Origin of the sequence: Glutamicibacter sp. BW77, assembly GCF_002332285.1 — a bacterium.
Lineage (GTDB): Bacteria > Actinomycetota > Actinomycetes > Actinomycetales > Micrococcaceae > Glutamicibacter > Glutamicibacter bergerei.
Genome location: NZ_NRGT01000077.1, coordinates 1 through 57,671 on the forward strand (window position 1 = coordinate 1; position 57,671 = coordinate 57,671).

Genomic DNA, 57,671 nt, shown 5'->3' on the forward strand with positions numbered 1-57,671 from the left:
ACTTGACTTGAAAATTTCCGAAATGCTGACCTGAGGAAAGTGGATCGAGTCGAAGAACGCGGCTGAACCAGTCCATGCTGGCTCAGTTGGCGACCTGTCATTTCATTGATCTGAACAGGAACCTGGTCTTTCAAGGCTTCACCGGGTCCGGCAAGTCCTACCTAGCGTGCGCGGGGGCGAAGCAGGCTTGTGTTTGTCGGTACCGTACCGGATACGTGCGGATCCCGGATCTCGAAGAAGAATGGCAGCAAGCCGTCGATAAGCCGATGGGTCAGCACAAACTATTGCGTAAATATGCCAATTACAGTGTTCTGGCGTTGGATGAATGGTTGCTGGATCCGCCTACAGGTGAGTTCTTAAGGTTCATTTTCGAGTTCATGGAGCGAAGGTATGACGCCGGGTCGACTATTTTCTGCACACAGTACTAGCAGTCGGACTGGCATGCCTGGCTGGGTGCTGGTGCGTTGGCTGACGCGATCATGGATCGCATTGTTCACAACACGATCTGGGTTGAGACCGGTGGGTTCAACATGCGTGAGGCGTATTCCAGTTCCGGGCAGTAGGAACGGGTCGCCGTTACGGTGAGATATGGGTTCAGAGCCGCCGGTTCACCGCGAGGGAAGCCGGTGGCTCTGAACGTGAATATTGGGTTGCTCTGAACCGCAAGAACGGGTGGCTCTGAAGCGCAATATCGGTGGCTCTGATCGGGTCAAATATTCACTTTGGCCCCGCTTCAAAGCTGAATTCTGGGCTTACGGTGACCGTCGACTGACTTAGGATATGCGCTCAAGAGCAACTGGATTAATTCATAGTCAGCCTTAGCGAACAGATCTTCAAGTTTGCTCCCCATCTTTTACGCATCCAGTGGTAGCTGCGCGATCAACGGTCACTGGCATTTTGAACGAAGATATTCTTCACGTCTCGCCTCCAATATTGCTCATGTCGGATGCGCTGACGGGCTTACTCGCACAAAGCCTTGGAATCAGTTTCGACCCACTAGGTTGGAATCAAGACCTACATAACAAGATACAGCCTTTCACAAGTTCAACTTTGAACCCATTGAGTCATCCGGTTCCGGCACTTCAATGTCCTCCTGACGCTGCTCTTCTTGCTCATCCAACCAAGCCCTGGGTACTGGTCTTGACCAAGAGGCAACGATATCTAGAAAACATGCCGTTTCGTTGTCCGCTTTATATACAAGGTTTCCGATACACCGGGGTACTTCGTTCCGGTATTGGTAGACCAACAATTAGGCTGTCAGTTCTATCTTCCCCACTCCGATGAACCTCCTTGGGCTCTTGCTTTAAAGCACTGACTCTCAGCTAGGAGAACCTCATCGTAGATTTTCTAATAACTATGAATCCATCAGCAACCAGTGCTTCCGATAGGCGGAACCGGACCCGCTGGCGATTAGGTCGTTGGCAATCGTGATGAATCAAGAATTTGACGGTAGTCCGACAGACAAAGAGTCAGTGGCTAGGACGACGGCTTCTCACAATCACCTAAGAATTCCCAATTGTTCCCTCACCCCCGGTCCATAGGTATGGATTAGTGATTTGGCAACGGGTATCGGCTTCGACCCTTCACTGGTTTTGTCCCTTCTAGGTAGATCCCGCCCCCACGGTTCGCGAATGACACAAGATCTGTCGCGGTAGAAAGAGAGAACGGTTCAAAGTAGAGGTCTTTAGAATTAGTTAGTGCTGCGACTACCATTCTTCGCCAAGACCTCAACTTTCTGGTCCTTTGGCAACTTCCACGGGACACGGACCGTCTGCTTCCCTGCGTTCCACCTGATTCTTGCAAATTCACGTGACTCGTACTTACGAAGTCGACATGTACGAGCGTCGACGCCAGAATGATTCTTCAACGGCTTCAGCAGACCACCACAGTGAAAGTGACTGAGTATCAATTATTCCTGCACCTAAGTCTCACCCGTGTGGTGACTTCGACGGTTTCAGCGCAGACACGGTTCCACACGATGCTCCCCGAAATCGTCGAACGTATCGTCCCTACCACGAGCGATAAATCAGTGTTGCAGTCATAACACCAGCAGCAGACAGACAACACAATCGCTCCCGTTCCTGGACTGAACGACGTCTCAGAGTTCACCAGCGGCCTAGCCGGTGGTGTTTTGACCCTGGGTAAAAGAGGCTGCTGGCAAGGTGTCCAGAGTGAACGTCAATGGACGTCAGAGAATGTAGCCGACGTGGGGCTGGAGAATTCGCTTTGGCTCTTTGTATTAGATATGTTTCACGTGAAACAGAGACAGGAACAGTCGGTGCGTGGCTACGAGAATGCCAGCGGCCATACAAATCCAATCTACGTGGCTGAGGTTACCTACATAAAATTCAACTACGAAGAGCACTCCAAAGACCCCCACGCATCCTGAGGAGTTATTTAATATGCCGATGCCACTCGTCTCCCCGGTGAAGCCCAATACTGCACTTCTGCCCATTCGTTCTTGCCACGGGTAGATCAGTTTCGACAAATGGAAAATACGAACTGGCATATCCTCGATAGTTCTTTGCTCAACGAATGGTCAGCGAGGATCGCTCCCATTCACGTTGGAATCATCCCCACCCGGTTTGGTTGCAACAACTGAGATGAACCTGTGACTGCACCACGACAACGGTGATTATTCGAAGGAGTCAGAGTCAATTAGTACCCGCATTGAGGGCCGCCCATTAGCCTCATTTATAACTGTCGCTTCTTCAAGCCACGATGGACGGTAGCTCGAGGGAAATTACCCTGTCGAGGTAGCGCTTCAGGAGCAAGGCCTCCTGCTCGAAACTCTCACGCATATAATGCACTGATGGCTCCAGCACAGATCTAGTTCGAAACGATATGGTGCGTACACGTCAGTTATATCGTCGCTAACACGAGCGGGTATGCCAGGACGGTTGCGCGTGCTGTTTACTTACGATGGTCGAGTCCGTTGATTATTTGCCTCCTTGGTAGCCACCAAGATTGCAATTCAGCGCCATATGGTCACTACAGCGATATTCGGTCGCAGAGCCGCTTGGTATTCCCTGTTGGAGCCACCCTACGATCTGTTTCCGTCCGGTCAGCGGCACGCAACTATGACAAGTTGGCAGTTGTGCTTCTTGCACATCTAAATCGTACGGAGGGCTGTACAGAAACCTCATGCTGAATAGGTATCGGCGGCATGCGCTGTCGCATCGAGCCTAGGTTCTTACTGACCATTGCCCGTCAACTCGCCGTCGCAGCAATGACAGGATAGCTGGCAACAGGCTGATTAGTGGTCAAACCCAACTAGCAGGCCAATTATTCTTCTTGTCAATGCATCTTGAGTGCCTGTCCACGCAATGGCTAGCGGTTTCTCGGCATGAGGCACTCGTCAGAAACCAAGACGAGAGTGATGTTCCTGCAACACATGTACGCCGGGAGGGCTCTCTAGCTATGACAATCAATCCGGGAATCACCATAGATTGAGCATGAGAGTGATGCCCGGGCTATATCGCTTGAGCCAGGTCAGATCGTGCCCCCAAGCGAAACGGTGATGTTTGAGGGGGTACGGATGCGTATGTGTTTGCGATTTGCCGGTCATTCTACGACCTCCTCTCTTTGATCCCATCGATAAGGTGTATCTAGATGCGAGCCGTCCTCGACGGGTGCACTGCAGCTTGGTGGCTCTGATCTGCAATAACGGGTGGCGCTCAACCACAATATTGGTAGCTCTAAAACTTGCGCATATTCACCCACGTTTTCCACTGCATCAAAAGTCATGGCGATGCCCGCCAAACTACTGATCCATGACTAGGCGGCTACCCGCGCAACGGTACAATCCCGATATTTCCAAAGCATGTATCGTCCTCCCCGATCACCAACTGTGTGCCACCAACGATCACGTGTTGACATGATTATTAGACCCGCTGACAGGGACCATTTTGAGCTTCAGAGCCACACCAGATCTTCATTTAGATCCACTTTGTCTGTCTCCACTCCCCCATGCAGCAATATCTCAAGAGAGGAGCCGGCCACCAGATAGACAACAAATCGAGGCGAGGAGCATACTCCAATACCGCCTGAACGGGATGCCCGGACAGTATGGCCAGCCTCCCTAAGCATCTTGTCCCAAGGCGCTGTATCTTTGAAAGCCGCAACACAGTTACTAAGGACTCTGACGATTTCTGGAATGTGTCGTTGCATCCAGAAACTAAGAAATGAGAAGGCGACGACCACCGTCAGTAAACAGTACGAGCAACAGGACGCTTACCCACTCGCGTCGTCTTCGTTACGAGTTAGGATGGCGTTCGATATCGGCTGGGCTCAAATATGCGGCGGACCAGTAGGTGCACCAAACGTGCGAATTTTTCGTGCATTAGCCTTTGCTCCAGAAAACAGCACCGTGGCCAAGTTCGTGCCTCCAAACCACTGACCATCATATCTAGATTATTGGTGCCCTGAACGAGAATTATGGTGGCTCTGGTATGCAGTAACTGGTGACAATGAAACCTTTGAAAATTTCGTCAATGGTAAAGAAACAACTTCGGCAAGAGAGGTAGTAGTTTCTGACCTCTTGAATAAAAATTGAAGTTTCTGGTCCAACCATTTATATGATTCCAACTGGAATCTTCTTCTACGGGCCTTTCTGTAGGTGGCAGACGTTTATTCGCAGGGCGCAAAAAAATAGCACCGACTTGACGGCCTCCTTGAGAGAGCCTCTGTGAAGAATCTTGAAGCAGTAAACGTGTCAGCAAGAGCTTCTTGAAAGCGGTCTAAACGGAGAACCCGAGCACCTTCTATTCCTTTCACGACCCAAGCATAGAAAACTAGAGCACCCTGGTCGCGCTACAGCGACCTTACGGGCCACCAGTGGGACGAGACCCTCCCCCTGAGCCTAGAAGCGGCTCAGTGACTCCTTAGGTGCCGATTCAGCAACTTTTTTGGTCGCAATCATTCTCCAGTAGAATCCGCAGTGGAACCCACGCACTATCGTTGCCAGCCAGAACCTACTTCACTTTTCCTTACTGATCTTGAACTCAGTTTTTAAACAAAGGCGGTCATGTTTCACGTGAAACATGACCATCATTGTTAGCTGAAGCCTATGATTTCTTAAGGTCCGGATCTAGAACTTCCATGATTCTGTTCAGGTCTTCAACGGACGCGAATTCGATACTAACTTTACCTTTTCGAGAGCCCAACTGAATCTTCACGCTAGTATCCAGTCGATCGGCCAGAGAAGTAGCTAGGAAATCAAGCCGTTCGTTTCGCTGGGTTTCTCGTGGTTTGGCATTCTTCTTGACCGGCTTATCGCCACTGAGTGCTACGGCTTCTTCTGTAGCGCGAACCGACAGGCCTTCATTGACGATGCGTTGAGCGAGTTGTTCTATCGCTTCCCCATTGGACAGGCCGAGCAAAGCTCTTGCGTGCCCCGCAGAGAGGACTCCCGCCGCAACTCGTCGTTGAACCAAAGCTGGTAGCTTCATGAGCCGAATAGTGTTCGAAATCTGTGACCGCGAACGACCGATACGATCAGATAAGACCTCTTGTGTGCAGTTGAACTCTTCGAGTAACTGCTGGTAAGCAGCCGCTTCTTCCAGCGGGTTGAGTTCCGACCGATGTAGATTTTCAAGCAGCGCGTCACGTAAAAGGTCGTTATCTTGAGTGTCGCGGATAATGGCTGGAATCGTAGACAGGCCCGCGGCTTGAGTAGCGCGCCAACGACGCTCACCCATGACCAGTTCGTATGGGGCCTCATTTTCTTCTCTCGAAGGCCGAACAACGATCGGCTGAAGCAACCCGATTTCCCGGATGGAATGGATGAGTTCATCCAGTTGTTCCTGATCGAAGTTAGTTCTTGGCTGCTTACGGTTCGGATGGATCTGGTTAACATTGAGTTCAGCAAAACTTGCACCAGGAACGTCAACTAGTCCTGGAGAAGATTCTTCAATGTTAGGAATAGTCGCCTTCTTCGAGACAGCTGGTTCAGTTTCTCTTGGAGCCACAGACGAAGTTAAACCAGGCATGGCCGCACGAGTTTTTTTGCCATTTTTTGCAGGGGTGATCTTAGAGGCAGAAGACGAAGATTTCCGCCCCGGTTCAAAGAACATATCCACAGGGCGTGCAGATTTGGTTTTGCTTACTTGCGGTTCAGTAGAAGATGTTTCACGTGAAACTTCCTCAACAGTCTCAGGTGCAGCGCCTGTTGGTGAACTGGAAATCAGGGCACCTAGTCCCCTGCCTAAGCCACGCTTTTTCTCAGCCATTTGCCGGCACTCCTTCTCATCCAAATACTCAGCCATGACTAGTCTACTGTTTACTCGACAAACAAGGGGGATGTTGCTCGCCTTGATTGTAAGAAGTCTCGAAGAGTACAAATACAAAATTTTCTCGTTAAACAACAATAAGCGGGTTATTTCCCGCTTAAGTTGGCTCAAAAGCTTTCGGTTAGACCCGAACGGCTCTTTCCGCAATCTCTATGGCTGCCTCCATGTAAGACAGAGCACCTGTAGAGCTTGGATCGTAAGTAATGACCGTTTGTTGGTAACTAGGTGCTTCAGAGATGCGCACGGAACGTGGAATCACGGCTCCTAAAACTTGCTCCGGAAAATGTTCCCGAACTTCGTTAGCAACTTGAGCTGCAAGGTTCGTTCGTCCGTCATACATGGTCAGCAGAATCGTAGATACTGTCAACTTTGAATTCAAGTGCTTCTGAATCATTTCAATGTTCTTCAACAGCTGACTGAGACCTTCCAGCGCGTAATATTCGCACTGAATCGGAATCAGAACTTCTCTGGCAGCCACAAACGCATTAACTGTCAACAGGCCGAGGCTCGGCGGACAGTCAATGAAAACATAATCCAACCGCGGAAGGCCCTCGCGCTGTCGGGTTCGCGCGTAGTCGTCCAATGCTCGTTGCAACCGCTGTTCACGGGCAACCAGAGATACCAACTCAATCTCTGCGCCGGCCAGGTGAATGGTTGCAGGTGCAACTTGCAATAAAGGTAGTTCAGGGCATGTCGCGATGACGTCAGCCAACGGAAGATCGTTGATTAGAACATCGTAGATGCTATCCACTTCCGAATGATGCTCAATGCCGAGCGCAGTTGATGCATTACCCTGTGGATCAATATCGATCACAAGAACATTCAAACCGCTCTTTGCCAGCGCAGCCGCCAAATTAACCGTCGTCGTCGTTTTACCGACGCCACCCTTTTGATTCGAAATGGTCAGGTAACGAGTCTTCGGAGGAGTGGGAACCTTACGCTCAGAAATTGCTTCGCGTCGGCGGTGCTCGCTAGCCAATTGACTAGCAAGGGGCGAAGAAGAGTCATTAAAGTCAAAAACGTTACTCGACGAACCTTTAGCCTTGGACAAAGGTGAAACTCCTCCTCGTAATTTGATGCGTGCAATTTTCGCAGATAGTTAGACTTTGTTTCACGTGAAACACTCGAAAACAAACGTCTTAGCGTGTGTTCAATTTAGATGTCAAAAGACTTCAAAATTTTGCATCGTGCCGCATCGAAAGCTACTTAAAGACTAACGCCTAAGCCTTAGCCAACCTTGATTCGAACCACCGTGGTGACTTCTTCAAGAATGTCTTCACCCACAGTCAAAACCTCGGTTTTGGTGCCACCGAGCTTACGAATGACTTTTTGAGCCTTGTCGATTTCTTCTGCAGCCGAACGACCCTTGATCGCGATCAAGTCGCCCTTGCCATGCAGTAGTGGAATGGTCAAGCCTGCCAAGTTGCTCAGGGCTGATACAGCACGAGCCGTAACGTATCGAGCGTTGATCGTCTCGACCATCTGTTCTGCGCGTCCACGCATCACAGTAACGTTATCTAGCCCAAGATCATCAATAACCTCTGTCAGCCAGATGCAGCGACGCTCTAGCGGCTCAATCAGAGTTAGTTTCAAGTCTGGACGTGCGATGGCAAGGCATAGCCCAGGAAGCCCTGCGCCACTGCCTACGTCGGCCACTTCAGCGTCCTGCTCCATAAACGATTCGATGATCGCACAGTTCAATACGTGGCGTGACCAGAGGCGTGGAACTTCACGTGGGCCAAGTAAGCCCCGTTCAATTCCGGAGGTCGCTAGGTGCGTTACATAACGCTTGGCAAGATCCAGTCGGTCGCCGAAAATTTTCTCGGCGGCTACGGTCTCCGCAGCTGTCAGGCTGAGGTCCTCAGTCATTGCATTGGTCCTTAGAACGTTCGAAACCGCGAATAGCGATGTACTTAGTTAGCTAGCGTCGAAACGACGATGTGGCGACGAGCGGATTCGCCCTCGGATTCCGAGTGCAAGCCGGCATCAGCGATCACATCATGAACAAGCTTGCGCTCATATGCGCTCATCGGTTCAAGATGTACAGCTTCTCCACTTTTGCGAGCTTGCTCGATGGCCTGTGCTGCAATCTCCTGCAGTTCCTCGGCACGGTTAGCGCGGTAACCAGCTATGTCCAGGACGAGCCGTGAGCGCTCACCTGTAGCGTTCAGGACGGCCAAACGGGTGAGTTCCTGTAGTGCATCAAGGACTTCACCGTCCTTGCCTACCAGGCTGTTCAGGTCAGTGGTTGCTTCTTCGGCAACGATCGAAATGTAGGTACGCCCACCACGAATTTCGATGTCAATGTCGCCATCAAGATCGGCAATATCGAGCAGTTCTTCGAGGTAATCCGCGGCAACATCGCCTTCGTCAATTACCTCGTCTGCTTGCTCATGCTGATCCTCTAGCTCTGTTGCTTCAGGATTTTCAGTTGCAGTCATGACTACCTCTTCTTGCGGTTCTTGCGCTTAGGCTGCTCGCGCTGGCCTTTAGGCTCTTCAATGGCTGGGGTCTCGGACTCGTCAACCTTCTTCTGCCCCACAGGAGGCAGGCCCTTCTCTGCACGGCGAGCGTTTAGTTCACGTTCTGCCTGGGAGCCCGGGGTTGGGTTGTTACGAATAACCCAGAACTGCTGTCCCAGGGTCCACAAGTTCGATGCGGTCCAGTAGATCAGCACACCGATTGGGAAGTTAATGCCACCGATACCGAAGACCAAAGGCAGGATGTAGAGCATCATCTTCTGCTGCTGCATGAATGGGCCCTGAAGAGCTTCTGCGCTCATGTTCTTCGTCATCAGCTGACGCTGGGTGAAGAACTGCGAGGCGGTCATTGCAAGGATCATAATGACAGCAACAATGATTACGGCCCAGTTGATAGCGCCGGAGTTAATGGTGCCCAAGAACGTCTCGGACAGTGGTGCGCCGAGAATTGAGGACTGGTCGAAGCTGCGGATGTGGTCAGCGGACAAGGCACCGATTGAACGGCCGTCATCGCTGGCGCGGGATGCTTCGTTGAGCACGCGGAACAATGCAAAGAAGAACGGCATCTGCACGAGTAATGGCAGGCATGAAGAAAGTGGGTTGGTCTTGTGCTTCTTGAACAGCGCCTGCTGCTCTTGCACCATGGCCTGACGCGACATCTGGTCGGTCTTGCCCTTGTACTTTGCCTGGAGCTTACGAAGATCAGGCTGCAGTGCCTGCATCGCTCGCTGACTCTTGATCTGCTTAACGAAGACCGGGATCAACAAGGTACGAATAAGCAGCACAAGGAAGATAATGGACAAGGTCCAAGTCACACCCGAGCCTTCATCCATACCAAGGATCGTGAACAGTTCGTGGAAGGCCCACAGGACCCACGACACGGCATACGTGAACGGAGTCAATATCGTGTCTAGAAAGTTCATTAGCGGTCAAGCTCCTTGTGGCCGCTATCCGCGGCGTCTTCATCGTCGGGAATCACAGGATGATTCAGAACTATGATCCTCGGCAGTTTACCTTCAGGCCAAATCCTTGGTCCTTCGGGCACTTGGTCTACACCGCCGTGGGAAAATGGATTGCACCTCAGAACCCGCCAAGCGGTCAAGACGATGCCTTTGATAGCGCCGTGTTGTGTCACCGCTTCGAGCCCATAGGCAGAACAGCTAGGAAAGTATCGGCATACATCGCCGTAAATTGGCGAGATGATCTTGCGGTAAGTCTTAAGAAATCCAATAAGCAGGTTGCGCGGAATATCAATGATGAACCACAGCACCCCGGTACGCGGACTCAAGTCCTTACGCATCAGCGAACCTCTGATTTACGCTGTACAGATGCGAAAGCGGCAGTAACCTGAGTCCGCAGTTCGTCCCAAGTGAGCTCTGCAGCTCCGGGTAAAGCACGAACAACGATGTCCAGGTTCCCATCCACGCGCCTGAGCTCGTGGGCAACTTCGCGCATACGGCGTTTAGTCAGGTTTCGCTTAACTGCAATTCCCACTGCCTTGGAGACAATAAATCCAAACCGGTCCCCCGCGGCCCCTTCGGGGCGAGGACGTGCATATAGCACGACGTTCCGGCGTCCGCTTCGGGCGCCGGAACGTACAGTGACTGTAAGGTCTTGCGCTAAGCGCAATCGCTGATTCTTTGGCAACATTTTTTGTTCTAGCCAGATCTAGTTGATTCCGCCAGAACTACGCAGCCAAAAGCTGTTTCGCAAATTTATGCGGAAAGCTCGGTACGGCTCTTGCCGCGACGTGCGGACAAGATTGCGCGACCTGCACGGGTACGCATACGAAGGCGGAAACCGTGCTTCTTGGCACGACGACGGTTATTAGGCTGAAAAGTCCGCTTGCTCACGGTGACACTCCAAGAAATTTAAGTGATGCGCCGGACCCGCTACTAGCTAGCTGGATAACAACAGGCTGACGCTCGTTCTTTATAAAATGTGTAATTTTGCGGGCTCTTCTAAAAACTGAGCAGGTCACAAAACGCACACATAGGACTAAATAACGATAGGAAAAATTACGCCATAGGTCAAATTGGCGCGATTTTCAAGGACCCCTGTGCATATCAGAGTCCTACCTGTGAATAATCTACCCCAAAGTTGTGGATTACTGCATCATTTAACGAAAGACAACTCACAATCTGGGATGAAAATCCACGTCACAACGCCCATGAAAACGGTATATTTCAAGGGGAAAGGCGTTTTCCACAGGCAAACAGCTAACTTTTTCCACCGGACTGTGCATAACCATGTGGATAGTGGTTAGAATCAGTGGAGATAACGTCGCCAGAACGGCGAAAATGAGGCCCGAAGCAGGGTTTTATGTGATCAACATTGCATTAAATGATGGAAGTGGGGCGCCCTTAGTGAGCAGCGACGAGACCAATAGTATTGGGAGCTCCTGGCGTCAGGTGATTCGTAAGATCGAAGATGATGATCGAGTGAAGGCCCGTCATCGTCCATTTGTGTCCCTTGCTAAACCCCAGGGGCTCATTGGCAGTACCCTGCTTGTTGCCGTACCTAACGATCTCACTCGCGATATCTTGCAAACTCAGCTTCGCGAACCTCTCGATCAGGCGTTGCGTGAGGTCTTTCAAGACGATATCCGTTGTGCTGTCAGTGTCGATCTGTCCTTAGCTGAGGAAGTCGAACAGCCACCCGAAAAAAAGACCTCGCCAGCTCCGGTCCCAGTTCCAGTCCCAGAAACTCCCGGACCGCGCCCACAGCCTGCACCACAGCCGACGCCTCCATCAAACTCGCAAGAGTTCGGTCGGCTTAATCCAAAGTACATTTTTGACACTTTTGTCATTGGGTCTTCGAACCGATTTGCTCACGCGGCCGCGGTCGCGGTCGCTGAAGCACCGGCAAAAGCCTACAACCCGCTGTTTATCTATGGAGATTCCGGGCTAGGTAAAACTCACCTGCTTCACGCCATTGGACATTACGCGCGTCACCTCTATAAGGGGATCCGAGTACGCTACGTGAACTCCGAAGAGTTCACTAATGACTTCATCAACTCCATCCGTGATGACGAGGGTGCCAGCTTCAAGCAGACCTATCGCAATGTCGATATTTTGCTTATCGACGATATTCAGTTCTTGGCCAATAAAGATGCAACGCAAGAAGAGTTCTTCCATACCTTCAATGCATTGCACAATCACAACAAGCAGGTAGTGATTACCTCTGACTTGCCGCCTAAACAGCTGCAAGGATTTGAAGATCGGATGCGTTCCCGCTTTGAGTGGGGCTTGCTCACCGATATTCAGCCGCCTGAATTGGAAACCCGTATTGCGATCCTGCGCAAGAAAGCTGACGCCGAGAATCTTTCGGCTCCGGGTGATGTCATGGAATATATCGCCTCGAGAATCTCGACGAATATCCGTGAACTTGAGGGTGCGCTCATCCGAGTAACCGCTTTCGCTTCATTGAATAACCAACACGTTGATCTGGCCCTGGCAGAAACCGTTCTCAAGGACTTGATCAGTGCTGATGGTGCTCAGGAAATCACGCCTTCAACCATCATCAAACAGACTGCAGAGTACTTTGGGCTGACTATTGATGAGCTCAACAGCAAATCTCGTACTCGAACCCTGGTCACGGCACGTCAGATCGCGATGTATCTGCTGCGTGAGTTGACGGATATGTCATTGCCGAAGATCGGCGCCGAACTTGGCGGGCGAGACCACACCACTGTTATCCATGCGGATCGCAAGATTCGTGAGTTGATGGCCGAGCGACGCGCAATCTTCAACCAAGTGACAGAACTGACAAACCGGATTAAACAGAGTCAGCGCGAGCACTAAACCGTTAAAACACAGCTGTGGATAAGACTGTGGATTACATGAAGACAACCTGAGCATAACTGGCACCTCGAGTGTGGACTCAGAAAAGCGTGACACTGAGTATCAACAGGACCATGGAACTCAGTGTCACTGCCAGTCACAGTTTGTTCACATGCACAATTGGTTCAAACTATGGGCTCGAGGGGCTTATCCACAGTATCCACAGGGGTTATTAACACTACTTCCTTTAAACACTTATTCATCCAAATAACGAGACCTCTCCACCGACACCCGTTTTGAACTGCATTTTGTTCACAAGTTCGCGGTTACGCCCACTTGGAAAGTTCCATGAGGGCTATTCGAAGAACCCGTGGCAAGATTAAGTGGAGATATCGTGTAGCTACCTGCTCTATGCTTAAGAACTTGGCGGGAAACAACCTTCTTGGCCTCACTTAAGACTTATGGGTTCCGAAAGGCGGATTTTTCGTGAAGTTCAGCGTTGAAAAGGATGTATTGGCAGATGCCGTTTCTTGGACCGCAAGGTCTCTAGCGCAGCGTCCACCATCTCCAGTACTTGCTGGCATTTTGATCACTACCCATGAAGGCATCGTTCGCCTCGAGGGATTTGATTACGAAATTTCATCCCACATCGAGATCCCTGCTGATATTGCAGAACAAGGCAAGGTCTTAATTTCTGGCAAGTTGCTTGCGGAAATTACACGTTCATTGCCAAATTCAACGGTGACTCTCGAAACTGATGGCACAAAGATCACCGTCTCCTGCGGTCGTTCACGATTCCACTTAGCGACCATGCCAGTTGAGGAATACCCTTCCTTGCCAGCACTTCCAGAAGTTGCCGGCACCATCAATGGCCAAGCTTTCTCGGAAGCTGTATCCCAGGTTATTGTCGCCGCATCGAAGGATGACACCCTGCCGGTATTGACTGGTATCAAGGTTGAGATTGAAAATGATCTAATCACTTTCCTCGCCACGGACCGTTACCGTCTGGCGATGCGTGAACTGAATTGGACTCCAAACCAGCCAGAAATTTCTACTTCATTCTTGGTCAAGGCTAAAACCTTGAACGAAGTAGCTAAAACACTTTCCAGTTCTGGCGACCTGAAACTTGCAATCAGCCCTACCGGGGAAATGATTGGTTTCGAGAGCGCTAACCGCCGGACAACCTCGTTACTCATCAATGGTGACTATCCAAAGATTCGTTCGTTGTTCCCGGATAACACTCCAATTCACGCTACTGTCCGTTCCAGCGATCTGATTGAAGCGGTCCGTCGCGTTTCCGTTGTCGCTGAACGAAACACCCCAGTACGTATGGCGTTCACCGATGGACAGCTGACCCTTGATGCAGGAACCGGCGAGGACGCCCAGGCTGAAGAATCAATTGTTGCTTCGTTACGCGGGGAAGACATTACTGTTGCATTCAACCCAACCTTCCTCAGTGAAGGGTTGAGCTCGTTCAATACTGATTTTGTTCGTTTTTCGTTCACCAGCGCTCCAAAGCCAGCAATGGTCACTGGTCAGAAGAAAATTGATGAAGAAGACCAGGACCAATACCGGTACCTCGTTATGCCAGTTCGACTTCCAAACTCGAACTAGCAACAAGTTAGCGGTGGAGTGCTAAATATTCCACCGCTTCGTAGCTTTCAGGATTCTCGGTGTATATCTCGCAGCTTTCCCTCACGAGCTTTCGCTCGTACGTGCAGGCCGACGTACAACTAGCCCCGGGCATCAACGTACTGGTTGGACCCAACGGCGTCGGTAAAACGAACATCGTTGAAGCCATCGGATACCTGGCGAACCTCTCCTCGCACCGAGTCAGCAACGATGCTCCGCTGCTGCACTTCGGTTCCGAACGGGCACTGATCCGTGGCACGTTACATCGTGGATCTCAGTCCACCTCCCTCGAGGTGGAAATTACCAGCGGAAAAATCAATAGAGCCCGGATCAACCGGGCTAACCCGGTACGTGCACGAGAGATTCTTGGACTCGTGCGAACGGTACTTTTTGCTCCTGAAGATCTGTCCTTGATCAAGGGAGATCCATCTAATCGACGTCGTTTCCTCGATGAAATGCTGATCTCTTTAAGACCTATCGAAGCCGGTACCAAAAACGACTACGAGCGGATCGTGAAACAACGAAATGCGTTGTTGAAATCGATCAGAGGCAAATCAAAACTTAATTCCTCACAAGAGAACACCTTGCAGGCATGGGACATGCAACTGGCCACCTGCGGTGCCCGCCTCATTCGTGGCCGTTTGATGGTACTTGCCCTGCTGCGGCCCTATATGGAAGCAGCCTACGCGGATCTTGCCGATGGCAAAAAGCATGCTGATGCGGTTTATCGCTCATCTCTTGAAGGCGAGATTGACGAAAATTCCTTGCCGGTGAAGAATCTTGAGGGGTTGAGCCAAGACGAAATTCGCGATCTACTGCTGAGTGCCATCGAGGCAAACCGGGCACGCGAATTAGATCGCGGTATTTCCCTCTTTGGTCCACACCGCGATGATTTGACCCTGACATTAGGGGCAACACCTGCAAAAGGCTACGCCTCGCATGGGGAAACTTGGTCCTTTGCGCTCGCATTGCGCCTGGCTGCTTACCGCGTCTTTGGTGATGACGACCCGCGAACTGGGTCTGGCCCGATTTTGATCCTCGATGATGTTTTTGCAGAACTTGACGCTACCCGGCGGGACCGATTGGCGCATATTGTTGCCGGCGCCGAACAAGTATTGGTGACCGCGGCGGTGGCTGCCGATGTGCCCGAGGCCTTGAAAGGACACTTTTTCATGGTGAGCCCTGGTCAGGTCAGCGATGTCTGAGGAAGAACTCGACTCGGCCAAGGCGCTGCTCAATCGCATGCGCAAACTCGCCGAAGAGCGTGGTGAAACTCGAGTTGACGCTGCCCGCATGGAACGCGTCAAAAAGCGTCAAGCAACGCGTCGCGGATTCGCTGCGCCACAGGGGAAACCCGTTGAAGGATCCGCGCGCGATCCACATGCTATCGGTGAAATCGTATCGAGAATGTCTAAATCTCGCGGGTGGAATACTCAAGTTGCGGTCGGATCCGTATTGGGTCGTTGGACAGAATTGGTCGGCGAAGACGTAGCGGCACATTGCAAGCCCGAATCTTTTGAAGACACCGTGGTGGTCGTACGCTGCGATTCAACTTCATGGGCTACCCAATTACGCCTACTCAGCCATCAGATTTTGAAAAAAATTGATGCCGAATTAGGTTCGGGAATTGTCACGGTTATCAAGGTCTTGGGCCCCAATGCTCCCTCCTGGCGCCATGGCCTGCGTTCGGTTGCCGGACGCGGCCCGCGAGATACCTACGGATAAAATTGCTGGCACGGCATATGGCGCTCTAACGGAGCCGCTGGCTGGATCCCCCCTTACTGCTCCGCCAGTAACCGCTCTAAGTGATGATTCTGTGCCTACTACAGCCGATTTGATGCTCAGGATCCCTATATATTTCGCTAAACGCGGTAGAATTAGAGGCAGTGAGTGCGCGTCGCGCGGGCATCCCCCGCGTACGTTGCGCCAGACCATGGTTTTTTGTTGGCCCGTACGCAGAGTCGGCAAGGAATCGCGCACCAAATTCGAGGAGTTCGTAGCACAAGTGTCTACCGAAAACGCTTCACCGCAGGAGCCGGCCGAGAGCCAAGTACCCGCGGAATCGATGACTTCAAAAGTCGAACACACCTATGGCGCCCAGGACATTACCGTCCTCGAAGGACTCGAAGCGGTACGCAAACGTCCGGGCATGTATATCGGTTCAACCGGACCTCGTGGCCTTCACCACCTGGTATACGAAGTTGTTGATAACTCCGTCGATGAGGCCCTAGCCGGATACTGCGACACTATCGACATCACCTTGCAGAACGATGGCGCTGTCAGAGTACAGGACAACGGCCGTGGCATCCCCACAGATATGCATCCTACTGAGGGCAAGCCGGCGGTAGAGGTCGTTATGACTATCCTGCACGCTGGCGGTAAGTTCGGCGGCGGCGGGTATGCGGTCTCCGGCGGACTACACGGCGTAGGTATTTCGGTAGTTAACGCGCTATCTAGCCGCGTGGACACCATCGTTCGGCAAAAGGGTTACGCCTGGCGGATCTCCTTCGGCAATGGCGGCATGACCACCTCCCCATTGACCCGTGGCGAAGAAACCGAAGAAACTGGCACCACCCAGACGTTCTACCCGGACGCCGGAATCTTTGAAACCACAGTATTTGATTTCGAAACCCTGCGTGCGCGCTTCCAGCAGATGGCCTTCCTGAACAAAGGCCTGCGCATCCGGCTGACCGACGAGCGCGTGGTCGAAGAGGTTGAGGCCGAAGTTGAAGACGAGCGTGAAAACCAGGTTGTTAAACCACGCGTGGTCGACTACCTGTACAAAGACGGACTGCTCGATTACGTCAAGCACCTGAACTCCGCGAAAAAAGTGGAATTGGTACACGACGAGGTCATTGCCTTCGAAGCTGAGGACACCACTCGCGGTATCAGCGTTGAAGTCGCTATGCAGTGGACCAATGCCTACTCGGAGTCTGTGCACACCTACGCAAACACCATCAACACCCACGAGGGTGGTACCCACGAAGAGGGTTTCCGCGCAGCCTTGACCGGCTTGCTCAACCGCTACGCCCGCGATAACAAGATCCTGCGCGAAAAGGATGACAATCTTTCCGGCGATGACGTCCGCGAGGGTCTGACCGCAGTACTTTCGGTCAAGCTCTCCGAACCACAGTTTGAAGGCCAGACTAAAACTAAGCTGGGTAACTCGATGGCCCGTGGCTTCGTGCACGGTGTGGTCAACGAGGAACTTGGTGACTGGTTCGAGCGCAACCCGAACGTCGCTAAAGACATTATTCGCAAGGCAATGCTTGCCTCCCAGGCCCGTATGGCGGCCCGCAAGGCGCGTGACAACGCGCGCCGCAAGTCGCCAATGGAATCCTTCGGCATGCCCGGTAAGCTTTCGGACTGCTCCTCGAAGAACCCTGCCGAGTGTGAGGTTTTCATCGTCGAGGGTGACTCCGCAGGCGGCTCGGCTAAGCGCGGACGTGACCCACACACTCAGGCGATCCTGCCGTTGCGCGGAAAGATCCTGAACGTGGAACGTGCGCGTTTGGACCGTGCGCTGGGCAATGCCGAAGTACAGGCGATGATCACCGCCTTCGGCACCGGCATCGGTGAAGAATTCGACATGGCTAAGCTGCGCTATCACAAGATCGTGTTGATGGCCGACGCCGACGTGGACGGCCAGCACATCACCACGCTATTGCTCACGCTGATCTTCCGCTTCATGCGTCCACTGATCGAACAGGGCTATGTGTACCTTGCAAGCCCACCGCTGTACCGCATCAAGTGGACTAACGCCGCTCACGAATACGTCTTCACAGACCGTGAACGCGACGAAGCGCTGGTCAAGGGTGCCGCGTCGAACAAGCGTATTCCTAAGGAAAACGGCATCCAGCGCTACAAGGGTCTGGGCGAGATGGACTATTCGGAACTATGGGACACTACCATGGATCCGGCTCACCGCATTCTGCGCCAGGTGGCCATGGATGACGCGGCCGCAGCCGATGAGGTCTTCTCAGTGCTGATGGGCGAGGACGTCGAATCACGCCGAACCTTTATTCAGCAAAATGCCAAGGACGTGCGCTTCCTGGATATCTAACGCGCCAACCGCAGCGAAACGATAACCAGCAACGAATTTTAGACTTGTAAGGGATGAAATGAGCGACGAGCAAACCCCGGGGAACGAACCGTTGGACGGGGAGATCGTGCCCGCACTAGAGGGACACGACAAGATCGACCAGATCGATTTGCAGACCGAAATGCAACGGTCCTACCTTGACTACGCTATGGCGGTCATCGTGGGCCGTGCACTACCCGACGTGCGCGATGGACTGAAGCCAGTGCACCGCCGCGTGCTGTACGCAATGTACGACGGTGGCTACCGCCCGGAGCGCTCCTACAATAAGTGTGCCCGCGTGGTCGGCGAAGTGATGGGTCAGTACCACCCGCACGGTGACACCGCGATTTATGATGCGCTGGTCCGCCTGATTCAGGACTGGGTCATGCGTTATCCGCTGGCGCTAGGCCAGGGTAACTTCGGTTCCCCAGGTAATGATGGCGCAGCCGCCCAGCGTTACACGGAAACCAAGATGGCCCCGCTGGCCATGGAAATGGTCCGTGACATCAACGAGGACACCGTTGATTTTAAGGACAACTACGACGGCAAAAACCAAGAACCAACCGTATTGCCGGCGCGTTTCCCGAACCTTTTGGTCAACGGCTCCTCTGGCATCGCGGTGGGTATGGCCACCAACATTCCGCCACATAACCTGCGCGAAGTCGCCGAGGGTGTGCAGTGGTACCTGGAGAACCCAGAAGTTAGTCGCGAGGAACTGCTTGCCGCGCTGATGCAGCGCGTCAAGGGCCCAGATTTCCCTTCCGGCGCCATGATTCTTGGCACCAAGGGCATCTCCGATGCCTACCGCACCGGCCGTGGCTCGATCACCATGCGCGCGGTAGTGAATGTGGAAGAAATTCAGGGCCGCTCTTGCCTGGTAGTCACCGAGCTGCCATATATGGCTAACCCGGATAACCTCGCGGTGAAGATTGCCGAGCTGGTCCGCGACGGCAAGGTCGCCGGCATCGCCGACATGCGTGATGAGACCTCGGGCCGTACCGGCCAGCGCCTGGTGATCGTGCTCAAGCGCGACGCCGTAGCCAAGGTAGTACTGAACAACCTCTACAAGCACACCGAACTGCAGTCCAACTTCTCCGCGAATATGCTCGCGATCGTCGACGGAGTGCCACGCACCCTGCCACTGGATGGTTTCATCCGGCACTGGGTGACCCACCAGATCGAAGTAATTGTTCGCCGCACCAAGTACCGCCTGAAGAAGGCCGAAGCCGAGGCTCACATCTTGCGTGGCCTGCTCAAGGCCCTGGATGCTTTGGACGAGGTTATCGCGCTGATCCGCCGTTCTTCGACCACCGAAGCGGCCCGCGACGGGTTGATGGAACTGCTGGATATTGACGAGGATCAGGCCCGTGCCATTCTCGACATGCAGCTACGTCGACTTGCTGCCTTGGAACGTCAGAAGATTCAGGATCGTCACGCGGAACTGGCGGTGATGATTGCCGAGTTTAAGGAAATCATCGCCGACCCGCAGCGCCAGCGCACCATCGTCTCGGAAGAACTCGCCGAGATTGTGGAAAAGCATGGAGATGATCGTCGCACCAATATCCTCATGGGCTTCGATGGCGATATGAACGTCGAAGACCTCATTCCCGAAGAGGAAATGGTCGTCACCATCACCCGTGGCGGCTACGTCAAGCGCACCCGTATCGACAACTACCGTTCGCAGCAGCGGGGCGGCAAGGGCATCAAGGGCGCCAACCTGCGTGGAGACGATGTGGTGGAACACTTCTTCGTCACCTCCACACACAACTACCTGTTGTTCTTCACCAACCACGGCCGGGTGTACCGCACCAAGTGCTACGAGTTGGCCGAGGCTGGGCGCGATGCCAAGGGACAGCACGTCGCCAACGTGATGGCTTTCCAGCCAGATGAGCACATCGCACAGGTGCTTGATCTGCGCACCTACCAGGACGCGCAGTACCTGATGCTTGCTACCCGCAATGGTTTGGTCAAGAAAACCCGCTTGGAAGACTATGACACCAACCGCACCGCCGGAGTCATCGCGATCAACCTGCGTGAGGATGATGAATTAGTCTCCGCACAGCTGGTGAGCGAATCCGATGATGTGATGCTGGTCTCGCGTAAGGGCCAATCGGTACGCTTCACCGCGACCGACACCGCACTGCGTCCGATGGGTCGCGCTACCAGTGGCGTGACCGGTATGAAGTTCCGCGAGGGTGACGAGTTGTTGGCCGCCGAGGCAGTACGTCCCGAAGCGTTCGTTTTCACCGTGACAAATGAGGGCTACGCAAAGCGCACTACGGTCGACGAATATCGTGTGCAATCCCGTGGTGGCTTGGGTATTAAGGTTGCCAAGCTCAACGAGGAACGTGGCGAACTTGTGGGTGCGTTGATCGTTGATGAAACTGACGAAGTACTCGTGGTAATGGCCTCGGGCAAGGTTGTTCGTTCAGCCGTCTCGCAGGTTCCGTCCAAGGGTCGTGACACCATGGGTGTCATCTTCGCAAAGCCGGATAAGAAAGACCACATTATTGCGGTTGCCAAGAACTCGGAGAGCGAGCTCGAAGAGAACTCGGAGGAAGATGGCGTAACGTTGGACGCAGAAAACATGACAGATGAGTCATCTGCTGCGCCGGAAATCGCTTCGGACGTCCAAAACGATGACACCGATAACGGAGGTAACGCATGAGCACGCCCTCGACGCCTCGCCCAAGTGGCAGCGCCCCGAAGAGCGCAGCGCCGCGACCTACCCAGGTAAAGCGCCCAGCGCCAACCTCGAACGGTAACCGCCCAACCGGTGCCCGTCCGGCACCAACCGGACAGCCGCGCCCCGCCGGCGGTCCTGCGCGACCTAGCACGGGTGCACCGCGTCCCGCGGGACAGCGGCCGCCGCAGTCACAAGATCGTCTGGTTCGCCCGGCGCCTAAGGCTAAGGTCCGCAAAGCTCGACTGCTAGCTTCGAAGGTAGAGCCGTTCTCGGTCTTGAAGCTTGCCTTCTTGCTGTCGGTCGCCTTCGGTGTCATCACCGTGGTGGCTTCGGTAGCTATCTGGGCGCTACTGGACCTGACCGGTACCTTTGACTCCTTCAACCAGCTGATGCGTGACGCGATTGGTGCCGAAGGCACTTTTGACCTGCGTGATGTGCTCTCGCTGGGTCAGGTTGCCTCGTACGCGACAATCATTGCGGTAGTCAATGTCGTGGTAATTTCGGTGCTCTCGATGCTCGGAGCGGTGTTGTATAACATTGCCGCTTCGCTCGTCGGAGGCGTCGGAGTAACCCTCACCGACGACTAAGAACGTGCTAGTCGAGCCCGGGATTCATGCTGTGATGCATGACACCCGGGCTCGATTTGTATCTTCTTGCAAACCCCGGTAAAGTTTTATTTCGTTCCGAAGGGAACAAAAAAGGTAAGGGCGTATAGCTCAGGCGGTTAGAGCGCTTCGCTGATAACGAAGAGGTCCCTGGTTCAAGTCCAGGTACGCCCACGGAATCCTTACCGATGAGAAAGAGGGTAGAATGAAAAAGCTCCTGATTCTCGGGACTGTTGTGGCTGCTGCGGTAGTCATGATCAAGAAGGTAAAGGGTTCTACGGAAATCAAGGAAACCTGGCAACAGGTTACCGACAAAGTTTCCTAACGCTTTTCGGGGCCTTAGCTCAGTTGGTAGAGCGCCTGCTTTGCAAGCAGGATGTCAGGAGTTCGAATCTCCTAGGCTCCACAGAATAGATTGGCGGAAAGCAGCAGCTTTCCGCCTATTCTTTTCCAAAGGATGAGCATTGCTCATTATCGGAAGTGAAAATCTTCCACAATTGAATACGGGGCCTTAGCTCAGTTGGTAGAGCGCCTGCTTTGCAAGCAGGATGTCAGGAGTTCGAATCTCCTAGGCTCCACATTTGAAGTAGTGCTAAGAGCGGTGATCGACTCATTGAGTCAGATCGCCGCTCTTTTTATGTATGGTGTAGTTCCCATAATCCGCAGGATCAGATCTGTCACGTCGTCAATAAATTCTTGTACTTCCGACTGCGCGGACTGAGGGCTCTTCCCCCGTTGTACGAGTGCCTCGGCGATATACCGCCCACGAGGATCAGGCTGACCAATCCCCCGGGCGCCAGCTCGATCCGGCCCGCGGCCTGGAGCGCGCCGAGGATAGTGTCGATTGCCTCGGCAAACGCGCGAAGTTCATGTTCCAAAGACTGACAGACCCCGACCGACTACACCTCGAGCACACGTGCTTTGCGCTCATCAGACTGCATTGGTCCCAAAGCCGTGATGACCATCGATGGCACACTCTGTCTGACGGATGCCAACGAATCAACGTAGAAGCCCTGCAGCACCTGTTCGTTTAGTTCGCGATACAGCGCCCTGGCGCAGCTCAAACTTGTCGGCATACAGTTCATAGAATGACCGCGTTGAGACGTGCGCCTGACGGCACACTGCCTGCACCGTCGTTGCATAAACTTGAAGCGTGGCATCCAATAGTTGGTGGCGATGCTTCTCATCGCGCGAGCTGTTGCTCATGTCATTGCCTGCCCCGCGATTTGAGGTCACCGTTCCTGAGTACGTCGGTATCCTCCATCGCATCCTAAGTCTGTTGTCGCAGAGACTGCGTGACCTAATTTTGGGAAAGATGGTCCTTGATCAGGTCACCTCGGTGGACCTTAAGGCGCGCTCCGACTACGAAGAGATATTCCCACCGGGCCAGCCACCAGCCTGATGGCCACTGCGGACGCGTTCAGTACGGACTGTCCAGTAGCTCTGAAGTAGTTCCTCGCCGATCCGAAACCATGATCGGTCTTGAACCTGAGCATGTGCCGCGGAGGCAAAGGCTAGACGCTTGGCATCATCGTAGATCAGGTCACTGACCCGATCACGAAGCTCGTTGAGGTCTCCCGGGGCATACAGCCAGCCTGTGCGCGAGGAATCCACCAGATCCAGTGGTCCTCCCCTGCCAACCGCAACGACCGGCACAGCGCAAGCCATGGCTTCCTGAATGGTTTGGCAGAATGTTTCCGAGGCTCCGGGATGAACAAAGACATCAAAGGAGGCAATGACTTCCGCCAATCGGGTTCCGGAGAGGAAACCGGTGAAGTGGGCGGTGGGTAATATGCTGCGCAGATCGTCTTCCAGGGGGCCCGAACCCACGATCACAAGTCTTGTATTCGGCAGTGAGCTCAAGACTCGTAGGTCAGCGACCTGCTTTTCGGCAGCAAGTCGGCCCACATATCCAATAATGCGTTCACCGGTGGGGGCAATAGTCTCGCGAAACTTTGCGTCACGCCGTTGTGGGGTGAATTGCACGGTGTCCACTCCCCTGCCGCTCAAAACAAGGCGCGTAACGCCCAGAGATTCGAGCTGGCGGCGCGAAAAAGTACTTGGCACCAACGTTAGGTCTGCAGTCGTGTGAATGGCTCTCACGTGATCCCAAAGCTTTTCGGTTAGCCACGGCATTTTATAGCGCGCGGCATAGGTCGGAACCTCGGTTTGATACATGGCAACGGAGGGTATGTTCAGTTCTTGAGCCGCACGTAGGGCACGCCAGCCTAATAAGAATGGGCTAGCCAGGTGCACCACGTCGGGTGCCTCTCTGGCCAAGATTCTTTTGAGACGGCCAACCCCTCCGGCAGCCAAGCGAACCTCCGGGTAATTAACCATTGCCACAGAGGGAACGGTAATGATCGGAAATCCCTTATATGAGCGGGGTACGCTGTGGCCCTTGAGCTCACCGGCCAACGAGGCTGCGGGAGTGATGACCACGGCGCTATGGCCGGTCAGCTCAAGATGATCAAGGGTCCTTAGGACCGAATTTGTAACCCCATTTACGTGGGGTAGGAACGATTCAGCAACGATGGCAACCTTCACAACTTCATGATGCGTGCCGCGGGTAACGCCGAGCTTAACAAGGCATACTGCGTTCATTAACTTCTCACAACGGAACCGACAAGTCCGTCGAAGAATGAACCAAACCCGGGATCAGATGTTTGTTCTCGAAGGATTCTCGGGAAGCCAATGTTAGTTCCTCAGGAGGCATAGAATCAATATAAAAAATTACAATAAACTGAATTTGACCAGCATGTATGTCGCTACGAGGATGCATATCTATAACTTGAGCTTACGCGCTCAGAGGCCCAGTTCAGGCAAGTCACGTAGAGCTTGTAAACTTAGCCGGTGACGTTCTTGTTAGCCGCGTTGGGAATACTCGGCATTTCAGCTTCTGGACCAATTATTGCGGCGTTTCCCGGCGTCCCGGTGATGTCCATGGCGTTTTGGCGCAATGGCGCAGCGGCCTTGCTCCTCGCAGGCCCGGCGATTAAGGAAAACCCGCGGCAGTACTTACGCTTCACTCGGCGAGAATGGTTTTACATTCTGGTTGCCGGTGGGGCGCTCGCCTTGCACTTCGTCTGTTTCATGTTTGCGGTCCGAATGACCAGTGTTGCGGCGGCTACCGCCTTGGTTTGTATCCAAGGCGTGTGGATTGCATTGTTTCAAGCGCTGCGCGGGGTGAGATATCGGTCCCCCGTGATAATCGGAATGAGCACCGCTATCGTTGGCGTTGTACTCATTACGGGTTTTGATTTGGGCCAAGGACTTACGGCGTTTATGGGTGACTTGTTAGCCCTTGCCGGTGGGGTACTCGCCGCGATTTATACGTTCGCAGGATCTGCGGCCCGGCGCACCATGAGCACCTCTCGATATACCTCGATCTGCTATGCCGTTACCGCGGTACTGTTGCTAATCATTTGCCTAGCTACAGGACAGCCTCTGTGGGGATTTGATGCCTGGGGTTGGGTTGGAATTATTCTGCTGACCGTCTGCGCGCAACTATTCGGGCACACTGCGATGAATCACCTACTCAGTGTGCTGGGGCCATTGACCGTTTCGACCCTGATCCTGCTTGAAATTCCCGGTGCTGCGTTGCTCGCCGCATTGCTCTTAGGGCAGGTGGTCCCGGTGGGCACATATATAGGTTTGGGAATCATCTTGCTTGGACTCGTATTTGTCGTCCGAGGCCAAGCGGCACCAAAACTTAGGGCTTAACTTTCCTCGACTAACGTTCGAACCTCAGCTATGTCAGCTTCGCGAGATTCGACAGGCTGCTGTGGTTCGGAAATTTTTGGTTCATTTTCCCAAGGGTCTTCCACCGGACGGGAAGCTTTCCACATGGCCACGATGAGAGCCACAATTCCTACGAACACGCCGAATGCTAAAAATTTTCCTGCTGCACTTTTCTTGCTCATGATTTCTCCCTTGTGAATCAATTTTTGTTACCAGATACCTCCAGACTAGGCAGTTAGCCGATGTGAGACCAGTGTCCGCGAGTCTGACACCGGTGATGACGTAATTGTTTCACTCAGCGCGTACTTCAGCTTTGGCGGCCTTGGCCCTACTCATGGGAGAATGAAGCCATGACCGCAAACGCAACGCATAAAGCCACGATTCACACTACTTTGGGCGACATCGTCGTCGATCTTTTCGGCAACCACGCCCCGAAGACCGTAAAGAACTTCGTTGGCTTGTCGACCGGTGAGCAGGAATGGGTACACCCAGAGTCCGGTGACAAGAAGACCAACACCCCGCTGTACAGCGGCACCATCTTCCACCGCATCATTTCTGACTTCATGATTCAGGGTGGCGACCCACTGGGTCAGGGCTTTGGCGGCCCAGGCTACCAGTTCGACGATGAGATCCACCCAGAACTGAACTTCAACGATCCTTACAAGCTTGCCATGGCAAATGCCGGCATCCGCATGGGTCGTGGAACCAACGGTTCGCAGTTCTTCATCACCACCGTTGCAACCTCATGGTTGCAGGGCAAGCACACCATCTTCGGTGACGTAACCGATGCAGAATCCCGCAAGGTTGTTGACGCCTTGAACGCCGTTGCAACCGATGGCCGTGACAAGCCATTGGAAGATGTTGTTATCACCTCGGTAGATATCGAGACGCTGTAACTTTCAGTAGTAATAACTGCGGCTCCGGTGATTCCCTTGGGGAGTCGCCGGAGCCGCAGTTTTTTTAAACCACCACGATGAGATCAAGGTAGAAACAGATGTCTTACGGTCAAGTGACTCCCGCGGGGCAGTCGGCTCCAAGCTGCTATAGACACCCAGGAACGGTCTCATATGTGTCCTGCAATCGATGCGGCCGTCCGGTATGCCCTCAATGTCAGGTGCCGGCTCCCGTGGGAGTGCAGTGCGTCGAATGCGTCCATGAAGCGAATAAGAAGATCCCTTCTCAGCGGACCGAATTTGGTGCGCGGGCGCGCCAAGGTGTCCCGATAATTACTTATTCACTGATTGCGGTGAACGTTCTCGCCTACATTCTTCAATGGGTGGTCCCGGCGGCCACTGGCTACATGTACTTGGTCCCTATGCGGGCGGATTCAGAACCATGGCGCTTGATCACCAGTGCGTTCGCGCACTCCACGGGCTCTATCTTTCATCTAGCGATGAATATGTACGGCATTTATCTCTGTGGAGTTTTCCTCGAGCCGCGACTGGGTCGCGCACGCTTTAGCTGGCTTTATCTACTGAGCACCTTGGGTGGATCCTTGGGTATTCTCCTGCTGAGTCCCCCACTGAGCGCTACTCTGGGTGCCTCGGGCGCTCTCGCAGGGCTCTTCTTATCCCTCTTCGTAGTTTTCCGCACCAACAAGCAAGTCCTACGTCAGATGGCCATTGTTCTAGTACTCAATGTGGTGCTCGGATTTGTGGTCTCGGGTATTTCTTGGCAGGGACACCTCGGTGGTGCTGTCGTTGGCGCACTGGCGGCCGCTTGCATTGTGTTGGTGCCACGTAATCCACAACGTACGAAGATTCAATTCTCTTTGTTGGGTGTCTTGACGATAGTTGTGGCAGTAGCGATATATCTTGCGGCTGTGGCCGTGAAGTAGCCGCTAAGTTAATTCGAACTCTTCTGCGTCTAGTTATCCACAAGTATTATCCACACTGTTAATAACTTACAACCATGTAACTCGCATCTGGGTAGCGATGGGACACCCCTTAGACGCCCATGATTTCGTGGATATGCCACTTCCGGCATCGAATACTCACAGCTTTACCCACAATTGTGGATAACTTTTAAACAGGCCCTGTAGATAGCCTTATTCCGAGACCCTGTTCCGATCCGTTTAGTTGTTCGAATTTTTAAACGAATCTCTGATATCTGTCGACTGAGTCACCATAAAGAAGATGTCCACACGCGTAATCCACAGTGTTAATAACTTACAACCATGTCATTCAACAACATGCAATTGGCGCTGACTTGGAATAATGAATAGTTTATACAGCCCCTGCTCACCTTATCCCCACCTGTGGATAAAGTTGTGAACAAGTAAATAAGAACGTTCTCCACAAGGTATGTGGATAACCTGTTAATACTGTGGATATCTCACACTCTTTACAAAAAGAGCGGTCGAATCAGCAACACCGCAAAAATGGTCATAAAGATGCAAATGATCGCATCCAGAATGCGCCAGGACGTGGCGCTTGCGAAAATGCGGGACAAGAATCTGGAAGCATAACCAAGTGCCGTGAACCAACAGATGCTGGCCGCAATTGCACCGAGTGCGAAATACCATTTACCGTCGTGCTGTGCGACTGCTACGGAACCGAGCAGAATAACCGTGTCTACGTAAACATGCGGATTAAGCCAAGTCAGAGATAAAGCGGTCAGCGCAACCGTCCATTTGACGGTCGGTGCTGGAGAATTTGAAGTGCTTAGAATGCCAGGGGAGACCGCACGCTTTAGCGCAAGGATGGAGTAGCACAGCAGGAAAATAAAGCCACCAATCCGTGCATAAGTGAGGATCCACGGAGCGTGCTCAACGAGGGTGCCGATACCCATGACCCCGGCCAAAATTAGTACTACGTCTGACGCCGCGCAAATCACGACGGTGAGCAACACGTGTTCTCGTCTGATCCCTTGACGCAGCAGGAACGCGTTCTGGGATCCAATGGCGATGATGAGCGAAAGTCCTGTGGAGAATCCAAGGAATATTGGTGCGGGGATCATAGGGTAACGGTAAAAGAAGTCACTAACCGGTGTCTAACTTAAAATACTGAAGCTACATTAGTCTTGCTAATGTGAATTTAGATCTTGAACACCTCGAAACCTTGCTCGCGGTCATCGATGCGGGGAGCTTTGACGATGCTTCCATTGATCTCGGAGTCAGCCCCTCGGCTATTAGCCAACGGATTAAATCCTTGGAAAGCAGGTTGGGGGCAATCTTGCTGGTACGAAGCCGGCCGGTGAAGCCCACTGAGCAAGGAGCGCGGGTGTTGCGCTACGCGCGACAGATTTCTCTATTGGGCACCGAATTCAGTGAAGAGCTCATGCGTCACGAAGGCCGCGAAGGCAAGATATCACTCACTATCGGAGTTAACGCCGATTCTTTGGCTACCTGGTTCGCTCCGGTCTTCACCGCTCTGGCAAAGTGGCCACAGTTAAGTTGCGAGATTTTACGTACGGATGAAAATCTCACGGTCGGACTGCTTCGTTCAGGCAGGGTCAGCGCGGTGGTGACAAATAGCCAGGAAGCTGCGCAGGGGTGCACCATTCGACGTTTGGGGAGTATGCGTTACTACGCCGTAGCAGCCCCGGGCGTGGTGAGTGAGGCAAGTAAAGACGAGCTCTCCTGGGTGCCAATAGTACTTTTTGATAGAGAGGATCCGTTACAGCATCAAATGCTCGAGCGAATTGATCCCACGAAGCCGCGCCCAGTGGGAACCATCTCTTATGTTCCAGACTCGCTGCTCTTTGTACAGGCGATTCGCGCGGGTATGGGGTGGGGCATGGTTCCCGAACAACAATTAGCTATAGCACCCGAGCTCATGGTTCTCAACGAGCAATGGTTTATTGATGTGCCATTATTCTGGCAACGCTGGTCCGTTGACTCTCCAGCACTTGATCGTCTGGGGAATATTCTGTACACGGCGGCGCAAGAAAGCGGTATTGGTTTGCTAACCTAAGGGGGAGTCGGCGGTAGGTCGATTCCCGGACGAGGGAGCCGTACCCGGAACGACAGCTAAGACGGCCAGTAAGGTATCTGGCATGTATTGGCTAATTCTCGTAATTTCCGGTCTTTTTGAAGCAGTTTGGGCTACCGCACTAGGCATGAGTTCTGGGCTGTCGAAGCTCGTTCCCAGCATCATATTTTTCGCCGCACTTGTCGTTTCAATGGGTGGGCTTGCGTACGCAATGAAAGAAATCCCCACCGGAACCGCCTATGCGGTCTGGGTGGGGATTGGTGCTTCTGTCACGGTTATCTACGCAATTGCGACCGGTCAAGAAGCATTTTCTGTACTGAAAATGCTATTCATTGTGGGCCTGATTGGTTGCGTTATCGGCCTCAAAGCAGTCAGTGAATAACGACTATTTCCATCCAGTTGTCATGAAGAAACCAACCATGGCGATACCAAAGCCAATGACTATGTTCCAGCCGCCAATATTTGGGATCGGGAACAGGGTCTGCGAAATGTAATAAACGATTATCCAGACCAGACCCAGTAGCATCAATCCAAACATCACTGGTTTGTACCAGCTTGGCATGGGCTTATCCGCGGCATGTGTGCCCGGTGCGACCTGCTGGGTCTGTGGTTTGTTCTTGCGTCGTGGCTTAGACTCCGGCACTAGAATTCTCCCTCGGCTTCATCCGCATGTTGTAGTAAATGGGGGAGACTCTCAGGTCTTCCCGGTAGTGTTAGGACAGGTAATGAACGAAAGTTCGCATCATTTTCCTGCGTAGATTCCATACTAGCGGTAATGTGCTTAGTCCTTGATTTAGGATTCATGAAAAATTCGAAAGTTGAGTCCGTAGTGAATGCCAAACCGCCCAAAGGAGCATCACCAAAGTGAACCGTGTATCGTCTGCGCCCGGGCGAAGGATGGCCCGTGAAAAGCAAACATTTGGAAACCGGATTACCGGGTTCCTCGGTGAACTGCTGATCACCCTCGGCATTATCCTCATGCTTTACGTTGTCTGGGAACTCTGGTGGACGAATATAGATTCCGCGAACGCGCAGAAAGAAGTGACGCAGAATCTAGTTCAGGATCTAGGCGACGTGGTGATTCCCCACGAAGAAGTGGAAGAAGACATCGATTACGGTCCGGCGCCGGTCAGCGAAGCCGCGCCAGGTGAAACTTTCGGCATCATGTACTTCCCAACATTCGGCAAAAAGGGCACGCATCACCCGGTGAGCTACGGTGTGCAGAGCTCGGTAATCGACAATCTCGGGATCGGCTATTATCCGAACACCCAGTTGCCCGGCGAAAAAGGAAACTTTGCAGTTGCGGCGCATCGACAGACCCACGGTCAAGTTTTTTGGGACATCGACAAATTAGACGATGGCGATCACATCTATCTGCAAACCAAGGAAGGGTATTACACCTACACCTGGTTTGAGACCGAAATTGTCGCACCATCTAATGGCGACGTGTTGCTTCCAACGCCACACAAATGGGGTGTGGAACCCAAAAAATCGATTCTCACGATGACAAGTTGCCACCCGCCATTTAGCACTCGGGAGCGCATCATCGCCTATTCGGAACTCACCGATTGGCAGCCGTTAGATGCTGGGCCGCCTGGGGAAATTCGGAAACTCGTTGTCGATGCCACAAGCTAGGGAGTAATAATGTACGCATGGATTTTTCGGAATCTTCCAGGACCAATTTGGTTACGCATTATTGAGGCATTAATATTGCTTGCCGCTGTCGTGCTATTACTAATGATGTACGTCTTCCCGTGGCTGTCGCAGTTCAGCCCATTCACCGACTCAACGATTGGCCAGAGCAACCCGTGAGCACCATCAAGATCCTCGTAATCGACAACTACGATAGCTTCGTTTACACCCTCGTTGGTTACCTCCAAGAGCTCGGTGCCCAGACTACGGTTCACCGTAACGACCAGATCAGTCTTCAGCAGGCACAAGAGCTTGCAGCGGCGTACGACGGTGTTCTAATTTCTCCGGGACCAGGTGATCCCGCAGGAGCAGGCGTGAGCGTCGACTTGATCAAGTGGTGTGCAGCGCACGACAAACCGATGCTCGGTGTGTGTCTAGGCCACCAGGCGCTTGCAGAGGCCTTCGGGGGAGTCGTGACACATGCTGAAGAGCTGATGCACGGCAAAACCTCGTTAGTCAGTCACGAAGAACATCCGGTATTCAAGAACGTGGCAAATCCGTTTACCGCCACTCGGTATCATTCGCTCGCTGCGGTTCGCGAGAGTATCCCGCAGGAATTGGAAATTATCGCGGAGACCGCTGGGGGAGTCATCATGGGATTGGCTCACCGCACCGCTCCGTTGTGGGGTTTGCAGTATCACCCGGAATCGGTACTCACCGAACAGGGCTATCAGATGCTCGGCAACTGGCTGGAATCTATTGGACTACAGGGGGCAGCCGAAAAGGCTGGGACTCTGAGCCCACTTTTTAGTGGCGAGTAGTTAGTCGCCGCGATTGCCGCGGCCATTGCCATTGCCGTTGCCATTCCCATTGCCGTTGGTGGACTGTGGAGGCATCGACTTCTCGGTCCCCGAGGATTTACTTTCCTCCGGTGGTGTTGACTCATCTGTTTCGTCAGAGCTCTCCGAGGTGTCCGGGGCTGTTGGGCTCTGGCTTGGAGTGGGTTCTGGCTGCTCGACTGATACGGATACGGTAACAAAAGCACCCTGGGCAACCTCGGCCCCAGCGGCCGGATCTTGCAGGAATAACGTTCCTGGTTCAGACTCGTTAGGAACTTCTACAAACTTCGCCAACAGGCCCACGTCATCTGCGGTGAGAGCCTTTTCTGCTTCATCACGAGTCATTCCACTGATATCAGGCACCTTGACCATTCCGGTGGAAAGAATAAGATCCACGGTAGACCCGGCCTTAACCTTTGAACCAAGCTCGGGACTAGTGCCGATCACCCAGTCGGTAGGAATACTCGCGTGGTTCTCCCTGCTGACGTCACCAACTTCTAGACCCGCTGCGCGAATTGCCTCGCGGGCAGCGACCTCGGACTGATTTTCTAGAGATTCTGGAATAACGCGATCTTCGGTACCCTCAGAGATATAAAGCTTGACCGTTGAGTCCTTGGACAGCTGAGTCCCGTTGTTCGGATCGGTACGGGTCGCCTTGTTTTCATCAACATCAGCGCTAAACTCACGCTCAACGTCCACCTTGAAGGTCGCATCGTTGAGTAGTCGGGTGGCATCCATTTCAGAGAGGTTTTTGACCTCGGGAACCGCGACGGGTGCCCGCTGTTCGGCCTCGGCTTGCAGTGACCTAATCACTAAGAAGCTGGCGATACCCACCGCTACCAAAGCGATAATCGTCAATAGCCAAATAAGGCCACGGTTCGAGCGGTGTTCCCGAGGACGTTCGTCGCGCTCATCGGCACGGGAAGCGAACACCGGATGTTCGCTGGTGCGCGGATGCCGAAATGCTGCGGTTTCATCCTGATGCTCGTAAAAGGGCACCGTAGCAGCCACCATCGTAGCGGCCTCATCTTGGTAAGGAATACCGTTTTGAGCGCCCTCCAAGGCCGTTGCAAAGGCTCCAGCTGATTGGAATCGCTGGTCTCGTTCCTTAGCTAAGGATTTGAGCACCACAGCGTCATAGATTTCAGGAAGTGAATTGTTAACCTCGCTGGGAGGAACCGGGTTCTCCCCAACATGCTGGTACGCCACAGATACCGGAGAATCACCGGTAAATGGGGGCTGATGAGTGACAAGCTCATAAAAAAGGCAACCGGCCGAATAGATATCTGAACGGTAATCGACCAGTTCTCCACGGGCCTGCTCAGGAGAAAAATACTGTGCGGTGCCGACAACCGCCGCCGTTTGGGTCATGGTGGATGAGGTATCCATGGCTCGGGCGATACCGAAATCCATGAGTTTTACATGACCCTGGTCGGTCAACATGATGTTGGCCGGTTTGATGTCGCGGTGTACGACATTCTTCATATGAGAATGATCCAGTGCATCACACACTCCACGGATCAGTTCTACCGCGTATTGTTCATCGACATGCTCATCTTTGAGCACCTGCCTCAGTGTGCGTCCAGAAACATATTCCATGACGATATAAGGTGAGGTGCTCCTGCTGAATTCGGTGGCAGGAAGCTCGCCAGTGTCGTAAACAGCAACGATATTTGGGTGGCTGAGCCCGGCGACCGACTTCGCCTCGCGACGGAATCGGTTGGTCACCATCGGATTATCGGCCGTGTCGTGGCGCAGCACTTTGATCGCTACCTGACGGGCAAGAGTATGATCTGTCGCTAAATAAACGTCGGCCATTCCGCCACGGCCGATCAGCGACCGAATTTCGTAACGGTCGGCAATCAGCCGAGGCAAACCGGGCGGCAATGCATCAAAATTACTCATGGTGCTTCGCTTGCGCCGGTTTCTTTAGGTGTTGCCGACTCGGTCGGGGTAGCAGTTGGTGTTGGAGTCGGGGTTTCGGTAGGAGTTTCTTTTGGCTCTGGGCCAAGTGAGATGGTCAACGAGATTCGCGATCCAGGAGTGACCTTGGTGCCTTCAGCAGGGGTTTGCTTCAGCACGGTATTTGCTACGGAAGAATCGTGTTCTTCTCCACCCTTGGATACTGCCAGACCAGAGTCCTGCAACAGCTTTTGGGCGGCTTCGTAGCTCATGCCGGTGACCGCGGGAACATCCACGGTTTCTGGGGCCTTCGCATAGCTCACCTTGACCGTAGAGCCGGGTTCAACACTTCCGGTAGGAGAAACCGATAGCACCTCGCCAGGATTGGCTTCCGAGCTTTCCGTTGCAGAATCACTGACTTCTAGACCCAAGGACTGCAATTGTGCGATGACGGTTTCAATATCCTTGCCCACTAAGTTGGAAGGCACGGTGACGGACTCGACCGTTTTTGTTGGGGCGGTGGTCTCTTCGCTTGGTGTGCTGGTTTCGTCGCTCGGTTCGGTAGTTTCAGCACTAGGTTCAGAACTTTCCACCGACGCACTGGTGCTGACCGGAGGGCTAGTTGGTTCCGTGTTCGAGGAACCCAATTTTGGAATGAGCCAAGCACCCAAGGCAATCAATGCTGCCAAGACGATGACGACTACCAATGGAATGATCCAAGGGTTTCGTTTCTCGTCCTCATAGCCTTCCTGATTGTCCGCCTGATGCTCGTCAAAGCCTTCGTCATCGTAGCTCGCTGCGGAAGCACCTACAGCGGCTGGCGCCGAGACCGTAGGCATGGCGTTAGTCATCGGCGGGGCAGCTTCCACCGAGGTGACGGCTCGGGTGGCGTCTTCATCCAGATTAAGTGCCTGAGTAGCGTCATCGTGCACACCGGTGATGAGCATGCCGGGTACGGCGATGGTCGCGGTGTTCGTGTCACCCTTGCGTAGCGCCTCTGCGGCGTCTGCCAAAGCATTCGCGTTAGCTGGACGGTCTGCCGGGTTCTTGGCGAGCATCGAAATGATCAGCTGACGAACGGGTGCGGGCAGCGAATCGGGAAGTGGTGGGGGAGCGTCGTTGACCTGCGCCAACGCGATGGCGATCTGTGATTCACCGGTGAATGGCCGACGTCCGGCAAGACACTCGTAACCAATCACGCCCAGTGCATAGATATCCGAGCTGCCCGTGGCGATCTGACCGGTGGCCTGCTCCGGAGCCAGATACTGGGCGGTGCCCATCACCTGACCGGTGGCCGTCAGTGGAACCTGATCGGCCAAGCGCGCAATGCCAAAGTCGGTAATCTTCACAACACCGGTAGGCATCACCAGAATATTGCCGGGCTTCACATCGCGGTGTACGAGGCCATGTTCATGCGCTGCGGCTAATGCACGAGCGGTCTGTGCAATCAGTGACAGCGTGCGATCTACGTCGAGCTTTCGCTCGCGTTCGATAATGGTCGACAGCGGTGGGCCAGGAACGAGTTCCATGACCAGATACGCGGAGCCCTGCTCCTCGCCGTAGTCGAAAACGCCCGCGATACCCGAGTGATTTAGCAACGCCGTGTGGCGCGCCTCAACGCGGAAACGAGTCAGGAAACTCTCGTTGTCCGTGTATTCCTCTTTGAGGATCTTGATCGCAACTAAGCGTCCAAGAACCTGATCTCGGGCCTTCCAGACCTCGCCCATGCCACCGATCGCGATGCGGTCAGTCAGCTTGTATCGACCGCCCAAGGTGGTGCCGGTTACTGGCCTCACTTGTTGAACACCGCCTCTGTCATCTTCTTCATCAGTGACCCGGCCGTGTTGTGGCCAGTATCGTAATCTACTTGTTCAATGTTCACGGTGATCGCGACCTGTGGATCATCACCCGGCGCGAAGCCGGTGATCCAGGAATTGACCATCCCCGTGGTACCAATTTGTGCAGTACCGGTCTTGACCCGTAGGTCAACACCTGGCACCGCGGCATTCATTGCCGTGCCCGACTGCACGGGGCCCATCATCAATTCGGCCACCGTGTTGGCGACTTCCTTGGTAGTAGCCGTAGAGAAAGCCTTGGGCTTTGGATCTTCAATTACTCGGAGATCCGGGGCGATGACCTTATCAATCATATTTGGTTGCATGATTACCCCGTCGTTAGCGATAGCCATGGCGACCATATTCATTTGCAAAGAAGTCGTTTTTGTATCGAACTGTCCGATGGTGGACATGGCTAACTGTGAGGCAGTCATGCCAGTCGGGAAAACACTGGCAGTTACGGACTGCGGAATGTTTAGCTGTTGTCCAAATCCGAAGCGTTCGGTGACATCCTCATATGGTTTTGCGCCGAGCTTCTCGCTGATATTCACGAATGGCGTATTGCAGCTCTGGGTAAAGATGAATTCGAGCTTTGCCTGCGGTTGGCGGGCACAGATGCCGGCTTCAAAGTTTCGGAGTTTGGTATTCGTACCCGGCAAGGTGATGCGGGTCGGGTTATCGATTACCGTATTCAAATCATATTCACCGGATTCCAGCGCCGCCACGGTACTCAAAATCTTGAATGAGGAGCCTGGCGCTACGAGGTTTCCGATCGCAGGATTAATGTAAGGGCTCAAACCCTTGACGTTGTTCAGCTTCTTCATGTTTTCGGCAGCTTTAACCGTCGAGTGGACTGCAAGCTCATTGGGGTCAAAGCTCGGCTTTGAAGCCATAGCTAGAATGTCACCGGTTTTTGGATCCGTCACCACGATGGTGGCCCGCAATCCATCCGGGATCATTTCGTAGGCCTTCTTCTGCAGATCGCCATCAATGGTGAGCTCGACCGAAGCACCTTCGGCCTTCTTGCCGGTAAACATCGCGGTGAGGCGATCAAAGACTAGATCGGAGCTGCTGCCGGTCAACCAAGAATTCAGATCTGATTCCAGATGGGTGCTGCCATTAGCCAGTGAGTAATAACCGGTGAGGTGAGCGTATTCTTCGGGATTGTTGTACTTGCGCTGGTACGTGAATTGACCGTCATCGGTGGGTACCGATTCCGCGATAGGTTTACCGTCTACCAAGATGGCCCCGCGCGGTAGATCAAATTCGCGGTAAAGCTGACGCTTATTCAGCGAGTTGTCGGCAAGCTTTTCGGCACTGAAGAACTGGATGTAGCTTAAGCCTGCAAGGCAGACAACGAACATCATGGTCAAAGCGATCCAGACGCGCTTAATGGCTTGATTCATACGTTCTTCACCGCCTTTGTAGTTATAGCTCCCGGAGTTGCAACCTCGTCGGTGGGTCCCACGCCGCCGAGCATTGGACGACGTGAATTATGCGAAATCATTAAGAGTAAGGCGACGATGATCCAGTTCGCGAGCAACGATGAACCACCGGCCGCCATGAAAGGAGTTGCCAAACCGGTCAATGGAATCAGTCGCGATACGCCACCAATAATGACGATGCACTGCAATCCGAGGGTGAAAGACAACCCAGCGGCGAGGAGCTTGCCGAAGGTATCTCGTGATCCCAAGGCCGCGCGTAGTCCTCGACTGATCAGCAACATATAGAGCAGCACGATCGCCGAAAGCCCTATCAGACCGATCTCTTCACCAAAGGAAGCGATGATCATGTCCGAGTTTGCAAGCGGAACACGGTAGGGAGAACCTTCACCCAGACCGGTACCAAATAGTCCACCGTCGGCCATGCCAAACAGGCCTTCGACGATCTGCATGCTGCCGCCGCGGGCCTGATAAATTTCCGGGGAGAAAGCATTGAGCCAAACGTCGATTCGGCGGGTTACGTGACTCATCGTCATCGCGGCAAAGACGCCTCCGGCCGCAACCATCAGCAGACCAATGAGCACCCAGGAGATTCGGGCCGTAGCCACATAGATCATCACGATAAACAGGCCGAAGAACAGAATCGAAGAACCAAGATCTCGCTGCACCACGAGTACACCAATGGACAATACCCAGGCCACCACCATTGGTGCCATATCGCGCAGTCGTGGCAATTGCAGTGGGCCAAGCTTGCGGCCAGCCATCAAGATGAGGTCACGGTTGGACGAAAGATAGCCAGCAAAGAAGATCGACAAGGTGATTTTGGCCAGCTCGCCGGGCTGCATAGAGAACGGGCCTAGCCGGACCCAAATGCGAGCACCGTTGATGGTCACGCCAAATCCGGGAATCATCGGCAAAAGCAGCAAGATTATTGATGCCAGCAATGCGATGTAGGTGAATCGGCGCAACATGCGGTGATCGCGGATCGCCCAGAGAACGACGGCTGCAATGATTACAGCGATGGTGGTCCATAGAAGTTGACGCATGGATTGATCCGTGGTTTTTGCCAAGTCAATCCGGTGAATCATCGCTAAGCCAAGGGAGTTCAAAGCTACCGTAATCGGAAGTATTACCGGATCAGCATATTTAGCGAAAATGCGTAACATGATGTGCATAAGGAGGGCTAGCCCAGCCAGAATTCCGGTTTGCACGAAGAAGTCGGTGTTGTCGTTCGCGTCCGAGCTACTTCCAACGAGGAAGAAGGCTGCGGCACCAACACTCAGCGCCAGTAATAGTAGAACCAGCTCCAAATTGCGTCGTGGAACCGGCGCGGTGTGCAGTTCGCTCATCGCATGATCTCCTGACAATAGGCTGGCGGAAGTGGGGAATTCTGATTACCGCCGTTAGTACCCGGCGCCTGAACAGGACAATTCTGTTTTGCCGTGACAAGAAGTTCTTGAATCATCATGGCCGCGTGTTCCTGGCTGTCGGCCAAAATTGCAGATTCCACGCGCTGCCGTGAATATTCGGGCAGGGCTTCAAGTGGAATACTGCTGACGGTGTCGACCTCAGACAACGAAATCGGTCCGAGCTCTTGTGGCACACCGCGATAAATGGCGACCTTGTCTCCAACGGCTCCCACATAGAACTGGGTTTGTGTCCAGAGGTAACCCCAGACGCCCAGTCCGATGATTAGCAAGGTGGCCATGGTCAACAGCAGTGGCATAAACCAGCGATGCTGCACGGGACGTGAATCCAATGGGTCAAGAACTTCACCGGCAGCTGGCGAACGGTGCGTAAGTAACGCGGCGGCTCGACGTTCACCGGTGTGCTGGGTGACCACAGGAATCTGGCCGGTCTGCGTCGCCAGTTGGGCGGCACCGACCAAAAGGTGTGGACGTTGCGAAATCTCGTGGCGCAACACGGATGCGCTTGCCTCAACATCGCCTTCGGCGGCGATGGTCAGCTGACCGGTATCTGGTGCCGGTTCGAAGCTGGCCGGACCCGCATCTTCGGTGTCATCTACTTCGATGACGTCAAAGAGCACGACGGTAACGTTATCCGGCGCTCCGTTACGCAGAGTAGTTGCTACGAGGTCGTTGACCGCCGCATTCATATCTGCGGTGCCACGCACAATTTGTTCGATGATGGGCACTGCCACCGCATCGGTCAGACCGTCTGAGCATAAGAGCCAGCGTTCTCCGGGTTGCGCTTCGAGCTGTAATACATCTACTTCGGGGGATGCGTCAGAATCGCCCAGCACACGCAGTAGTACGTTTTTATGTGGGTGAGTTTCTGCCTCGTGCGGCTGGATTCGACCCTCTTCAACGAGTCGTTGAACAAAGGTGTGGTCGCGGCTGATCTGTTCAAATTCATTATTTTTCAGGCGGTAGGCGCGTGAGTCGCCAATATGCGCCAGATGTAAGGTCTCACCGGAGAGAAGCACCGAGGTGACGGTGGTGCCCATGCCTGAAAGTTTCGGATTTGCACCGACAAGTTCGTTGAGCACCAAATTCGCTGCCTGAATTTCATCGGTCAGGGCATTTTGTGGATCTACCGTGTAGCGGCGGTCCAGATGCACCAGATCTAGCACCGTGGAAGCCGACGCCACATCGCCACCGACGTGACCTCCCATGCCGTCGGCCAGAACCGCGAGGTATTCGCCGGCATAGGCAGAGTCGTCGTTCTTTTTGCGTATGCGTCCGACATCGGACATGGCCGCAAATTTAAACTTTAAAGCCATTGGCTAGGCCTTCAATTCCAGAACAGTCTTCCCGATGCGGATTCGCTGTCCCGGTTCAACTGGCTGTGCACGAGTGAGCTGACTATCTCCCACAAAGGTGCCGTTGGTAGAGCCCAGATCCTCGATAAACCACCGTGACCCCTGAGGAAAAAGGCGTGCGTGACGGCCTGAAGCATAATCGTCTTCGAGAACCACGGTGGCGTCTTGCGCGCGGCCGAACATAATAGGTTCTCCCTGCAAAGGGATGCTGCGTCCGGCTAGCGGGCCCTCAACAATGTGTAAGGTGCTAGCTGCCTTGCGTGTGCTGACCTCAGGTTCGGCAAGTTCTGGATTCTTCTTCAAAGCCCTGGCGCTAGGTGCGCCGGTACGAGCTCGAGCACCAATTGCTAGGTCGCGGCGCATGGCGCCAACGATGCTCAAAACGAGTAACCAAATCAGGACGAGGAAGCCAAGGCGGAACAGGCTGAGTACGAGATCATTCATGCACGGCCTCCGTTGCTAGGCGTAATTAGGCGAAAAACTATCTTGGTCTGTCCCATAGTAATGATTGAACCGTCCAATATACGCGTCTGCGCGGAAATCTTCTTACCATCGACGTAGGTACCGTTGGTTGAGCCGAGATCGGTGACTACATAAGAGCCCGGAGACTTCTGCTCTACTCGAATATGCTGACGGGAAACTCCAGTGTCGTCCACCGGAATATCGGTGCTGGCCGAACGACCAAGCACGATCGAGTGGTGATTGAGGGCGAAACGCTGCCCGTTGACTTCAACTACCGCTTGTTTCGGAAGCGGCGCGGCGGCCGGGGCTGCTGGCTTTGCGGTAGGTCGAGGTTGTGCGGTGGTTTGCGGCGTTGGCGTCGCGGCAACGGGCGTTGGTTCTGCCTTAGGCGTCTGGGGTTTAACGGGAGCGGAAGCGACCGGGTTTGCGCTTGAATCCTTCACGGATCCTGCAACTTCCACTTCGCCGGCCTTGAGTTCTTGAGAATTCACAAAATGAATCATGATCTTTCCCTGAACCGAGTATCCCTGGGTGACCGCGTGTTCCGCGGTGACCTTAGCCATCTCGTTGACTACCGGGGATCCCCACGCTTTGGCAGTGTCAAAATCTTTAGTACTCAACGACACGACGAAGTCGTTCGGAGCAAGGCTGCGACCTTCACTGATCGCGAGAATTCCACGATCCATTTCATTGCGAAGCGCGGTAGTTAGTTCGACAGGCTTAATGTCTGCGGTGCTGTTACCACGAAAGAAGCTGGTGACGACCTTCTCTAAGCCTCGTTCGACATTATCGAGAAAGCTCATTACGTGTGCTCCTTTCCTGTAGTCCATGGCGTTTTTTGGCCCGGAATTTCAGTTCAATGTCCTTGCAACACAGAACGTCATTCTCGATCTTACTGTTTTCAGCTGTGCAATTCCCGGAAATATCCTTGAAGGAAAGGCAGGCAACTGATTCAACGTCCCAACTGGTCAAAAGGTTTCATGTGGTGCTGGGCACATGCGGTTGATTCGATTAGGTGAACAATAAAAACAACGTGTAAGCTATTTCTTGTTGCCGCGAGAGCGGGAATCATGCGCGAGTGGCGGAATTGGTAGACGCGCTGGCTTCAGGTGCCAGTGCTCGCAAGGGCGTGGGGGTTCAAGTCCCCCCTCGCGCACATGAGAAATGTCTCGGAACATCGTTTGATCGATGTTCCGAGACATTTGTTTTTAACTATTCACCGCGTCAATATTTTGGGTCACGCCCCGAGTTGAGAAAAGTTATCTAGATTCCGCTTGACGCCGCGTGCGGCGGATCGTCCGGCTCGATTTGCGCCAATGGTGCTTGCCGAAGGTCCGTAGCCCACCAGCTGCACCCGTGGATTCTTGACTGATCCGGTACCTTTTCCCGCACGGTCTAGCTGAATGCCACCGTGGTCACTGCGCAGTTTCAGTGGGGCGAGGTGAGCTATGGCTGGCCTGAATCCCGTGGCCCAGAGGATCGCGTCAATTCGTTCAAATCGACCATCGGCCCAGCGTACTCCGTCGGCTTCCACCGTAGTGAACATTGGGTGGCGTTCATAAGCGCCTAAGTCTTTGGCTTCCTGTTCTTGGGCGCGTAGCGCAAGTCCGGTCACGCTAACCACGCTTTGTGGCGGCAATCCTTGAGCAACGCGTTGCTCAACCAAAGCTACTGCGGCAATCCGTGCTTCGTCGGAATCGAATGTATCTTCCCGCCAATTTGGGTCGGTGCGTGTTACCCATAACGTGTCGGTAATTGGACGTAGCGCACCAAGAAATTGCACGGCCGACGCGCCGCCGCCCACGACTAGGACTCGTTTGTTTCGAAAGTATTCGGGACCGGGGTATGCCACCGTGTGGAATTGCTCTCCGATAAATGTTTCCACCCCGGGGTAGTGCGGAAGGAATGGGCGTGTCCAGGTTCCTGTCGCGTTAATTAGGGTGTGAGCGCGCCAGATGTTCTGTGCAGCGTGAACGAGTAATGTGCCGGCTTCATCGGTAACGCTAGTTACGTTCACCGGCCGAATAATTGGTAGTTCATGTTCTTTTTCGTAGTCTGCAAAGGATTCGGGAACCGCCACATTGGCCCGGCGAAGGTCGAGTTTTGGTGGCATGGCGTCTGGTAGCTCGGCGACGCCGTGAACGTCTCGCATGGTCAATGCGTCCCACCGGTGTTGCCAAGCTCCACCGGGTGCTGTGTTTGCATCGAGCACAACGTGTCGCAGGCCTAAGCGTTTCAGGTGATAGGAAGCCGATAATCCGGCCTGTCCGGCACCGATGACAATGCTGTCCAAAATTTCCACGGTTAGCTTGTTTCCTTTACCGGCTCTCGGATTCCATCCCAATTCACGCTGGCTTCTTCGATCTTTTGCGCCAGTTGTGCCTTTGGAAGGTTAGCTCCGAAGGCGGGGTTTCCTGGCTGTAGGCGTGCACCATTTGCTAGCGAGCCAATGAGTAATGGGTCGAAACCAAGGGCGTCGATCAAGGAGGCCACCTTTGGAAGCTGATGCTCTCCGGCGATGGCAATAGCCTTGCGATCGCTGCTGCCAGCGGACTTCGACTCTTCTTCAAGGTCGTGGTATCCCATGTGATTGAGCGCCTTGACTACACGGGAGCGTGGCAAGAATTCTTGCACAATTTCGCTGGTGGAGGTTAGTGGGTCACGCAAGTCCTCGCGGATGCCATCGGTTTCCCACCAGTAGTTCATCGTGTCGATAACTAGTTTGTCAGCCAGCTGAGCAACGGGCAGCGTGTGGTACTTACCCAGGGGAAGCGCCAGAATGACAATATCTGCGTTACTCGCGGCATCGGCCGAGGACATCGGTTGCGCTCCGGGGGTCAGTATTTCGACGGTCAACGCGATCTTCGCTGGATCCCCGGAGCCTGCGATGAGTACGCGATAGCCGGCGGCTAACGCGAGCCGGGCCAGGGCTGTGCCGACCTTTCCTGCGCCGAGGATTCCAAGCGTGGTGCTCGAGTTGTTCATCGTGTGACCTTCTGACTTGCTGGTTGTTCGGCGAGCATTTCGCGGACTAACGGAATCACCTTGGTGCCGTAGAGTTCCACGGCGCGCAAGCGATCGCTGGCGGGCACCGCTCCACCGCTGTAGATCAGATCAAAACGTCCGATATCCAGTGTGCCGATAGTCTTGGCAATTTTGCGCGCCACGGTTTCGGGCGAGCCAATGTAAAGCGAACCGTGGGCGGCTTCGGCTTCAAATTCCTCGCGGCGCATCGGCGACCAACCACGTTCGGCGCCGATCTGATCACGCATCTTCTTATAGTCTTCGAAGATGATTTCCTTGGCCTGCTCGTCGGTGTCCGCAATAAATCCAGGAGAGTGCAGGCCGACCGGGTGCGAGCTCTGGCCTAGTTGCGCGTTCGCACGGTGGTAGAGATCAATGTAAGGAGCGAAGCGGTCCGGGGCGCCGCCGATGACGGCGAGCATCATTTGGAAACCGTAGTTTGCGGTTCGAATGACAGATTGTGGGGAGCCGCCGACACCGACCCATGTTTTCAGACGCCCCGACTCGGTCTTCGGGAAGACATCTGCCTCGTTTAGGGAGGCGCGCGTAGTGCCCTGCCAGGTGACGGGCTTCTCATCGAGTAGCTTGTGGAAAAGGTCGATCTTCTCGTCGAAGAGTAGGTCATAATCGGCCATGTCATAGCCGAAGAGCGGGAAGGATTCGGTAAATGAGCCGCGACCTAGAATCACTTCGGCTCGGCCGCCGGACAGCGCATCAACTGTGGCGAAGCGCTGGAAAACGCGTACCGGATCGTCTGAGGATAGGACGGTCACGCCGGAGGCAAGGTGAATATTGCTGGTTGCTGTTGCAATCCCTGCAAGAACTGTTTCCGGGGTGGTAATTGCGAACTCTGGCCGGTGGTGTTCACCTACCGCAATGACATCTATGCCCACCTGGTCTGCGAGGACTGCCTCCTCTAAGGTGGCGCGAATTGCCTGAGCGTAGGACACGAGCTGACCGTCCTTGCCACGCGGCACATCGCCGAAGGTGTCGATACCAAATTCGATGTTTTCGATGCCATCCATGTTCGAACCCCTTACCAGTCTTCATTTTTAATTGACACGTCAATCATATGCTTTTATGGTTGACATGTCAATAAATAAAAGTTCGTAGGTTGCTCAGCGGTGCGTCTCACTGCAAAAAAGTATAAATTTGGTCTCGTTCTAAACCCGAGCCAACCGAGCGTCCAAGCAAGACATAGAATCAAGGACAAAAGAAAGTGGGATGACATGTCAAAGGGTCCGAACATCGTGGAGCTCACCGGAATAGTTGACCAGATCGGCGACAGGCTGATCCTGCGCTTGGACGAGGAATCGAGCAAGAGCCTGCCTAGCCGCGGACAAGTTGCCGTCCAATTGCTCAACTCCCCAGAGACGGTCGTCGTAGAGCCCGATGGACGGAGGGGGCATTGGATCCCGGGCGAAGTACTTGATCTTCACCCCGGACAAGAGGTGAGCCTTTCGGTCACTATCGCCGAATTTTGGCCGGAAGTTAAACTTCCGCAAGACCTTGCCGGTGCCTTGGCGGAAGCCGATGATCTGCATGAAACTTGGCTCGGGCTGACGCCCATGGCTAGGTGGGAGTGGGCACGCTGGGTGAAATCTACGCAAAGCCCAACGACCCGGGAGCGTCGAGTTCAGGTGAGCATTTCCAAGCTTCGTGACGGAAAGCGCCGACCGTGTTGTTTTGACCTGTCCTCGTGCACGGATCCAGAGGTTGCCAAAGGTGGAAAGCTTATCCAGTAGCTACTGGGTTCCGCCGCTGGATGCGCGCACCATGAGTTGGCTGGAGAGCTGAAGTTTCGACTCCTTCAAGGGCGTGCCATCGATTAATTGGCGCAGTGCCTGGGCGGCCTGAACCCCGACACTATGTGCGTCGAGACGAACACTGGTCAATGACGGGTGCGAGGCGGTAGAAAACGGCAAGTCATCAAATCCAGTCACCGCTAAATCCTGCGGAACCCGAACACCTGTGGTGCTGGCAGCTTGAAGGACACCATACGCATGGGTGTCGGTGGCGCAGGCCAATGCGGTGATCCCGGATTCTTTCCAGACATCCCAGTGGGCCGCGAACGTTGCCGCAGCATCTCCCATTTCAATGGTTGAAGAGCTGACAGCTACTGCGGGAACTTGCATTCCGAGCTGTGTGGCGGCGCTTAAGAAGGCTTCACGTCTCATGCGAAGAGTGGCGGTACCGGTAGTTGCGTCTAAATAACCAACTTTGCGATGCCCTTGTGCGGCGAGGTGCGCCGCCACATCGTGGGCACCTTGGAGTACATCAAAGTTAACCGACGGGATATTTTCTGGTGCGTCTGGTGCGTCCAGTGCAATCAACGGCAACGGACTGGAAAGTTCGGATAAGAACAACGGCGTGGGCGCATGGACCAGTAGGCCAGCGGGCCGTAACCCGAGTAACCGTCTGATTTCGGTAGCGCTGGGGGATAAGCCGGCGTCGGTGACCGAAAGTAATAGCTGGTAATCCTCGCCAAGAACTCCGCGCACACCCGCAATGAGCTTTGCAAAGAACGGGTTTGAAATATCCGGGGCAACCAAGATGACCAGCGAACTGACCCCACGGGCCAGAGAACTACCGATGCTATCTACGTAGTATCCAAGCTCGCGTATTGCTTCGCGAACACGTTCCTCATTGCGCTTGGAGACTCGGCCGGCGGACTTGCCATTGGCCACGAGAGAAACTGTCGCCGTGGAAACTCCCGCGTGGGTTGCGACCATAGCGGCGGTGACCTTGCGCGCAGGGCGCGGTTCGTTCGGCGAATCAGCATTGTTCATGGCTCCATCCTAGTGTGCGAGCGGGTGTGCGCAAGCCGTTTAGTTAAGCGCTTGACTGCTTGGGTTTGAGCGGGAAGAATTAGGCTCAATAACCAACTAACTCCCGATATTTTGTTATCGGACGGACCAGGGGCGTACATGAGCACACCACGCAAGATCATCCTTGACTGCGATCCGGGGCACGACGACGCGGTCGCTATTTTATTGGCGCACGGAAACCCGCAGATCGAATTGCTCGCGGTAACTACCGTCGTAGGTAATCAAACTCTGGAGAAAGTCACCGATAACGCGCTAGTGGTGGGCACTATTGCCGGAATTACCGGTGTACCTTTTGCTGCTGGGTGTGCCCGCCCGTTGGTTCGCGAGATAGAAAACGCCCCGGAGGTCCACGGTGAATCCGGCATGGATGGTCCGGCGCAACCGGCCTCACGCATAGTGCTTGACGAGCGTCACGCGGTAGATCTGATTATCGAATTGATCATGTCTCATGAGCCGGGGGAGATCACCTTGGTTCCCACCGGAGCGCTGACAAATATCGCGCTGGCGGTTCGCCGCGAACCGCGAATCGTTGAGCGCGTACGCGAAGTGGTGTTGATGGGCGGCGGTTACCATACCGGTAACTGGAGCGCGGTAGCCGAATTTAACATCAAAATCGACCCGGAAGCCGCCCACATCGTCTTTAACGAAAAGTGGCCGGTGGTCATGGTCGGACTGGACCTCACCCACCAGGCCCTTGCCACCAAGGAAGTGGTGCAGCGCATCGAAAAGGTCGGCACGGGGCCGGCAAAATTCGTTCGCGAATTGATGGACTTCTTTGCGCAGGCCTACCTGGATCATCAGGGCTTTGATGCTCCTCCGGTACATGACCCTTGTGCCGTCGCCTATGTCATTGACCCAACAGTGGTGCGCACGCTGCGCGCCCCGGTCAGTGTTGAACTACGTGGGGAGCTCACCCTAGGCATGACCGTAGCCGATTTGCGTGCCCCGGCCGCCGAAGATTGCCATACCTCGGTGGCGGTTGATCTGGACCATGAACGCTTCTGGGATCTGGTGGTTGATTCACTCGAACGCATCGGTGAGGTCGATCTAACAGCGTAGTCTAGGCAAAATGTCTTAAATTGTGATGGCAGTCAATGCCAAAGCACCTACGGCATGCATAGACTGGAGATAAATACAGCTCAGGAGGCGAAGTGGCAGTCAAAACCCCGCACCAGAACGTAACTTTTGAATCGTCCGGAACGCAGGCGCACGGATATCTTGCGCTTCCCGAATCCGGTAAAGGCCCCGGCGTGATCGTCATCCAGGAATGGTGGGGACTGACCGACCATATCCGCGATATCGCAGACCGCCTCGCCGCCCAAGGTTTTGTCGCCTTGGCTCCAGACCTTTATGGCGGTGCGATCACCCATGACGGTGAAGAAGCCGGCCAGATGATGTCACAGCTGCCCGAAGAGCGGGGTGCCGAACTGCTCTCCGGAGCAGTCGACTACCTATTGGCGAGCGAGTCTGTCACCAGCACCAAGCTGGGAACTATTGGTTTCTGCATGGGTGGCGGTTTTGTCCTGCAGTTGGCAGCCCAGCAGGGTGAAAAAATTAGTGCCGCGGTTCCGTTTTACGGTGTCGGGCAGGGTGTGCCCAATGATTTCAGTGGTGTGCGCGCCGCGGTTCAAGGTCACTACGCGAACTTTGACGACTTGTACCCCGTCGCGGATGCCAAGGCTCAAGAAGAACAGATTCGCTTAGAATCCGGAGCCGAAGTTCAGTACTTTTACTACGACGGCAAGCATGCTTTCCACAACGATGAGAATCCTGCGGGAAACTACGACGCACAGCTTGCCGCCCTTGCCTGGCAGCGCGCCGTGGACTTTTTGCGACAAAAAGCCAGCTAAGCGCATAAAGTGGTAGGCATCACAGTTGGTGTCTGTCTCAAAATACTTACGAAGCAATCCCTATTCAAGGAGAAATAATGTCAGAAATCATCCTCGTTGGTGTTGACGGTTCCGAAACCGCACAGCGTGCGGCCCGCCGTGCAGCCGAGCTCGCAGTGAAGATCGACGCCGAATTGGTGGTGCTCACCGCACACGCTTCGGATAACACCGAAGTAGTTTCCATTGGTAGCGACACCTGGATCTTGGACGACGCAGAGCAGGCCCGCAAGCTGGCTCAGCGTGTGGCCAACGACGTGCGCAACGCCGTACCAGGCGTGAAGATCAGCGCCGCTGCCGGTCACGGCAAGCCAGGTGACGTGTTGATCTCCGACGCCACCGAGCGCGGTGCCTCGATGATCGTCGTGGGCAACGTAGGCATGAAGGGTCTGGGCCGCGTGCTCGGCTCGGTTGCTTCCTCGGTAGCCCACTCGGCTCCCTGCGATGTGCTTGTAGTCAAGACTGACGGCAAGTAGCAAGTAGTTTAATCTTTAGCTGCGGCGGGCACGGAGTAATCCGAGCCCGCCGTACCGCGTTAATCGGATCGTTCACGCCTCAAAGACCAGTAGGATTTAACCGTGCACACACTTCGAATTTCCTACGTAGCAGGCGTCACTCCGGGTAAGTGGATGGATCGGTTCACCGAACGCTACCCGCAGGTAACGCTGGCGGCGACCCGCTACGACGGTGAAGACATCCTTGAACTGCTGGCCAGCGACCAGGCTGACGCTGTGTTTGTGCGCTATGCGGGATCCTCACCCAAGGACGACACCCGTCACTTGATTCCGCTTTACGATGAGCTCGAGGTCGTCTGCGCCGCCAAGGACCACGATGTTGAGTACTACGAAGAGAAGATCCCCGAAGCGGACGCCGCTAAATTTCCGCAACTTAACTTAAACGATTACCCCGAGGAAGTCGGCGGGGTGCCCACTGCGATGGAAGTTGTCGCCTCCGGGGCGCAGGTATTGCGTGTTCCACAGAGCATCGCCCGGCTCTATCAGCGCAAGGACGTGGTGTACCGGGAAATTGATGGTGGAAACACCACACATGTCGGCATCGCGTGGCCAACCGGACTTGAAGATTCCGAGCTGGTTGATGAATTTATTGGAATTGTGCGCGGACGCGGGGCAAATTCTTCGCGCCAAGCTTCGGTGCGTAACACCCAGCAGGTAGCCAAAGAACGCAACGACAAATTGCGGGCTGCGGCGAAGGATAAAGCGAAATTGCGCGCCAAACAGGAAAAGAAAGCCAAGGCCAAGGCTCGCTCGGGCGGAGCAAAAACCGGCAAACGCCGGTAATTTCCTAGTCAGGTAAGCGTGCGACATGAGAGAGTGATCAGCATGGAGCAATTTGATACCCTCACCATGACCACACAGGGCGCAGCCCTCATCCTGACCGTCAATCAGCCCGCCTCAATGAACGCGCTGGCCTTGGAGGTTGTCGCGGACCTCGAACGCGCGGTGGACTACCTTGAAGCCAGCGAGTTTAAGCACCGCGGTGTGGTGCTCACCGGTGCCGGAGAGAAAGCATTTATCGCGGGCGCAAATATTGTCCAGATGAACTCCATGGACGCCGATGCGGCTTTGGCCTACGGACGCCGTATGCACGTGCTCACCGAACGTCTAGAATCTTTGCAGATTCCAGTGATCGCCGCCGTGAACGGTTTTGCCCTCGGTGGTGGCTGTGAACTCGCCTTAGCCTGTGACTTCATTTACGCCTCGGAGCGCGCCAGCTTCGGCCAGCCCGAAGTAACCTTGGGTCTGGTGCCAGGCTTTGGCGGTTCGGTTCGGCTACCGCGCCGAGTCGGTAACGCGATGGCGCGTGAGTTGATCTTCACCGGACGCCGAATCAAGGCCGCCGAGGCGCTACGCATTGGTCTGGTTAATCGTGTGGTGGCTCCTGAAGAACTGCTTGCTCAGGCGGTGGCAACCATCGATGAGCTGACCAAGGTTTCCCCGATGGCCGTAGCCAACGCAAAGCGTGCGATGGTCACCATGGATGCACTGAACGTTCACGACGGCCTAAAGATCGAAGCGCAGAGCTTTACCGAAGCGTTTAACACCGCTGACTCCGTGGAAGGCCGCGCCGCCTTTGTCGAAAAGCGCGCCGCAGATTTTCCCGGAAACTAACCATGCATTACGGGGCGCATCAGGATCAGTGGTTACGCTTTTATGCGCCGGAACAGGTTACCGCGCTTGGTGCGGTGATGATCATTCATGGCGGATATTGGCGCGAAAAATATACCGCGCAGCTCGGTGAAGCACTGGCCATGGACCTGGCCGCTCGAGGTATCCCCACCTATAACCTTGAATACCGGCGTGGGCCGGGCAGCGCAGCACAGATGCTGGCAGATGCCCGGCTCGCGCTGGCGCTGATCAAAGAAGAAGGCCCGATTACGCTCATTGGGCATTCCGCCGGCGGGCATCTAGCCTCGTTGCTTGCCGCGCATGAAGAGCGCGTCACGCAGGTCATTTCGCAGGCGGGACTATTGGATTTGCAGCTGGCTAAAACCTTGCGGTTGAGCAATGATGCGGTAGATGAAATGCTCGGCGACGCGGATTTATCCTCGGTGAACCCCGTGGAATTATGGCCGATGCCAGCACGTGTCGTAATCTTTCATGGACGGGCCGATGCGGATGTCCCGGTGAAAATTGCACGGCGTGCGGCAGACCATGCCGCGGCGCTGGGTCAACAACACACCCTGCGGATTTTTGACGGCGACCATTTCAGCTGGATCGATCCGTCAAGCCACCAGTGGGAGGCATGTGTTAAACAGCTGTACCCGCTGCATTACAAAGGAGCACGATGAACCCGACGGTCATTGGCGAGGCACTAGTCGACGTATTGGCCTCAGGAATCGCCCCGGCGCAAGAATTTGTGGGCGGAAGCCCGCTCAACGTTGCCGTCGCGTTGGCCCGCCTCGGGTACCCCGGTACGCTCATCACCCGTTGGGGACATGATGATAAGGGTGCGACCATTGAGCGTTTCCTGTCAGCAAATAACGTCAAATACCTTGGCGGTGCCGATGATGAGCCGACGGTGATTGCCCATGGAATTTTGGATCCAGCCGGCGGCGCGACCTTCGCATTTAACGCCTTCTGGCAAATGCCAACGGTGGGCCCGGAACTCGCCCAAGACGCCGAACTGGTCCACACCGGCTCCATAGCTACACTCTTCAGCCCGGCCGAACTGCTCCCGTTGCTGGCCGCAGCTCGCTCTCATGCCACCATCAGCTACGATCCAAATCTGCGTCCCTCGCTGGTGACAAACCATGGGCAAACCGTCGCAGAAGTTGAACGTTTTGTCGGCCAAGCAGACGTGGTGCGTGTCTCCGGAATTGACCTGAAATGGCTCTATCCGATGCGTTCGGTGCATGAGTCGGCTCGTGCCTGGTTGGCGATGGGCCCAGCAATCGTTGTGGCGACCGCCGGATCACGTGGATCCTGGGGCGTGGTACGTGCCGGTGAAGCCGAATACAGCGCCCCCTCGGTCGAGGTGACCGATACCGTCGGCGCCGGAGATACGTTTACCGCTGCTCTCTTATGCTGGCTTGCCGAACGTGGAATGATCGGCGCCGCAAACCGTGAAAAACTTTCTCGACTAGAAGCTAACCATTTGGAACAGGCACTGATTTTTGCCGCTCATGCGGCGTCGGTAACGGTAGGCCGTGCCGGGGCGAACCCGCCGCACCGCGGGGAACTTTCATGATCAAGCTGATCGCCTCTGATCTAGATGGCACCATCGTGGACCGTGAGGGTAATATCAGTGAACGTACCCGTCGTGCGTTTCTAGACGCTCGAGATGCCGGTATTCACATCGTTTTTGTGACCGGTAGGCCGTTTCGCTGGCTCACGCCCATTATCGAAGCCTTTGGAGGTATGGGCACGGTGATCTGCTCTAACGGCGCCGTGCTCTACGATTTAGAACAAGACCGGGTCATCTGGTCGCGGACTCTCACCGCGGCTACCGCCAAACAGGCGGAGCAGATTATCTTGGAACATGAACCGAACGCGGCTTTTGCCGCCGAAACCACGCGTGGATTACACCTTGGCGCGAACTTTGCCGAACAAAATCGTACGTTGGGAAGCCAATCGGTCTTGGACCTGAACTCGGAAGCCATCGATCAAGAAGGTATCGTCAAGTTTTTGGCCAGGTCCAAATCTCTGCCTATTGATGATTTCTACGCTGCTGTGGCTCCCGAATTAACTCAACTACTCTCGGTCACCCACTCGGCCTTCGGGGTCTCGTTACTGGAGATGGCGCATGTAGACATCCACAAGGCCACCACCTTAGATGTGTACTGCCGTGAATTGGGGATCAGCGCCGATGAGGTGATGGCCTTCGGTGACATGCCCAACGACTTGGAGATGCTCGAATACGCCGGCCATGGTTATGCGATGGCCTCAGGCCATCCCTTAGCCCTAGCCACCGCGCAACACACCGCGGACACCATTGAGGCAGACGGTGTTGCACAGGTGATTGAGAAGCTGCTGAAATGACCTATGCATTCACACATCGCGGCATTCGATTCGGCGATGAAGAGAATACGCTCATAGCCTTTCAGCGGGCCTGGGATCTGGGAATCACTCATCTGGAGACGGATGTGCGCGCCTCCAAGGATGGAACCGTCTATGCCTTCCACGACGAAACGCTAGATCGGGTCACCGATGCTCAGGGGCCATTGCATGAGCGTACCGATGAAGAACTGGCCACGGTGCGAGCCGGAGGCCAACCGCTGTGCACGCTCCGCGAATTACTGCGCAGCTTCCCGAACGCTGTGCTTAATATCGATGTCAAAGATGAGCGGGTCATTGCCCCGCTGGCCAAGCTCATCGAGGAACTTGGATGTCACCAGCAGATCGCGCTGGCCTCTTTTGATAGCTCGCGCAGTGCCGCGGTGCAGCACCTAATTTCTGCCCCGGTCCGGCGCTCCCCGGGCATGCGACAGATGGCGCTTATTTGGCTATGTGCGACTCTTTTTGCGCGGATTCCACACAGTCTGGCTCAAGGGTTTTGGGCGGTGCAAGTGCCGTTGAAGTACGGTGTTTTACCCGTGGTTACACTCAGATTTATCAAGGCCGTACAGCGCGCTGGCTTGCAGGTCCATGTCTGGGTTATCGACGATGAGCCGACCATGCGCGCGCTGATCGAGAAAAAAGTTGACGCCATTATGAGCGATGACGCCGAACTCCTGTTGCAGGTCTTAGGTTAGAAATTGCAACCTGATCTGCATATAAGTCTGGCGCGGAATATTTAATTCCGCGCCAGGCTGTTTAATGCTTGTTAACGTACCGACAATGTATCTAAGACCAGCGGTGCGTGTTCTTGGAGCTGTGCCTCGCTTGCGTCAAGGAGCAACCGTAGCCAGGTTTCATGCTGGGATAGCGGCGCAACCAGACAAGCCGGCGCAATCAGATCGTAAAGCTCATCGGCGTTACCGTAGGCAGCAAACTCTGCTAGGTAGGCACCTAAAACTCGCATGACTCGTTCGTCATCGGTTCGGCAATTCCAAGCCTGAGTCATTGCAGCCAGCGGGGCGGCCAACGATGAGAATGGGTGAGCCCAGTGCGCAGCTGCAAAATTGATGATCCGGGCTTGCTGACCTTGCTCGGCGGGAACCACTGCCTGGGCTAAGTCGAAGGCCCCGTGTTCCAAGCTCAACGGGACCGGGCCACGATGCAAGGCCGCACAGGCATCAGAGAGTGTGGAGACATGGCGGTGTAGCTCGTCGGCTTGCTGCGGATCCAGATGTAATGGATGCTGGGCATCGAGCGAGACGTGCATGCTCAACGCCTGCTCAAATTGTTCTGCCAAGAACTGCGGATCTACCACCGGCATGCCCACGTCGAAGAAGGCCTCTTCGTTGCCCATCAGTGCAACCTGGAAGGAACCGAGCGAAGCCAGCGCCAGTTGCCAGTTTTCGACGCTGTCCTTCAAATCGGCCAAGGTATGACCAAAATCGGGGGAGAGCATATACCCGGCCACGCGGTCGATCGCCAACGGCATGACCACACGGTCCGGAATCAATTCACCGGCGGTAATCGTGATGGCGGCCTCGGCCGTCAACCCGGGCGCGTTCGCGCTAAACACCAGATCTGCCGCGTCGGTTCCTACCAACGCCGAGATCTGATGCAGAGAAGCCGGCCAAAAATCCGGTCCTGCAACACGCTCGATGCCGTAAGCCGCACAGGCCTCATCGATCCAGCCGGCGGCATCTTCACGCCATTGCTCGCTATTCCATACATCTATCCACTGAGCCACATTCCTAATCGTAGTATGTCGTAGCAAGTGGAATCACTTGCTACGGTGGGGACTACGGCCATTCATTGCCCTCTTTCGAAGGATTTCGATCGTGAACGCTACCCGTCCGACCTACCGGCACCGTGACTTTAAGGCCGTCCTTTTTGATTTGGATGGCGTGCTCACTCCGACCGCGCTGCTACACCGCGCCGCATGGAATGAACTCTTCACAGAATTTTTCACCCAAGAACATCCGGGCGTGCCGCCTTATACGGAACAAGACTATTTTGACTTGCTCGACGGCAGACCGCGCTATGAAGGAGTCAGCGCGGTGCTCGCCTCCAGAAATATTGTGCTGCCTTACGGAGACCCGGAGGATCACGCCGGAACCGATTCGGTCTGTGCTCTGGGTAATCTGAAAAATTCGGTGTTCACCACCGTGCTGGAACGAGATGGCATCGCCCCATATCCGGGCTCCAGCGAGTACCTGCAACAAGCCTTGGACGTCGGCTTAGACGTAGCCGTGGTCTCCTCCTCGCGTAATGCTCATGCGGTACTCCAAGCCGCCGGGCTTTCGACGCACTTCACTACCGTCATGGGCGGGCGCGAGGCTGAAGCGCGCCAGCTTCCCGGCAAGCCTAACCCGGACACCTTCGTGGCCACCGCCAAAGACCTTGGCTGGCGCCCCGAAGAGTGCGTGGTGATCGAAGACGCCAGCAGCGGGGTAAAAGCCGCCCGGGCTGGCGGTTTCATGGTGGTCGGTGTGGCCCGCGAGGATAATGCAGATCAGCTCCTGGCCGCCGGCGCCGACTTTGTCGTGGAGGATCTGAGCGAACTGGTGTCCTCCTCGGCGATTCGGGCCTGGAATTTTGATCCCTGGTCCATCACGCGGGACAGCGAACGTGACCATACGGGAGCCCAAGATACCGTTTTCTCCCTTGGCAATGGGTTCCTTGGAACCCGTTCCGCGCAGGTGGGACTCGGTGAACAGGTGGCCGGCACCTTCATCAACGGGCTGCATGAAACCTGGCAGATCCGCCACGCCGAAAGCGCTTTTGGGCTGGCCGAAACCGGGCAGACGATGATTAGCGCCCCGGATTTTCGCACCTTGCGTGTGTTCATCAACGATGAGGCCCTCGAGGTGGGCCGTACCGAGATGCTGCGCGATGACCTGCGCCTCGATTTCCGTGAAGGTACCCTGATATCCCAGACCCTCTGGCGCACCGCAGAAGGCCATCGGGTGGCGGTGACCGCTCGAACCATGATTTCCTTCAGCGATCGCCACTTGGCGCTGCAGGACCTGCACGTGCGCCTGCTCGATGCCCCGGGGCATGTGTTGGTTCAATCCTCGGTGATCGGCTATCGCTCCGAACCTGAAGTTTCTTCCCCGGCCGAGATGGATTCAGGCAAGGATCCGCGCAAATCCGATGAAGCTTCCGAGAATCCCTTGCACCCCGCGGGGCATATCGCCAGCGGCGCCCGACTCGGGCTAGCCTACAACGTGGCAGGTTCCAAGATGTCGGTTTCGGCGGTTATGGAACATCTGGTGGACACCACCGGCGGTGCTACCGCCCAAGTGCATACGGAGCGTTCGGCACAACCGGACCGGGCCGACGAGGTATCCAGCGCAAACCTCGAGGCGGGTCAAGGGCTGCGTGTGGCAAAGTTCGCGGTTTACCACTCCTCACGCCGCCACCCGGCCCAGGAAATGCTGCTGCGTTCCACCCGTGCCCTGGATCGTCTAGTGCCTCGAGGCATCGATGAGCATTTCCGCACCCAGCGCGCCTTTATGAAGTCCTACTGGCAGCGCAGCGACGTGCTGGTGGACAGCGATGACCCGAGTCTGCAGCGCAAGATCCGCTGGAATCTCTTCCAGCTGGCTCAGGCCTCGGCGCGTGCCGACGGCCTGGGCATCAGCGCCAAGGGGGTCAGCGGCAACGGATATTCCGGGCACTACTTTTGGGACACCGAAATCTACGTGCTGCCGTTTTTGACCTATACCAATCAGCAGTGGGCGCGTAATACCCTCCGGGCCCGCATTTCAATGATCCCGGCAGCCACCAGACGCGCGCGCATCATGAACGAAGAGGGCATGCTCTTCCCATGGCGCACCATCAACGGCGAGGAAGCCAGCGCCTACTATCCGGCGGGCACCGCGCAGTATCACATCAACGCCGACGTAGTGTATTCACTGGACCGCTATCTCAACGCTGCCTGCGATGACGAATTCCTCGAGGCGGGTGCGGCGGAAATTCTGGTGGGCACCGCTCGCATGTGGGCCTCCTTGGGATTCTGGCGTGGTTCCGGAGAACAACGCAGCTTTCACATTCACGGGGTGACCGGCCCGGATGAGTACACCGCGGTGGTCAACGACAACACCTACACGAACGTGATGGCACGCTTTAACCTGCGCCGCTCGGCCCAGCTGCTGCGCGAGCTGGCCTCCAGGAACCCGAAGTTCTATGCTCAGCTGGCCCAAAAACTGGCACTTGAATCCGCGGAGATCGACACCTGGCAGCTGGCGGCCGATCGGATCCACATCCCCTATTCGGATAAGGTGGGGATCCACCTGCAGGACGACCATTTCCTGAATCGCGAGGTCTGGGATCTGGAGGCCAGCGGGCCAGAAAAACGTCCGTTGCTGCTGCACTACCACCCATTGGTGATCTACCGCTTCCAGGTCATCAAGCAGGCCGACACGGTGCTTGCCCTGTGGCTTCGCTCCAGCGACTTCACCGCCGAACAGAAATTGGCAGACTTCAACTACTATGATCCGTTGACCACCGGGGACTCGACGCTTTCCGCGACGGTCCAATCGATTCTCGCGGCCGAGGTTGGCTACCGGGAACTTGCGTTCAACTACTTCGAACACGCGCTGAATGTGGATCTGGAGAATCTTCACGGCAATACTGCCGACGGAGTGCATGTGGCCTCTACCGGTGGAGTGTGGGCCGCGCTGGTCAACGGCTTCGCAGGACTGCGCGATGACGACCAGTGCTTGCGCTTCGATCCGCGGCTGCCGCAGAGCTTTCGATCCATGCGGTTCAAGCTGGCCTTCAACGGTTCGGTGATCGGGGTGCGCCTCGATGCTACGGGTATCGAATTTAACCTCGCAGGGCAAGGACCACAAAGCGTCTGGGTGCGTGGGGAAGAGATTGTGCTGGAGCCTGAGCAGCGCCAGCGGGTATCGCTTGCCGATCAAGGACCGCAGCTTTCCGGGCGTCCCAGCTTAGAACACGTGCTCTCGTTGCAGCTTGACGCCGGGGCCGAGGTGCCTAATAACCCCTGGAAATAAAAAATTGGCGGACCGTTTGGTCCGCCAATTTTTTTATGAACTTTTTACAGGGTCATTTCCTCGAGCTGGCGTCCCTTGGTTTCGCGCACCATGAAGATCACGAAGATCAGCGAAAGCAAGGCGAAGAACGCGTAGATACCGTAGGCCAGCGCCAGACCGGTCTCGGCCAGCGAGGGGAAGGTGGTGGAAACGGCAAAGTTGGCGATCCACTGAGCGGAGGCAGCCACACCGAGGGCCAGCGCGCGAATGGAATTCGGGAAGATCTCACCAAGCAG

The 57,671-nt window shown here is 54.7% G+C and carries 51 protein-coding genes, 4 tRNA genes, 1 pseudogene and 1 riboswitch (1 of these 57 running past the window's edge); of the genes and pseudogenes, 31 read left to right on the top strand and 25 right to left on the bottom strand.

What is annotated here, in order from left to right; translation table 11 throughout:
* The first annotated feature begins 74 nt into the window (after positions 1-74).
* Positions 75-563, top strand: a pseudogene (locus CIK74_RS15785) (ATP-binding protein).
* Positions 564-5,066: 4,503 nt separating this feature from the next.
* Here CIK74_RS15785 and CIK74_RS15795 read toward each other — a convergent pair.
* The 8 genes from CIK74_RS15795 to rpmH form a co-directional block, all read right to left on the bottom strand.
* The gene (locus CIK74_RS15795; RefSeq protein ID WP_096257170.1) at positions 5,067-6,230 is read right to left on the bottom strand and encodes a ParB/RepB/Spo0J family partition protein; all 1,164 of its coding nucleotides are present in this window, start codon (positions 6,228-6,230) and stop codon (positions 5,067-5,069) included.
* Between the two features lie 181 nt (positions 6,231-6,411).
* Positions 6,412-7,341 (bottom strand): ParA family protein, encoded by a 930-nt coding sequence (locus CIK74_RS15800; protein ID WP_096257172.1) that lies wholly within the window; start codon positions 7,339-7,341, stop codon positions 6,412-6,414.
* Positions 7,342-7,517: 176 nt separating this feature from the next.
* Entirely contained in the window at positions 7,518-8,159 is a 642-nt protein-coding gene (gene rsmG, locus CIK74_RS15805) for a 16S rRNA (guanine(527)-N(7))-methyltransferase RsmG (RefSeq protein ID WP_096257174.1), read from the bottom strand.
* 44 nt (positions 8,160-8,203) lie between these two features.
* On the bottom strand, positions 8,204-8,731 hold the full coding sequence (locus CIK74_RS15810) for a R3H domain-containing nucleic acid-binding protein (protein ID WP_096257176.1): 528 nt from the start codon (positions 8,729-8,731) through the stop codon (positions 8,204-8,206).
* A 2-nt stretch (positions 8,732-8,733) separates the two neighbouring features.
* Entirely contained in the window at positions 8,734-9,693 is a 960-nt protein-coding gene (gene yidC / locus CIK74_RS15815) for a membrane protein insertase YidC (RefSeq protein WP_096257178.1), read from the bottom strand.
* Positions 9,693-10,070: a membrane protein insertion efficiency factor YidD gene (gene yidD, locus CIK74_RS15820; RefSeq protein WP_096257180.1), complete on the bottom strand. Its 378-nt coding sequence runs from the start codon at positions 10,068-10,070 to the stop codon at positions 9,693-9,695. The genes yidC and yidD overlap by 1 nt, the downstream gene beginning before the upstream one ends.
* Positions 10,070-10,420, bottom strand: a complete 351-nt coding sequence (gene rnpA / locus CIK74_RS15825; protein ID WP_096257181.1) for a ribonuclease P protein component — start codon at positions 10,418-10,420, stop codon at positions 10,070-10,072. The genes yidD and rnpA overlap by 1 nt, the downstream gene beginning before the upstream one ends.
* A 65-nt stretch (positions 10,421-10,485) precedes the next feature.
* Positions 10,486-10,623, bottom strand: a complete 138-nt coding sequence (gene rpmH, locus CIK74_RS15830; RefSeq protein WP_096257183.1) for a 50S ribosomal protein L34 — start codon at positions 10,621-10,623, stop codon at positions 10,486-10,488.
* Positions 10,624-11,136: 513 nt separating this feature from the next.
* On the opposite strand from rpmH, the gene dnaA reads away from it, so the two are divergent.
* The 11 genes from dnaA to CIK74_RS15880 all read left to right on the top strand — a co-directional run bounded on the left by dnaA (position 11,137) and on the right by CIK74_RS15880 (position 22,134).
* On the top strand, positions 11,137-12,573 hold the full coding sequence (gene dnaA, locus CIK74_RS15835; RefSeq protein WP_096257308.1) for a chromosomal replication initiator protein DnaA: 1,437 nt from the start codon (positions 11,137-11,139) through the stop codon (positions 12,571-12,573).
* Between the two features lie 465 nt (positions 12,574-13,038).
* Positions 13,039-14,166 carry a DNA polymerase III subunit beta gene (dnaN, locus tag CIK74_RS15840; RefSeq protein ID WP_096257185.1) on the top strand — a complete coding sequence of 376 codons (1,128 nt, stop codon included), beginning with the start codon at positions 13,039-13,041 and terminating at the stop codon, positions 14,164-14,166.
* Positions 14,167-14,225: 59 nt separating this feature from the next.
* A complete protein-coding gene (recF, locus tag CIK74_RS15845) occupies positions 14,226-15,389 on the top strand; it encodes a DNA replication/repair protein RecF (protein WP_096257187.1) in 1,164 nt (387 codons plus the stop codon).
* The gene (locus CIK74_RS15850; protein ID WP_096257189.1) at positions 15,382-15,909 is read left to right on the top strand and encodes a DciA family protein; all 528 of its coding nucleotides are present in this window, start codon (positions 15,382-15,384) and stop codon (positions 15,907-15,909) included. Before recF ends, CIK74_RS15850 begins: the two co-directional genes overlap by 8 nt.
* 340 nt (positions 15,910-16,249) lie before the next feature.
* Positions 16,250-18,247, top strand: coding sequence for a DNA topoisomerase (ATP-hydrolyzing) subunit B (gene gyrB / locus CIK74_RS15855; RefSeq protein WP_096257309.1), 1,998 nt, complete (start codon positions 16,250-16,252; stop codon positions 18,245-18,247).
* A 58-nt stretch (positions 18,248-18,305) separates the two neighbouring features.
* Positions 18,306-20,933, top strand: a complete 2,628-nt coding sequence (gyrA, locus tag CIK74_RS15860) for a DNA gyrase subunit A (protein WP_096257191.1) — start codon at positions 18,306-18,308, stop codon at positions 20,931-20,933.
* Positions 20,930-21,538 carry a DUF3566 domain-containing protein gene (locus CIK74_RS15865; RefSeq protein ID WP_096257193.1) on the top strand — a complete coding sequence of 203 codons (609 nt, stop codon included), beginning with the start codon at positions 20,930-20,932 and terminating at the stop codon, positions 21,536-21,538. Before gyrA ends, CIK74_RS15865 begins: the two co-directional genes overlap by 4 nt.
* Positions 21,539-21,656: 118 nt before the next feature.
* Positions 21,657-21,730 (top strand) — tRNA-Ile (locus tag CIK74_RS15870).
* Between the two features lie 31 nt (positions 21,731-21,761).
* Entirely contained in the window at positions 21,762-21,881 is a 120-nt protein-coding gene (locus CIK74_RS19100) for a DLW-39 family protein (RefSeq protein WP_219844195.1), read from the top strand.
* 8 nt (positions 21,882-21,889) lie between these two features.
* Positions 21,890-21,962: transfer RNA gene (locus CIK74_RS15875), tRNA-Ala, on the top strand.
* Between the two features lie 99 nt (positions 21,963-22,061).
* Positions 22,062-22,134: transfer RNA gene (locus CIK74_RS15880), tRNA-Ala, on the top strand.
* Positions 22,135-22,918: 784 nt separating this feature from the next.
* Here CIK74_RS15880 and CIK74_RS15890 read toward each other — a convergent pair.
* Positions 22,919-24,103, bottom strand: a complete 1,185-nt coding sequence (locus CIK74_RS15890) for a glycosyltransferase family 1 protein (RefSeq protein WP_096257311.1) — start codon at positions 24,101-24,103, stop codon at positions 22,919-22,921.
* Positions 24,104-24,409: 306 nt separating this feature from the next.
* Here CIK74_RS15890 and CIK74_RS15895 point away from each other — a divergent pair, with 306 nt between their 5' ends.
* On the top strand, positions 24,410-25,279 hold the full coding sequence (locus tag CIK74_RS15895) for a DMT family transporter (RefSeq protein ID WP_096257197.1): 870 nt from the start codon (positions 24,410-24,412) through the stop codon (positions 25,277-25,279).
* On the opposite strand, the gene CIK74_RS15900 is transcribed toward CIK74_RS15895, so the two are convergent.
* A complete protein-coding gene (locus tag CIK74_RS15900; RefSeq protein ID WP_096257199.1) occupies positions 25,276-25,479 on the bottom strand; it encodes a hypothetical protein in 204 nt (67 codons plus the stop codon). The genes CIK74_RS15895 and CIK74_RS15900 overlap by 4 nt on opposite strands.
* A gap of 168 nt (positions 25,480-25,647) precedes the next feature.
* On the opposite strand from CIK74_RS15900, the gene CIK74_RS15905 reads away from it, so the two are divergent.
* Together CIK74_RS15905 and CIK74_RS15910 are read left to right on the top strand one after the other, a co-directional pair.
* Positions 25,648-26,193 (top strand): peptidylprolyl isomerase, encoded by a 546-nt coding sequence (locus CIK74_RS15905; protein WP_096257201.1) that lies wholly within the window; start codon positions 25,648-25,650, stop codon positions 26,191-26,193.
* Between the two features lie 230 nt (positions 26,194-26,423).
* Positions 26,424-27,134, top strand: a complete 711-nt coding sequence (locus tag CIK74_RS15910) for a rhomboid family intramembrane serine protease (RefSeq protein WP_240520566.1) — start codon at positions 26,424-26,426, stop codon at positions 27,132-27,134.
* A gap of 506 nt (positions 27,135-27,640) precedes the next feature.
* On the opposite strand, the gene CIK74_RS15915 is transcribed toward CIK74_RS15910, so the two are convergent.
* On the bottom strand, positions 27,641-28,255 hold the full coding sequence (locus tag CIK74_RS15915; RefSeq protein WP_096257205.1) for a LysE/ArgO family amino acid transporter: 615 nt from the start codon (positions 28,253-28,255) through the stop codon (positions 27,641-27,643).
* Positions 28,256-28,326: 71 nt separating this feature from the next.
* On the opposite strand from CIK74_RS15915, the gene CIK74_RS15920 reads away from it, so the two are divergent.
* The gene (locus tag CIK74_RS15920; RefSeq protein ID WP_170947914.1) at positions 28,327-29,211 is read left to right on the top strand and encodes an ArgP/LysG family DNA-binding transcriptional regulator; all 885 of its coding nucleotides are present in this window, start codon (positions 28,327-28,329) and stop codon (positions 29,209-29,211) included.
* A 2-nt stretch (positions 29,212-29,213) separates the two neighbouring features.
* Positions 29,214-29,281: riboswitch (guanidine-III (ykkC-III) riboswitch) on the top strand.
* A 12-nt stretch (positions 29,282-29,293) separates the two neighbouring features.
* The gene (locus CIK74_RS15925; RefSeq protein WP_096257209.1) at positions 29,294-29,611 is read left to right on the top strand and encodes a multidrug efflux SMR transporter; all 318 of its coding nucleotides are present in this window, start codon (positions 29,294-29,296) and stop codon (positions 29,609-29,611) included.
* A gap of 3 nt (positions 29,612-29,614) precedes the next feature.
* Here the strand turns inward: CIK74_RS15925 and CIK74_RS15930 are convergent, their stop codons facing one another.
* A complete protein-coding gene (locus tag CIK74_RS15930; RefSeq protein ID WP_096257211.1) occupies positions 29,615-29,872 on the bottom strand; it encodes a cell division protein CrgA in 258 nt (85 codons plus the stop codon).
* Between the two features lie 221 nt (positions 29,873-30,093).
* Between CIK74_RS15930 and CIK74_RS15935 the strand changes: the two genes are divergently transcribed.
* Both CIK74_RS15935 and CIK74_RS15940 read left to right on the top strand, forming a co-directional pair.
* Complete coding sequence (locus tag CIK74_RS15935; RefSeq protein ID WP_096257213.1) at positions 30,094-30,864, top strand: class E sortase; 771 nt, start codon at positions 30,094-30,096, stop codon at positions 30,862-30,864.
* 173 nt (positions 30,865-31,037) lie between these two features.
* A complete protein-coding gene (locus CIK74_RS15940) occupies positions 31,038-31,682 on the top strand; it encodes an aminodeoxychorismate/anthranilate synthase component II (RefSeq protein WP_096257215.1) in 645 nt (214 codons plus the stop codon).
* On the opposite strand, the gene pknB is transcribed toward CIK74_RS15940, so the two are convergent.
* The 7 genes from pknB to CIK74_RS15975 are packed head-to-tail and all read right to left on the bottom strand — an operon-like array spanning position 31,683 to position 40,926.
* Positions 31,683-33,605: a Stk1 family PASTA domain-containing Ser/Thr kinase gene (gene pknB, locus CIK74_RS15945; protein WP_096257217.1), complete on the bottom strand. Its 1,923-nt coding sequence runs from the start codon at positions 33,603-33,605 to the stop codon at positions 31,683-31,685.
* The gene (locus CIK74_RS15950; protein WP_096257218.1) at positions 33,602-35,398 is read right to left on the bottom strand and encodes a protein kinase; all 1,797 of its coding nucleotides are present in this window, start codon (positions 35,396-35,398) and stop codon (positions 33,602-33,604) included. The genes pknB and CIK74_RS15950 overlap by 4 nt, the downstream gene beginning before the upstream one ends.
* Positions 35,395-36,843, bottom strand: a complete 1,449-nt coding sequence (locus tag CIK74_RS15955) for a penicillin-binding transpeptidase domain-containing protein (RefSeq protein WP_096257219.1) — start codon at positions 36,841-36,843, stop codon at positions 35,395-35,397. Before CIK74_RS15955 ends, CIK74_RS15950 begins: the two co-directional genes overlap by 4 nt.
* Complete coding sequence (locus CIK74_RS15960) at positions 36,840-38,228, bottom strand: FtsW/RodA/SpoVE family cell cycle protein (RefSeq protein WP_096257221.1); 1,389 nt, start codon at positions 38,226-38,228, stop codon at positions 36,840-36,842. The genes CIK74_RS15955 and CIK74_RS15960 overlap by 4 nt, the downstream gene beginning before the upstream one ends.
* The gene (locus CIK74_RS15965; RefSeq protein WP_096257223.1) at positions 38,225-39,622 is read right to left on the bottom strand and encodes a PP2C family serine/threonine-protein phosphatase; all 1,398 of its coding nucleotides are present in this window, start codon (positions 39,620-39,622) and stop codon (positions 38,225-38,227) included. Before CIK74_RS15965 ends, CIK74_RS15960 begins: the two co-directional genes overlap by 4 nt.
* Before the next feature lie 3 nt (positions 39,623-39,625).
* Positions 39,626-40,105 (bottom strand): FHA domain-containing protein, encoded by a 480-nt coding sequence (locus CIK74_RS15970; RefSeq protein ID WP_096257225.1) that lies wholly within the window; start codon positions 40,103-40,105, stop codon positions 39,626-39,628.
* The gene (locus CIK74_RS15975) at positions 40,102-40,926 is read right to left on the bottom strand and encodes a DUF3662 and FHA domain-containing protein (RefSeq protein ID WP_096257227.1); all 825 of its coding nucleotides are present in this window, start codon (positions 40,924-40,926) and stop codon (positions 40,102-40,104) included. The genes CIK74_RS15970 and CIK74_RS15975 overlap by 4 nt, the downstream gene beginning before the upstream one ends.
* Positions 40,927-41,195: 269 nt before the next feature.
* Between CIK74_RS15975 and CIK74_RS15980 the strand changes: the two genes are divergently transcribed.
* Positions 41,196-41,279: transfer RNA gene (locus tag CIK74_RS15980), tRNA-Leu, on the top strand.
* Between the two features lie 81 nt (positions 41,280-41,360).
* On the opposite strand, the gene CIK74_RS15985 is transcribed toward CIK74_RS15980, so the two are convergent.
* The 3 genes from CIK74_RS15985 to CIK74_RS15995 are packed head-to-tail and all read right to left on the bottom strand — an operon-like array spanning position 41,361 to position 44,172.
* The gene (locus CIK74_RS15985; RefSeq protein WP_096257229.1) at positions 41,361-42,425 is read right to left on the bottom strand and encodes an NAD(P)/FAD-dependent oxidoreductase; all 1,065 of its coding nucleotides are present in this window, start codon (positions 42,423-42,425) and stop codon (positions 41,361-41,363) included.
* A 2-nt stretch (positions 42,426-42,427) separates the two neighbouring features.
* Positions 42,428-43,108: an NAD(P)-binding domain-containing protein gene (locus tag CIK74_RS15990; RefSeq protein WP_096257231.1), complete on the bottom strand. Its 681-nt coding sequence runs from the start codon at positions 43,106-43,108 to the stop codon at positions 42,428-42,430.
* Positions 43,105-44,172 carry an LLM class flavin-dependent oxidoreductase gene (locus CIK74_RS15995; protein ID WP_096257233.1) on the bottom strand — a complete coding sequence of 356 codons (1,068 nt, stop codon included), beginning with the start codon at positions 44,170-44,172 and terminating at the stop codon, positions 43,105-43,107. Before CIK74_RS15995 ends, CIK74_RS15990 begins: the two co-directional genes overlap by 4 nt.
* A 204-nt stretch (positions 44,173-44,376) precedes the next feature.
* On the opposite strand from CIK74_RS15995, the gene CIK74_RS16000 reads away from it, so the two are divergent.
* Entirely contained in the window at positions 44,377-44,892 is a 516-nt protein-coding gene (locus tag CIK74_RS16000; protein WP_096257235.1) for a YdeI/OmpD-associated family protein, read from the top strand.
* Here the strand turns inward: CIK74_RS16000 and CIK74_RS16005 are convergent, their stop codons facing one another.
* Positions 44,893-45,936: a LacI family DNA-binding transcriptional regulator gene (locus CIK74_RS16005; RefSeq protein WP_240520567.1), complete on the bottom strand. Its 1,044-nt coding sequence runs from the start codon at positions 45,934-45,936 to the stop codon at positions 44,893-44,895.
* Positions 45,937-46,074: 138 nt separating this feature from the next.
* Here CIK74_RS16005 and CIK74_RS16010 point away from each other — a divergent pair, with 138 nt between their 5' ends.
* The 9 genes from CIK74_RS16010 (at position 46,075) to CIK74_RS16050 (ending at position 53,073) form a co-directional block, all read left to right on the top strand.
* Positions 46,075-47,034, top strand: a complete 960-nt coding sequence (locus CIK74_RS16010; protein WP_096257237.1) for a nucleoside hydrolase — start codon at positions 46,075-46,077, stop codon at positions 47,032-47,034.
* 92 nt (positions 47,035-47,126) lie between these two features.
* Positions 47,127-47,825, top strand: a complete 699-nt coding sequence (locus tag CIK74_RS16015; RefSeq protein WP_096257239.1) for a dienelactone hydrolase family protein — start codon at positions 47,127-47,129, stop codon at positions 47,823-47,825.
* A gap of 77 nt (positions 47,826-47,902) precedes the next feature.
* Entirely contained in the window at positions 47,903-48,337 is a 435-nt protein-coding gene (locus tag CIK74_RS16020; protein ID WP_096257241.1) for a universal stress protein, read from the top strand.
* 102 nt (positions 48,338-48,439) lie between these two features.
* Positions 48,440-49,159 (top strand): LysR family transcriptional regulator substrate-binding protein, encoded by a 720-nt coding sequence (locus tag CIK74_RS16025; protein WP_096257243.1) that lies wholly within the window; start codon positions 48,440-48,442, stop codon positions 49,157-49,159.
* 42 nt (positions 49,160-49,201) lie between these two features.
* Complete coding sequence (locus CIK74_RS16030) at positions 49,202-49,990, top strand: enoyl-CoA hydratase-related protein (protein ID WP_096257245.1); 789 nt, start codon at positions 49,202-49,204, stop codon at positions 49,988-49,990.
* Positions 49,991-49,992: 2 nt separating this feature from the next.
* Positions 49,993-50,670, top strand: a complete 678-nt coding sequence (locus CIK74_RS16035; RefSeq protein WP_096257247.1) for an alpha/beta hydrolase — start codon at positions 49,993-49,995, stop codon at positions 50,668-50,670.
* On the top strand, positions 50,667-51,569 hold the full coding sequence (locus CIK74_RS16040; protein WP_096257249.1) for a PfkB family carbohydrate kinase: 903 nt from the start codon (positions 50,667-50,669) through the stop codon (positions 51,567-51,569). The genes CIK74_RS16035 and CIK74_RS16040 overlap by 4 nt, the downstream gene beginning before the upstream one ends.
* A complete protein-coding gene (locus CIK74_RS16045; protein WP_096257251.1) occupies positions 51,566-52,360 on the top strand; it encodes an HAD family hydrolase in 795 nt (264 codons plus the stop codon). Before CIK74_RS16040 ends, CIK74_RS16045 begins: the two co-directional genes overlap by 4 nt.
* Positions 52,357-53,073, top strand: a complete 717-nt coding sequence (locus tag CIK74_RS16050) for a glycerophosphodiester phosphodiesterase family protein (RefSeq protein ID WP_096257253.1) — start codon at positions 52,357-52,359, stop codon at positions 53,071-53,073. The genes CIK74_RS16045 and CIK74_RS16050 overlap by 4 nt, the downstream gene beginning before the upstream one ends.
* A 71-nt stretch (positions 53,074-53,144) precedes the next feature.
* Here the strand turns inward: CIK74_RS16050 and CIK74_RS16055 are convergent, their stop codons facing one another.
* Positions 53,145-54,122 (bottom strand): hypothetical protein, encoded by a 978-nt coding sequence (locus CIK74_RS16055; protein ID WP_096257255.1) that lies wholly within the window; start codon positions 54,120-54,122, stop codon positions 53,145-53,147.
* Positions 54,123-54,213: 91 nt separating this feature from the next.
* Between CIK74_RS16055 and CIK74_RS16060 the strand changes: the two genes are divergently transcribed.
* The gene (locus tag CIK74_RS16060) at positions 54,214-57,396 is read left to right on the top strand and encodes an HAD-IA family hydrolase (RefSeq protein WP_096257257.1); all 3,183 of its coding nucleotides are present in this window, start codon (positions 54,214-54,216) and stop codon (positions 57,394-57,396) included.
* A 44-nt stretch (positions 57,397-57,440) separates the two neighbouring features.
* On the opposite strand, the gene CIK74_RS16065 is transcribed toward CIK74_RS16060, so the two are convergent.
* On the bottom strand, positions 57,441-57,671 hold the final stretch of the coding sequence (locus CIK74_RS16065; protein WP_096257258.1) for a sugar porter family MFS transporter. It continues 1,176 nt past the right edge of the window; 231 of the gene's 1,407 nt are visible here — the last part of the coding sequence; its start codon lies beyond the right edge, outside the window; the stop codon is at positions 57,441-57,443.

What these genes read in the sequence shown, in the direction of transcription:
- rsmG (WP_096257174.1), bottom strand. Translation starts at nt 8,159, where the DNA reads ATGACTGAGGACCTCAGCCTGACAGCTGCGGAGACCGTAGCCGCCGAG.
- gyrB (WP_096257309.1), top strand. Translation starts at nt 16,250, where the DNA reads ATGACTTCAAAAGTCGAACACACCTATGGCGCCCAGGACATTACCGTC.
- CIK74_RS16035 (WP_096257247.1), top strand. Translation starts at nt 49,993, where the DNA reads ATGCATTACGGGGCGCATCAGGATCAGTGGTTACGCTTTTATGCGCCG.
- rnpA (WP_096257181.1), bottom strand. Translation starts at nt 10,420, where the DNA reads ATGTTGCCAAAGAATCAGCGATTGCGCTTAGCGCAAGACCTTACAGTC.
- pknB (WP_096257217.1), bottom strand. Translation starts at nt 33,605, where the DNA reads ATGAGTAATTTTGATGCATTGCCGCCCGGTTTGCCTCGGCTGATTGCC.
- CIK74_RS16005 (WP_240520567.1), bottom strand. Translation starts at nt 45,936, where the DNA reads ATGAACAATGCTGATTCGCCGAACGAACCGCGCCCTGCGCGCAAGGTC.
- CIK74_RS16010 (WP_096257237.1), top strand. Translation starts at nt 46,075, where the DNA reads ATGAGCACACCACGCAAGATCATCCTTGACTGCGATCCGGGGCACGAC.
- CIK74_RS15810 (WP_096257176.1), bottom strand. Translation starts at nt 8,731, where the DNA reads ATGACTGCAACTGAAAATCCTGAAGCAACAGAGCTAGAGGATCAGCAT.
- CIK74_RS15795 (WP_096257170.1), bottom strand. Translation starts at nt 6,230, where the DNA reads ATGGCTGAGAAAAAGCGTGGCTTAGGCAGGGGACTAGGTGCCCTGATT.
- CIK74_RS15865 (WP_096257193.1), top strand. Translation starts at nt 20,930, where the DNA reads ATGAGCACGCCCTCGACGCCTCGCCCAAGTGGCAGCGCCCCGAAGAGC.
- CIK74_RS15900 (WP_096257199.1), bottom strand. Translation starts at nt 25,479, where the DNA reads ATGAGCAAGAAAAGTGCAGCAGGAAAATTTTTAGCATTCGGCGTGTTC.
- CIK74_RS16045 (WP_096257251.1), top strand. Translation starts at nt 51,566, where the DNA reads ATGATCAAGCTGATCGCCTCTGATCTAGATGGCACCATCGTGGACCGT.
- CIK74_RS15955 (WP_096257219.1), bottom strand. Translation starts at nt 36,843, where the DNA reads ATGAATCAAGCCATTAAGCGCGTCTGGATCGCTTTGACCATGATGTTC.
- CIK74_RS15970 (WP_096257225.1), bottom strand. Translation starts at nt 40,105, where the DNA reads ATGAATGATCTCGTACTCAGCCTGTTCCGCCTTGGCTTCCTCGTCCTG.
- gyrA (WP_096257191.1), top strand. Translation starts at nt 18,306, where the DNA reads ATGAGCGACGAGCAAACCCCGGGGAACGAACCGTTGGACGGGGAGATC.
- CIK74_RS15965 (WP_096257223.1), bottom strand. Translation starts at nt 39,622, where the DNA reads ATGGCTTTAAAGTTTAAATTTGCGGCCATGTCCGATGTCGGACGCATA.
- CIK74_RS16020 (WP_096257241.1), top strand. Translation starts at nt 47,903, where the DNA reads ATGTCAGAAATCATCCTCGTTGGTGTTGACGGTTCCGAAACCGCACAG.
- CIK74_RS15990 (WP_096257231.1), bottom strand. Translation starts at nt 43,108, where the DNA reads ATGAACAACTCGAGCACCACGCTTGGAATCCTCGGCGCAGGAAAGGTC.
- CIK74_RS15975 (WP_096257227.1), bottom strand. Translation starts at nt 40,926, where the DNA reads ATGAGCTTTCTCGATAATGTCGAACGAGGCTTAGAGAAGGTCGTCACC.
- CIK74_RS16000 (WP_096257235.1), top strand. Translation starts at nt 44,377, where the DNA reads ATGTCAAAGGGTCCGAACATCGTGGAGCTCACCGGAATAGTTGACCAG.
- CIK74_RS15905 (WP_096257201.1), top strand. Translation starts at nt 25,648, where the DNA reads ATGACCGCAAACGCAACGCATAAAGCCACGATTCACACTACTTTGGGC.
- CIK74_RS16030 (WP_096257245.1), top strand. Translation starts at nt 49,202, where the DNA reads ATGGAGCAATTTGATACCCTCACCATGACCACACAGGGCGCAGCCCTC.
- CIK74_RS16050 (WP_096257253.1), top strand. Translation starts at nt 52,357, where the DNA reads ATGACCTATGCATTCACACATCGCGGCATTCGATTCGGCGATGAAGAG.
- CIK74_RS15925 (WP_096257209.1), top strand. Translation starts at nt 29,294, where the DNA reads ATGTATTGGCTAATTCTCGTAATTTCCGGTCTTTTTGAAGCAGTTTGG.
- CIK74_RS15995 (WP_096257233.1), bottom strand. Translation starts at nt 44,172, where the DNA reads ATGGATGGCATCGAAAACATCGAATTTGGTATCGACACCTTCGGCGAT.
- CIK74_RS16040 (WP_096257249.1), top strand. Translation starts at nt 50,667, where the DNA reads ATGAACCCGACGGTCATTGGCGAGGCACTAGTCGACGTATTGGCCTCA.
- yidD (WP_096257180.1), bottom strand. Translation starts at nt 10,070, where the DNA reads ATGCGTAAGGACTTGAGTCCGCGTACCGGGGTGCTGTGGTTCATCATT.
- CIK74_RS15915 (WP_096257205.1), bottom strand. Translation starts at nt 28,255, where the DNA reads ATGATCCCCGCACCAATATTCCTTGGATTCTCCACAGGACTTTCGCTC.
- yidC (WP_096257178.1), bottom strand. Translation starts at nt 9,693, where the DNA reads ATGAACTTTCTAGACACGATATTGACTCCGTTCACGTATGCCGTGTCG.
- CIK74_RS19100 (WP_219844195.1), top strand. Translation starts at nt 21,762, where the DNA reads ATGAAAAAGCTCCTGATTCTCGGGACTGTTGTGGCTGCTGCGGTAGTC.
- CIK74_RS15960 (WP_096257221.1), bottom strand. Translation starts at nt 38,228, where the DNA reads ATGAGCGAACTGCACACCGCGCCGGTTCCACGACGCAATTTGGAGCTG.
- CIK74_RS15850 (WP_096257189.1), top strand. Translation starts at nt 15,382, where the DNA reads ATGTCTGAGGAAGAACTCGACTCGGCCAAGGCGCTGCTCAATCGCATG.